Below are 43347 nucleotides of genomic sequence, written 5' to 3' on the forward strand. Positions count from 1 at the left end.
GTTGGTTTGGGGTTGGCGGGGGGGGGTGGTGGGTTGAAACCCCCCCCCCCCCCCAAAACCCCCGGGGGGGGGGGGGGGTTGGGGGGGGGCGGCGGGGGGGCGGGGGGGGGCCCGGCGGCGGCCGCGCGCGTCCCCTCCCCCCACGCGCCCTCCCGGCCACCACGGCCAGGAGGGCGCTCCCCTCCCGCGTGATCGGAGAACCCCGATGGACCCGCTGAACGCCCAGTCCGGCATGCCCGAGTCCGAGGCCGCAGCCGAAGCCCGCCGCCTGATCGACGACTGGGCGAGCAAGCCCGTACGCCACCACCCCACCTCCTTCCGCGACGACACGGAGCCGCCGGCCTTCGGCACCACCCCGCCCGTGAAGCAGGACGACCAGCGGATCGTCCCGGCCTGGGCGGCCGGGATCGCGGTGGCCTCCATCGGTGTGGGCGCGGGGATCACCGGCATCGGCTGCGGCGCCTGGCTCGTGCTCCAGGGCCTGGCATCCGCCACGTTGAACGGCGTCCTGATGGTCACCCTGCCGCTCGCGGGCCTGGCCATGGTCACCACCGCCATCGGCGGCGTGATCAGCAAGGCTCGCTCCGCCGTCACCAGGAACGTCTACGAGGGCCCGGTCACCCACCACACCGAGATCCACAACAACAGCAGCACGCGCGGCATGTTCTTCGCCCGCACCCGCAACGAGATCCGCTGACCGACGCCGGCCAGCCCGCCACCGCTCACCTCCGACTCCAGCAAAGGAGCAGCTGCACCATGTCCAGCAACGACGAGCAGATGAACGGCCAGCACCGCCCGAACAGCATCCTCGACCAGCTCGAACTGCCCCAGGCCCGCAAGGACAAGCAGCGCCTCGCCCGGCTGCGTACCGCGTGGAAGGAGTCCTGGCAGGAGGGCGGCTTCCTCTACCAGCGGTGGGAGGAGGTCTTCCAGGCCCGGCACGCCAGCTGGCACGGGATCGCCAACTGGATCAAGGCGGCCGCACTGGTCGCCGGGATCAGCCTCATCGTCCTGATGGTGGACACCGCCGGCGACATCGCCAGCGCCACCCTCAATGGCCTGTCCGCCGCCCCGGCCCCCGGTGCCGGTGACGGCAGCGGACTGTGGGGCACGGTCGACCACCCCATCCAGGTGTTTCTCGCCGACCAGGCCGCTCACCTCTCCGTCGCCCCCGCCGCCCTCTACGCCTTCTGGCAGCTGACCGGACTGCTCGGCCTGGTCGGCGGCTTCCTCGGCAACGCTGGCGCCCGCATCGCCTGGGTGCTGTTCGGCATCGGCAGCCTCGCCATGATCTGGTCCGCCGCCCCGGCCGGAGGCCGCGCCGCCGCCACCGGGCTCGCCGCCCTCATGTGGGCACTGGCAAGCATCTTCGCCCTGCGCGGCCTGACCCTTCGGCCCATCGTCCACAACCACCCGCCGCAGTACCAGTTCAACCCCGCGCTCCACCTCCACGCCACGATCCCCGCCCCCACCCCGGCCGGTGACGACTCCGACGACGAACCCGACAACGTCCACCCGCTCCAGCGCTGACCCCGCCCCCACCCCGTCCAGCACCACCGACACCGAGCCCCGAAGGAAACCTGATGAAGCTGCAGAGCGGATTGTGGGTCGGCACCTTCCACGGAAGCCACGACGGCCTCCCCGCCAAGGTCACCGCCACCCACGACGAAACCTGCTCCGAGCCGTACGCCTGGACGTGCACCTGCGGCGCGTCCCAGTCTTTCCCCACCGAGCACGGCGTGTTCCCCACCGCCTGGCGGCACACCCACCCCACCCGCTTCGACCAGCTGCGGCAGTGGGCCGCCCGCCGGTTCCGCACCCGCACCACCCGCTGAGACCTGACGCCCCGCCTGGCCCTCGCCCGCCCCGCCCAGGGGACCGGCGAGGACCGGACAGGCCGCCCGGCCGCAAGCACCACCTCGTCCCGAGCCGCATAACCCAGCCGCACCACCCGCTGCGCCCCGCCGACACCAGCACGACGTCGGCGGGGCGCAGCGCTGTCCACCGACGACTGGAGGAACTGCCCGTGCTCATCCCTCGCCCACGCCGCCGGATCGGCCGGCCTCGTCCGCAGCGCCCCGGCCCCCGCTACCCGCAGCAGCCCCGCCGACTCCCCGGTTCCTGGGACGCGTGATGGCCGGCCAGGACGAGGACCTGGTCGACGTTGATCCGCACGACGACGGGTCGTTCCCCACCTACCGCTGGCGCCAGGCCCCCAAGGGGCTCGCGACCCGACGCCAGCTGCGCACGATGGGCCTGCGGCCCGGCGGCCGTGACCCCGTCGCCCAGATGACCTGCCGGAACGGCAAGCGCGTGGCCTACCTGTACCGGGTCGACCTGGCCGTCCCGAAGATCCCGATGACGCTGGCCAAGGAGGCCGCGCTCGACAAGGCGATGGCAGCCCGGCAGACCTGCCCGCAATGCCACCGCCGCTACTACCACTGCCTGCGCCTGCGCACCGTCGGCTCCTGCGAGGAATGCCACGACGGCACCCCAGCCGACCCGAGCACCTACACCGCTCCCCCGGCCACCTGCCGCCTGGCCGCCTGAACAACGAACATTCCGAAGGAGAACCCGTGTCACTCAGCCTGTTCACCCGCCGCCCCGACGTCCTGGACCCGGCGATCTGGACGCCGCCGGGCACCACCGTCGTCCAGCGCTACCGCGCCGTGGAAGGCGCCACTGTCCTCGTCTACACCGCCGACGGCGACCGCGGCACGTCCTGCTTCGCCGCCGCCTGTCTCGGCTGCACCCTCCGCGCCGCCAACAGCAGCAGCCGCGTGCGCTTTTCGGAAAGCGACGCCGCCGGCCTCGCCAACACCCACGCCGCCAACTGCCGCGCGATGGCCCGGGGCGTCCCGGTGGCCCCCGACGACGACCAGGCCGCGGAGATGGTGCGCTCCCGGTTGTGGAGCCTGCGCGAGTACGCCACCAGCGCCCGCTCCGTCAGCCTGAGCGCCTTCCACGCGGACCGCGTCGACCTGCAGCGCCCGTCCGACTTCATCAAGCAGACGATGCTCCAGCTGGTGCGCGACGAACCGGACTTCCTCACCACCGAGCCTGACTTCAGCGGCACCGGAACCCGCTCCCTGGTCCAGCCGCACCCGACCCTGAGCTGATCCGGTGCGCGCTCGAACCCCTCTCCTGCTGGCCGCTGCGCTGCTGGTCGCGGCCACCACGGCCGCCGCCGCTCTCAAGGCTGGCGCCATGGAGCTGACCCTCTCCCGGCATGCCATTCGGTTCTCCCCCAGGCCCCGCCGCAACTGCCCGGACTGCCACGGCGAAGGCGGCTGGTGGTCGGAGGGCCTGTACCCGGGCGGAGAGCTGTGCTGGTGCTGGGACCGGCCGGTGCGGACCCTTCAGCTCCTGCCGTTCCCGAACCGGCCGGACGAACCCCCGTTCTGACGCATTCATCCACGGAAGCCAACCCGGGCGGCCCGCACCACCGGCGGGCCGCCCACTCATGCCACGACAAGGAGAACGCTGCCCATGACGACCCCTACGGTCCCCGCCTCCGACATCGACAAGAACCTGGACACCGCCTGCGCCTCAGTCGCCAGCGAGATCGGCCGCACGGACGGAAAAGCGTCCTTACTGCTCGCCTTCAACGGCGCCGTGCTCGCCGGCCTCGGCTCCGTCGCCGACAAGGACCTCCCGCCCACGACCAAGGTCTTCGGCACCTTCGCCATCCTCGCCTTGGGCGCAGCCGCCGTGCTGCTGCTCCTGGTCGTCCGGCCCCGCCTGCGCGGCGCCGACCGGGCCTCCTTCCCGTACTGGGCTCGCCTGGACGAGGACGAGATCCGTGCCTGCATGGATGACGACACCCGTGCCGCCCGCATCCGCGTCCTGTCCACCCTCGCCGTGAGCAAGTACCGCCACCTGCGGCGCTCCGTCGACCTGATGCTGGCCGCCCTGGCCCTGCTTGCGCTGGCCGCCGCCAGCCTCGCGCTGTAACGGCGGCCCCGGGGCCCACGCCCCGCGCCCGCATCGACCAGCACGCTGCCGCCTGCTACGCGATCCCCCGCCCCAACACGGCAGCTGCCTGATCTCGGCCTCCTCGACCACTCGCCCGCTTTAACCCAGGAAGGACACCCACGCATGAGCATCACGATCACCAACACCTACGGCACCGCGCACAACGTCAGCGAGACCAACCCGGCCAACGTCACGAGCTGCGACTACTACCGGCTTCCCCTCGTCGGCACCATCGCCCCCGGCAACCCCGGCTACGAGGACATGGTCGAGATCCTGAAGGACACCGGCCACGACACCCGCCCCGAGGGGTATGGGCTGATCTTCCTGGAGTCCGAGGAGTTCAGCGCGACGTACTTCGGGTCGATCGAGCAGATCGAGAAGTACAAGCGCGAGAACATCGACGGCAAGGCGACCTTCGACGCCTCGCAGGGCGTCATGTACGCACAGTGGCCCCACGGCAAGGGCTGGGACGACTTCCTCCCCCGCGTCTTCTGGAACGTCAAGGCGCGCGGTGCCATCGCGGACGGCGTCGGCCTCGTCACCGCCTTCGCGCACACCGAGACCCCGGGCGCCGAGGTCATCGTCTACGAGTTCGAAGGCACGTGGCTTCCCGGCGGCACGCCGGAGCAGATGGTCACCTACCACTGCACCGCCTGCCACCTCGACACGTTTCACGACGGCGGGCATGTACACGAGAACACCGGCCCCGACCGCCGCCGCTGGGCCGCCCGCCAGGCCCGCCAGCACATCATCAGCGCCGCCCGACACGGCGTCGGCGACAACAACAGCGCATGCCGCCCCCACAACGGCGAGATGCTGCGCGTCGTGAACGCGGTCGCCCGCGACATGTGGGGCACCACGGGCAACGCCCTTCCGGACACCGACGACGCGTACTGCGCCACCAAGGGCCCCTGCTCGATCATCCGCGAACTCCGTGCCGGAGTCCGCCCGCCCGTCTACCGCGCCTGACCGCCGACCATCGAGCGCTTGGCCGACGACACCGTCGACCAGGTCCTCGCCGACATCAACGTCAGCCAGGCCGTTCGTCTGTACTCCCACGGCCGGGCCGCCGACCTGGCCGTGGCCGCCCAGCACCACGCCCGCCAGTCCTGCCCGCGCTGCCACGGAGACGGCGGCTGGTGGGCTGTGACGTCGGCAGAGGTGCTGGCTCCCTCTTCACACGGGCTGCGTCTGCTGGACCGCCCATGCACTCGACCCTCAAGGAGAGACCCAATGCCCTCGTTCCTCTACGGGGACCTGCCCGAGAACGCCCTGATCGTGCTGATCGGTGCGAGTGGTGCAGGAAAGTCGGCGCTGGCCGGCACCTGGCCCGCCTCCCAGGTCCTCTCGCTCGATGCCCTGCGTGGTGCGGTCAGCGACGACCCCGGATGCCAGGAGGCCACGGACGACGCCGTCGACGTCCTGCAGCTCCTTCTCGAGCGCAGGATGGCGCGGAAGCTGAACACGGTCATCGACGCGACGAACGTGGAACGGGAGGTGAGGGCCGGTCTGGTCGCTGCGGCCAAGCGGCACCACATGCCTGCGGTCGCGGTCGTCGTCGCCACGCCGCCCTCGGTCTGCGTCGACCGGCAGCGCTCGCGCCCGGCCAACCGGACCGTGCCGGACGACGTGGTCCGCGTCCAGCACAAGGCGATGGTCCACTCCACCCCTCGCCTGGCCAACGAGGGTTTCAACCAAGTCGTGTTGGCCGACAGCCTCTACCGCCTGGAGCCGTACCTGCAGCGGCTGAGCGCGGACCGGCTCGCCGACCTCGGGCTGGACGACAGCGAGGGCCTGGGTGACCTGCTGCTCCCCCGCGGCTTCTTCGGCCCGGAGATCCTGCCACTGTGGCGCTGGAAGCCGGGCTCCTGTCTGGCCGGCGGTGACCGCGTCGCGGAGATACGCCTCGGCCAGCAGCGCCTCACCCTCGCCTTCCGCGAGAACATCGACGGCGAAGGCGACAACGGTTTCGACGTCCTGCTCCCCTGCCCGGCCGACCCCGAGTGCCAAGGCTGCGCCTGGGCGCCGGTCTACAGCATCACGGACCTGCACCGCGCGCTGAGCGGCGCTATGGACAACGACCCGGACATCACCTGCACCGTCCACGGCCCGCACGGTGACGAGGACCAGGACGACGACCTCGAAGGCCGCGCCGACCTTCAGTCTCAGTACGCCGAGGCGGTCCGGGCGTGAGCAGGGCCGCACCCGGACCGCACCCGCACCCCCTCACCCCGGCCGAACTCCCCGACGGTGACGCGTGGTTCCACGGCTGCCCGGACTGCCACCTGCCGATCCAAGGCGGTGCCGCTGGCCTCGCTGCGCACCGCCGCACCGTCCACTCCCACCGCGACGACCCGCGCATCCCCATCACGATCCGGCTCGACTTCTGACAAGGAGACCCTCATGGCCGTCCAGACCAGGACCGACACCTTCGCCGCGCTCCGCGACTGCTTCGCCACCGACCTCGCCGCCCTCGTCGGCGACCAGTCGCAGCGCGGCACCACCCCGAACGACTTCATCGACCTCGTCGAAGAAGTCCGCGACGTCCTCGGTTCGTCCAGCCTCGGCAGCTGGCAGGACGCCAGTGAGGAACTGGACTCCGCCGTCAGCTACCTCACCGACGCACTGACCAGCCCGGACGGCGATCAGCGCTCGCTTCTGGCCTGGGCGCGCACCCATCTGCGCGACGGCATCGCGACGGCCAGCTGATCCCTGCCTGAGCTGAGCGCACTCTGTGCCGCCCCGGACCCGCACCCGCCGGGCCGGGGCGGACGCAGTGGCCCCTCAACCACGGACAGCACGAGAGGAGATGGACGTCATGCCCATGCCCTACTACGAGGTCGACGTCCCGATACACCGCACCGATCAACCCGGCCTGAGCGGTGTGCACGTCTTCACCGGCCGCGCCGACAGCCGCAGCGCGGCCGTACGGATCGCACACGAGGTCTACGACGCGGCACGCGCAGCCCGGGACGCCGGACTCGAGATCCCCCACGGACGGCCGGACGGCTGGGGCGCCTGCGGCTACCGGCCCGGCTGGGAGCTCGACTGGCCCGCCGCGACGGTCGGCCGCTGGAACAACTCATACAGCTGGACCCGCGCCGACGTCGAGCTGTAGCTCTGCCCCGGGACAGGCGCCAAGGCGTGGAAACCAACCGCCTGTCCCGGGCCCACCCAACCCGTACAAGACGAGAGGGAGACCCTCAGTATGGACTCCGTCCCGCACAACCGGGGCAGGATCGGCTCACGCGCACTCCTTCTGGCCACCGCCCTCGTGCCGTTGGCCAGCTGGGCGGTGCACGCCATCGCGCTGCACAAGCAACTCGCTGCCACGCGGAAGGACCCGCTGACCGGCCTGCTGCGCCGCGACGCCTACACCGCCCGCGCCCGCCGGATCCTCGCCCGCCACAGCGACACCACGGCCGTGGTCATCGTCGACGCCGACCACTTCAAGCGGATCAACGACACGGCCGGGCACCCGGCCGGGGACGCCGTACTCGCTGCGTTCGGCGCCCGGCTCACCGCCTGGGCGGGCCCGCACGCCGCCGCCGGCCGCCTCGGAGGCGATGAGTTCGCCGTGGTCCTGAACCTGCCCGCCGACCGCCGTGCGCACCGCCTGGAGCAGCTGGTCCGGATGCTGCACACCCCGGTCGCCCTGGACGACGGCCGCACCATCGACGTCGCCGCCTCGATCGGCGCCGCGACCACCGACGTCCTCGGCACCCGCGACCTGACCACGCTGCAGAGGGCGGCCGACGCGGCCCTGTACGACGGCAAGCACTCCGGCCACGCGGTCCTCGCCACCGCCGCGCACACCACGGTCCCGTCCATCAACGGACGCCGCGCCGGGCGTCCCGGCACGGCCGTGTGGGGGCGAGCGGCATGAGCACCGCCACCCTTCCGCCGGCGGACGACTGGATCCGCGGCATCAGCCTCAGGCAGCCGTGGGCCACCGCCATCGCCACCGGGGCGAAGACGATCGAAAACAGGCCGCAGCGCTGGTCCTGGCGCGGCTGGCTCCTGCTGCACGCGGGCCAGCAGATCGACCGGCCCGCCCTGCGCCTGCCGTTGGTCGCTCGCACGATCCGCGGCCGCGACCTGCCGACCGGCGCCGTGATCGGGGTCGCCCGGCTGGCCGGCTGCCACCAGGACCCGGACGGCGCGCCGCCCTGCACCGAGTGGGCGCAGCCCGGCCTGTGGCATCTGGAGGTCGCCGACGTCCAGGAGCTCGCCCTGCCGATCCCTGCACGCGGACAGCTCGGGCCCTGGAAGCCCACCGAGGACCTGGTCGCTCAGGTCCTCCAGCAACTGCCCGGCCTGCGGCCGTGAGCACCCGCCGTCGCGCCGCACCCGCACCGCCCGAGCCGCCCGCCGTACCGGTCCGTCTCCTGGACTGGCACGACGGGGCGCACTTCGCCTGGCCCGAGCGGTGCGTGCTGTGCCGGAAGACCACTCCGCTGAGGTCCCACGACGGAGAGGCCGTGCACAAGACATGCGCGGAGCTCTGGAATGCGGCGCACCCCGGCGAGACCCGGTTCGTCTCCGACCCGCCCAAGAGCGGCCAGAGCAAGGACCATGCCTGACTTCCCCTCCAGACCGGAGGCCCCCATGAGCAGCACCGATCGCGACGTCGACCACGCCCTCGCCTACCCCGAGCCGCCCGCCTCCCCGCTCTGGCACCGCCACGGCGCGAAGGCCCGCCCGCTCACCCCCGAACAGCAGCGGCGCAACCGCGAGCTGCTGGACATCGCCCAGCGCACCACCCGACCCCGCTCCTCTCGCCCCACCGAGACCCTGGCGGAGGCCAGCTGATGGACACAAAGCACTGCGCCATCGACGGCTGGGTCGACGCGATCCCCGCCCCCGGCCCGCGCGGCACCGCCACCTTCGACCTGATCGTCCGGCCCGCCGACATCGACACCGTCGACGAGGATGCCCCCGACACAGTCGTCGCCTGCACCAGTGGCAACCCCCGGATCACGCACGAGCTGCTGACCGGCATACAGCCCGGCGACCTGCTGCGTGCGACCGGCACCCTGATCCAGCCGTCAGCGCCCGGCGAGCCCGCCCGGCTCACCGTCGACGGCCTGGAGGTCCTGGACACCGCGCTCATCCCGGTCCTGCGGGAGATGGTGCTCGACAGGTACGGCGACTACGTCGTCATCTTCGACGCCGACACCGACGCCGTGCCCGTCTTCACCGCGCACGGGGCATGGGTCGGCCTGGCGGAGAACCCCGACGCCATCGCCACCCTCATCGACATCCACGAGCGCGTGAACGGTGGTGACGCCTGATGGCCGCCGCCACCGCGCAGGCCCGAACCGTCCTGGAGCAGTTCCCCGCCGGAGGTCCCCGCGGCTCCTGGCCAGCCGAGGAGTATGCGGCCGCCCAGCGCGCCCAGGGCACCAGCGCTCAGGTCGTGATGGACATGCCCAGTAACCAGTTCCTCGTGGTCATCGACACCACGCAGTAGCACCACCCCGGAGCGCCGCGCCCCGCCCCTCCCGGCCGGGCGCGGCGCTCCGTGTGTTCCCGCCCCTCATCACCGAGCAGGAGGCTTCCTTGCGCACAATCCGTCTGACCTCGTTCGGCTACCTGCACCTGCCCACCGGCCCGGACGGCTCCCCCGTCCCGCCCGCCGCCGACCGGATCGAAGACGTCCGCGACCGACTCCGCGACCCGGCCGCTGCCCGCGACATCCTCGACCTCGACGGCCTCAACCCCCGCGTCCAGGACGTCGTCCTGAACACCCCCGGCGCCCGCGAGCTGCTCGCCAACCTCGCCGACTACGCCGACCTGCCCGTCGGCCCCAGCCGCATCGCCATCGGCTGTGCGGGAGGCCGGCACCGTGCCAGCGGTCTTACCGAACTCCTGGCCCGAGCACTCCGGGACCGCGGCCGCGAGGTCGTAGTCGAGCACCTGCACGTCCATCTGCCGCGCGTCCTCAAGACGCCCGCCGACCCCCGCACCGCCAACACCGAGCAGGAGACCGCCCGATGATCCGTCGCTTCCGCCGCTGCGGCCACGGCCCCGGCGCCCTCACCCCCGAGGACCAGGCCGTCGTCGACCAGTTCCGCGTGATGCTCGCCGCCGTACGCGCACCGGAGCCCTGGACGCCCGGCCGCGCCCAGGACATCGCCGTGCGCGTCGGCCCGTTCATCGAGCGCGCACACACCCGGCCCGGCGACGACCACGGCCCCGACCTGATCGCTGTGGCCCTGGTCCACCCCGACACCCCGCACGCCGCGGCCTACCTCCACGGCCGTCAGCTCGGTTACGCCAACCGAGGCTGGCTGCGCTGTGAGACGACCGCGATCCTCGGCGCCTGGCAGCCGGCCTACGCGATGCTCACCCACGCCGCCGCGCACCTGCCCCTCCCCGACGACGTCGGCATGGCCCCTGCCCACTACGGCGTCCACGTCGAAGCCCGCCGTGCCGACGGCACCGGCTACGTGCTGCTGCGCCTCGGGCCCTACCCCCAGACCTGGCTGGCCTCCCGCGACGCCGACCGCCTCAACACCGAGCTGGAAGGCCGCGCCGCCCTCCTCATCACCGGCTTCACCGTCACCGCGAAGGACGCAGTGTTCGACGTCAGCGACCACGACAGCTACGCCGACCCGCACGGCGCCGACGTCGCCGCGCTCCTGGCCGACGCCATCAAGGGGGTGAGCGTGTGACCGCCCCGGCCCTGTACGAGATCGAGACCAGCGAGGGCGACGACGGCAGCATGCACCCCGTCGAGCAACTCTGGTCCCCTTGTGCCGACGACGCTGCCGACAGAGGGTTCATTGCCCACCGCGGCCTTCACGTCACCGGGATCGACGATCCCACCGACGATCACCTCTACCCGGTCGCGTTCCTCGTGCTCGGGCACCAGAGGTGGGCCGACATCATCGAGGCCGCCGCCGCGTACATGGCCCGGGTCCACGGCTGGCGGAACCTGCACCTCTACCCCGGCGACGACCCCTCGGTCCTCATCCCCCGCATCCCGCGCGCCGTCCACACCCACGGCGTCTTCTTACGGCACCCCCACCCGGACCACGGCTGCGGGTGCGAGTGGGACGACACCTGGCGCATGGTCTGGGCGCCAGCCACCGAGCCCGGCGCTGTCCCAATCACCGCGATGCGGCACCCGGCCGCCCCGGCGACAGCCGCCGGCCTTCCCAACCCCGATGAGGGCGCGCCCGCGACCTGGGCGACCTGACGCCCGCACCACCTCGAAGCCTCGCTTCCGGCCGCGTGTCGGGAGCGAGGCTTTTTGTGTTTCCGGATCCGGATTCGTCAACTCCGCGTCGTCCGGCCCCCGATGGATCATGCTCCCAGGCGTGGACTCCCCAATTGGGGAGTGAAGCCCCGAGCCCAGTCCTGCCAAGGGTTCCGGGTGTGCCAAGATTCCTCTGCCGCGCACGGTGCGGTCCACACATGAGCAACGAGGAAGGGCACCCCCGTGCTGAACCCAAGCGCAGCGCAGGTCGAACCCCCCGAAGGCAGCACAGCCGTCGGCACGGGCAAGGGCGGCGTCGGCAAGAGCACCGTCGCCGCGCACCTCGCCGGCGAATCCGCTGCCGCCGGACACCGCACCCTCCTCATCTGCGTGACCGGCCAGGACGACGACGACCTCGGCATCAAGCGCTACGGCCGCGGAATCCACCCGCAAGGACCCTCCGCCATAGACGGTGAGGGCTTGTACCGGGCCATCCACGACCGCACCCCGCTCCAGCCGATCCGGGAAGTGCGCCCGAACCTCGACGTGCTTCCCGGCGGCCCCAAGGTCGCCGACGTCGCTAACGTCCTCATGCTGCGGATGATGCAGGAGGGCCCCACCGTCGTACTCAGCCTCGCCCGGTCCCTCGCACCGATCGCGCCCCTTTACGACCGGGTGATCTTTGACAGTGCCCCGGAGAACGACGCCCTCGAACAGCTGGTGCTCGCTAGTACCAAGACCCTGATCGTGCCGACCCGCTCCGACGAATCCTCGATCAAGGGCATGGAGCGCATCAGCCGTAATTTCAAGGTCGTTAAGCAGCAGGTGAACCCGTACCTCGAGATGGCCGGGGCCTTTTTGTACGGCTCGAACCGCTCCGCCACCCTCATGCACAACGCGGTCCGCAACGACATCCGCACCACGCTGGGCGAGGGCACCCCGATCCTGGACACCATCGTCGGCTACCGGGAAGTCCCGGCGCGCAACGCCCGTAAGAAGGGCCTGCTGTTCGGCGAGTACGCCGACCTGCTCCCCACGTCCGCGACTCCGCGCGACGTAAAGGCCGGCCGCGCGACCGAGGCCGACGTCGTCCCGGAGACGATCATCCCGCTCTCCAAGGAGATGCGGGAGCTGACCACCGAGATCTTTGAACACCATGGGAGGACGGCCTGATGGGCCTGTTCGACGTCGACACCCCAGCGCAGCAGCCGCAGGGAGCAGGAGGGCTCTTCGGAGGCGGCCTGCCCGCTGTGGCTGCTGCGGCGAGTGTCGTGGTCCAGCCGCTGCCCGGCACGACGCTCGCTTCCATCCCGGCGCCGTACCAGCCCCATGGCGGGGGAGAGCTCTCGGACCAGGAGCGCCAGGACCTCGAAGCCTGCAAGGCCGGCGTGGAAAACCTCCGCAACGCCTTCTGGATCGCCGGGAAGTCGCTGGAGACCATGCGCACGGCGGAGCTGCACCGGGAAGAGAACCCGAACTTCGCGGAGTGGATCTGGGAGAACTGGGAGATCTCCGAGTCGCAGCTGTACCGGCTCATCGACGAGTGGCGCGTCGGGGAGGCCCTCGCCAACCTCGGCCACAAGCCCCTGGAGTCCCAGGTCCGCATGCTGACAGAGGTCCGCCGCCAGACGAGCGACAAGGTCGCAATAACGATCTACGACACCATCGCCCGGTGCGCTCCCCGCGTCACCGGGAAGCTCGTGGAGGACATCGTCGACAAGCTCGGCCCCCTGCCAAAGGACCTGGACGCGGCCGAGGCCAGCCGCCTCGTACGAGAACTCTTCGCCGCTCAGGAGCAGGAAGCCGGAGCCGAGAGCTCCGCCGAGGGCGGCGAAGTCCACAACATCACCTCCATCGGCAACGACTCCCCAAATGGGGAGCCGGACCGACAGGCCAGTAACCGCAAGGCCGCCACGTCCAACCCCAAGGACATTCAGCGCCTGAAGGACGCCCTCGCGCTCCTCCAGCAAGCGGCCAAGAAGGTGAGCAAGACCGCCACGAAGCGCATCGTCGAGAACGACCCCGACACCGCCGTCCCTCTCGTCAAGGCCATCGGCGAGGCCCTGCTGGAGGTCGACAGGGCGTTCGCAGTCCGTCTCCCCAAGCAGCAGTAACCAGACGGAGCCACGGCAGAGAAACGGCCCCCCTCGCGAGAGTTTCGAGAGGGGGGCCGATCTCTTCGCCAGCACGGTGGTGCTGGCCAACGCGTGCGAGCCCCCGGGGTGGGCTCCGCCCACCCTAAAAGGGCGCCGACGGCGATGGCGGAGATTCCGCCCCGAGATCACCCGTCCGGCCGATGCCCACTGCAGCCGCGACGGACCGTCAGCGCTTGCCCTTCGGCTTCTTCCGCTTCGGCTGGGCGCGCTTGGCCTTCGCGCGCGCGGCCGGCGGAACGACCTGCCGCGGCGTCGCGGCAGCAGCCTGCAGACACGCGAGCATCCGACCCTTCAGAACCTCGGCCTGCTCGGGCGTGGTCGCGCTGGCGGGCGTCTCCAGGAGGTGAGCCTTGAGGATGGCGAGCATGTCCCATTCCCAGGGCGTTCGCTGGCTGGGGGAGCGGGGGATCAGCCGCGCGTAGGACTCGTCGTAGAGCCCGGCGAGGAGATCGAGCGCGTCCTGGTCGGCAACGTCGGCGATGCGCTCCCGCGCCGGTGCGCCGATTGCCATGCTCTCCGCTTCCCGGACCTGCCGGAGGAGCTTGAGTCGCACAGCCTGCGGGGCCGGGAAGATCCCTGCGCCGGTGGCGAGCCAGGCAGCGGCCGCCGCGGCGGCGAAGAGCTCGGCCGGCCCGGGCTCGCCCGCGCTGCCACCCGACAGGTCCATGGGGGCGGACCCGCCCGGCACCTCGCGCAACACGGCGAGCGCGGCGTCGCGGTGGCCGTCGGGCACGTACTGCTCGATCAGTTCCCGGGCGCCGGCAGCAAGGGCCTCGTTCGAGATCGTCATGCCGCCCGTCGTCTCGGCGACGTGGAAATAGGTGTTGACGAGGTCGACGACCTGCTTGATGGCGAACTGGAAGCGCGGCATCGGATAGGGCGTCCGACCGGGGTCGTCGTCCCACGTACCGATCCGGTCGACCAGAGCAGCGAGGACGTCGGGCTCGCCATCGATGAAGGCGATCACCACCCGCTGGGCCATGCCGGTCATGCGGCCCATCCGCTCCACCATCTGCGGTGGCATGGCCCCCATCAACGCGTCCATGTCCCGGTCCCTCATCACAAAGCCCCCTCCAAGCATCGAGTCGGCCCGACGCTATCAGCGGGCCGACCACCACCTCGCGACTACCGGTACGCCCAGACGTCGTCGGTCGCGGCCTTGCTGAGGTCGAGCCGCAGAACGAACCCCTTGTGGTCGCTCGCCCCGGCGGGGGAGTCCAGCAGCCGGTACTCCGTGATCGTGTCGCGCAGCGGCGTACTCACCCATGCCTGGTCGATGCGGTCGTCCGTGCCCGTCCGCGCCAGCAGCTGCTTGTCGCCGCTCTCCTGGAAGAGGTGCCAGGCGGCATCGACGTAGCCGGACTGCTCCAGCTTCTCGGCCACCCGCCGCTCCGGCACCAGGCGTCCGTCGACCTCGCTGGGCAGCCGGGTGCGGGCCGCCCGGTTGTACGGCCGCATCTCCTCGTAGGCCGGCTGCGGGTGATCGGGCGACGCGGGCGGGTAGTTGATGTCACCCGCGATCAGCGCGTACGGGCCGTACCGGTAGCCGCGGGTGGCGACGTACTTCGCCTCCGAGCGCGCGATGTCGGCGTCATGCGGGTCCAGGTGCACGCTGACCACGCTCAAGGGCGCAGGGAGCCCGACGTCGAAGACCGCAACGCCGAAACCGTGCGTCGTCTTGTGGGAGAAGTCCGGGTTCCAGTGGAGCCAACGGCCCACCGTCTCCTTCCGGTACAGCAGCGCCGGCCGGTACCCGGAGCTCGAGGGCGGCAGGGGAGTGGCGTCCATGTCCAGATCGCGCATGGCCCGCCCGAGCTGCCGGTGGCCGTACCGGTCCCAGTCGACCGCCTCCTGGACCAGAACCAGGTCCGCTGGCCCGGCGCTGCGGATCCGCTCGGCCAGCAGCGGCCAGCGATCCTCCGGATCACCAGAGCCGTTCCGCAGTCCTCCGTGCCCCAAGTTCTGCACGACCACCGTCAATTCCATACGGTCCCCACCCCTCGCTCGCGGCCGGTTTCCCCGACGCTGTGATCATCCCTTCCCTGCCGAAGCACGAAGATTCGTCTTCGACCTCCCAGGGCGGCGGGCCTTCCCCGTCGAGAGACCAGGCACGGACCCCGTACGCTCACCACCACACGATGCGGGACAGAAGCGAGGCACGCCTTCTGCCGCATCGATCGAGGAGGGGGCTGGACGTGTCATCAGGGGAGCTGTGGCCCCATCAGGTGGAAGCCGTGGAAGCGGTGACCGCAGCGGTCGGCCGGGGCGGCCGGACGAGCCTGATCGCGGCGTGCGGGACCGGGAAGACGCGCATCGGCGGCGCCGTGGCGACCCGGCTGGGAGCGCGCGTCCTGGTGGTCCTGCCGACGATCGAGCTGCTCGTGCAGACGCTCGACGCCTACCGTGCCGTCCGCGGCGGACACCTGGGCACAGCGGTTGCCGTGTGCAGCGACCCCACGATCGCCGAGATGCAGCTCCTCGAGGGTGAGCCGGATGTCGTGGTGACCACCACCCCCGACGTCGTCGCCTCCAGCACCTCGGGCCGCAGCCGGGTGACGGTGCTCTCGACCTACGCGTCCCTGCCGGTGATCGCCGCCGCGCACGCCCACCACGGCCTGGCGCCGTGGGACCTCGTCGTGGTCGACGAAGCACACCGCACCACCGGCAAGGCCGACGGCCCCTGGAAGACCGTCCACCACGACGCGCAACTGCCCGCCGAGCGACGCCTCTACATGACCGCGACCCCGCGAGTGGCCACCACCAGCGGCGACGCCGTGGTGTCCATGGACGACCCGAACATCTTCGGCACCGTCGCCTACCAACTGCCCTTCTCCCGCGCCATCGGCATGGGACTGCTCGCGGACTACCGCGTCATCGTCCCCGTCGTCACCGACGAGGAAGTCCACAAGCTCACCGCCGACGAGAACCTCGCGCTGCGCCTCGGCGCCGCCTCCCTGCAACCCGCCACCGTCGCCGGACAGATCGCCGTGCTGCGCACCATGACCGAGTACGGCGTGCGCCGGGCGATCAGCTACCACCACCGCGTCGCGGACGCCCGAACCTGGGCCTCCACCCTCCCCGCCACAGCATCGCTGATGCCGGGCGGGCCCATCGAGGTGTGGGCAGGACACGTCTCCGGCATGCAGGCCTCACACCTACGCCGCCGCGTCCTCGACCGGCTCGCCGAACCCGGCGACGAACTGGCGGTCGTGAGCAACGCACGCGTCCTCAGCGAAGGCGTAGACGTCCCGGCCGTCGACGCCGTCGTCTTCTCCCGCCCCCGCCGCTCGGCCATCGACACCATCCAGGCCGTCGGCCGCGCCCTGCGCACCGGCGGCCGCCACGACAAGGTCGCCACCATCGTCGTCCCGCTACTCCTGGCCACAGGGGAGAGCCCCGAGGCGGCCCTGGAGAGCAGCGAGTGGGAACCGGTGTGGCAGGTGCTCCGCGCCCTGCGCGACCACGACGACCGCCTGGACGAACAACTGCGGCTGCACCGCAGGGAGATAGGAGAAGGCCGCCTCTTCGAAACCGTCTCACGCGAACACAAGCTCCCAGCCTGGCTGACCGTGGCGGGCATCGACGTGCCCGAGGACTTCGCCCGCGCGATCACGATCCGGGCCGTCCGGTCCACCACCCCAAGCTGGGACGAGTACTACGGCGCCGCCCGGACCTACCACCAGGTCCACGGCAACGCGGACATCCCCCAGCGATGGATCACCACCGACGGCCTTTCACTGGGCGACTGGTGGAGGCGCCAACGCGTCGCCTACAACGCCGGCGACCTGGCCGAGGACCGCATCGAACTGCTGGACCAGCTCGGCATCGTCTGGGACCAGCTCGGCGAGTCCTGGATGACGACCTACACGGAAGTCAAGCGCCTGGCCGAAGAACAAGGCCACTTCGCGTTCGACGAGAGCGTCACCACCCCGCACGGCGTCTCGGTCGTGAACTGGTGCACGGCACAGCGCGCCCGCCGCCGGGCCGGCAAAGTCCCCGAGCAACGCATCGCCCTCCTAGACGAGATCGGCTTCCCCTGGGACGCAGCGCAGGACCGATGGATGCGCCGATACCGCGAACTCAAGGCCGTCTTCGACCAGCGCGGCACCGTGCTGCGCCTGCCGACGACGACCCCCGAGGCCATCTGGCTGGAGAACCAGCACGTCGCCTACCGCAACGGCCGGGTCGCCGACTGGCAGCTCGAGCTGATGCGGAACATCGGTATCGATTTCAGTAACCGGCGCGACGCGATCTGGGACAACACCTACGAAGCACTCAAGGCGTTCCACGCTGAAGAAGGCCACTGGGTCGTCCCGAAGGATCTCGTCACGGTCGACGGGGTACGGGTAGACCACTGGACCCGCACCCAACGAGCCGCCAAGAAGCGCGGCACCATGACCGACGAACACCAGGAACTGCTCGACAAGATCGGATTCCCCTGGGACCCCGCCCAGGAACGGTGGGACACACGCTGCGTCGAACTCAAACGGTTCTGTACCACTCACGGCCACATCAGCCTCCCCGCTGGCACGCTGCGCTCCTGGCTCTACCAGCAGCGCAAGAAACTCCGCGAAGGACGGCTTCCCGAGACCGCGCGGAAGCGCCTGGACGCGGTCGACCCGCTCTGGCACGACGAACGGGCGTCGCTCACCAGCGAGCGGACCCGGCGCTTCTTCCGCCTCACCGAGGCGTCCTGGGCAAAGGTCAAGATCCTTCTGCCGGAACGCGGGGGAGCGGTGTGGGAGAGAAGCGACCACCGGGCCGTGATCGAGGCGATGCTCTGGAAGCTCGCTACCGGCAGCCGCTGGGAAGACATGCCCCTCGAAGCCGGCTCGCACGTCACCATCAGCGGTTGGTACTACGCCTGGGAGCAAGACGGCACCTGGAAGGCGATCTCCCGCTCCGCACAGGTCCAGGGCCACACAGCCCGGGCAGACCAGACAAGACGCCGAAGCCCGGCAAGCTCTACGGCGCCTGCCCCCGCGGCGCCGTAGCAGCGTGGGTCGGCCGTCCGTGCAACGGCCGCAACGACTGCCAGCGAGTCGACCCCGCCCCGGCCAGCTCACCGCACAAACCGCCCGCAGTCCCGCACCCAGGCCGGTGCTGCCGAGGCAGGATGACGGCATGACACTGATCCTCGACCAGCTTCGCGAATGGCAGGGCACGGACGGGCCAGCCGAATGGCAAGCCGCCTGGGACCGTGCTCGCGCCCTCCTCCACCCGATCTGGGAAGGCAGGGACATGACGTGGGACGGAGTCATCCTGGCCGACGGCGGCGCAGCACTCGCCACAGCCCTCTACATCATCGCCCGCGAGACCAACGCCAATCCCAGCCAGATCACCAGAGACCAGGTTGAAGAGCTGAAGCAACGTCAGCCCGGCGAGACGGACGGGGACATCCCCCCACGCTGGGAGAGCCGCCTGCGCGCCCTCGGTCACGACCTGGACGACACCGCCGACCCGGTCGTCGTGCGGTGGCGCGCCCTGCGCGTCGACAACAGCCCGCCGATCGACGCCCCGGACGCCGTCTACGAGGACTCCACCCACCGGTGGGGCCCGGCGTTCTTGGAGGGCATCCGGTACACCCTCGCACCGATCTGGAGGGACCGCCTGCAGTTCTGACGCCGATACGGCACGCGCTCGACACCGCTGCTGAAGTCGACGATGTCGCTGGCATCATCACCATCGGCAAGGACTCCCCAATTGGGGAGCGAGGCTCGCAGGCCAGCAGTGGCAAGGCCGAAGCCTTCACAAAGACCGGCTGATGATCCAGAGATGGAGCTACTGGGTGGCGCGGAGCTGTCGTTCGAGTCGCGCGACGAAGGGCCGGGCTGCGGGGGTGCGTGAGGCGGGGCCTTCGAGGTCCTGGCGGAGCCGCCACAGGAGGCCGGTGGCGCGGGAAGAGGTGACGGCGGGGAGCCGGTCGAGGGCGCGCTCGCCGCAGGTGATGGCCTGTTCGATCTGACCTTGCTGGGTGTGGGCGAGAGCGAGCCAGGCGCTGTGGCGCAGGGCTGAGCGCTGGAAGGCGGGGTCGTCTTCGAGGGCGCGGGCGCGCAGGAGGTCTTCCGCTTCGGTGAGGAGCCGGTCCTGGCGGGCGGGGACGCGGCGGGCGAGGGCGACCAGGCTCCGGCCGGCGATGGCGTCGAGCTCGGTGGGGCTGGCGTAGTAGGCCCAGCGTGGTCCGGGCTCGGTTGGGTGCCGCGCGATGGTGTCGAGCTGGGCGAGGGCGCTGTCGCGGGTGCGGCGGAAGGCGCCGATGTCGCCGGCGGCGGCGTGGGCGAGCCCGCTGCGGGCGTGGACGAGGGCCTGGACGGTGGCGGGGGCGTCGGCAGCGGCTTCCTGGGCGGCGTCGGCCAGCTGGAGGGATTCCGCGGTGCGGCCGAGGGTGGCGGCCTGGTTGCTCATGAGACTGAGGATGCTGGCGGCCAGGGGTCGGTCGTCGGCGGCGTGGGCCGCGCGGAGACCGGTGAGGTACCAGCGCTGCGCGAGCCCGTCGTACTTGCTCTCGTACGCCATGAACCCGGCGGTCTGGGCTAACTGGGCGGCGGCTGTGGCGAGTCGGCGGCCGATGGGGGTGTCGTAGCTGTCGCGGCGCAGGATGCCGGCGACGGCGTGGAACTGGTCGGCGACGAAGGACAGTGCGCTGCCCTGCTGGTCGTCGATCTGCTGGGCGTAGGCCACGGTCTCTTCGACGAACCGGACGACGGGTTCACGGACGCGCCCGGTCGCGTGGGAGGTGGCCAGGTCGGGGGCGGGGGTGTCGAGGAGTTTCCAGGCGGGTGTGGTCAGTGCCGCGCCGGTGATGGCGGCGAAGGTGCGCCGTCCGACGATGCTGGCATCACGATCGGCCGCTCGCTCGGTGCGTACCATGCCGTAGCTCCCCCTGCCGTATGGGTGGCGTCAGCCGTGCCGGAGCGGGCGCATCATCACGGCGAACTTCGGTGAGTCCTCGAACGGTTGCTGCTTGCCGATCTCCTCGTATCCCCAGCTCTCGTAGACGGCTTTGAGTTTGCCGTCGCCGGCGCCGGGGTTCACCAGCAGCGTGACGCGCTCCTCGGTGTGCCCAGTGAGAAGCTCGTCATGGAGACGGCGGGCGACGCCCTGCCCCCGCCACGCCTTGCGCACGCAGATCTCCTGGAACGCGAGCGTCCTGGTGCCGGTTTCGGTGGTGTAGCCGTCGGGCAGCGGGGTGAGCATGGAGGACCACCAGCCGGTGGTGGGTGCGAGGGGTGTTCCGAAGCAGAAGCCCACCGGCTCCCCGCCGGGCGTACGGGCGAGGACGGTCTCCCAGCCGGGGCGCTGGGCGTAGGCGAGCAGTCGCTCGTCGAACCGCTCGACTGTGTTGAACGGGCGGTCGAGGAGCCCGAAGTCGCCGCGGACTTCGACGTGAAGGTCGAGGATCGTCTGGCGGACGTCGTCCACGTCGCGACTGCGGCGGAACTCGAGGCGGTCAGGCACAGAGGATGTCCTTCCGGTAGGCGGTCCACTCCTGGGTGTGGGAGCTGGACGGGGCGGTGGCGATGAGGCGGGTGGTGAAGGTGCCCAGCAGGTGCGCGACCCGCCCGTGCACGGCGGCGGCCGGCACCGACTTCGCCGTGGTGACAGCGAGCTGGACCTCGCCTTGCTGAATCTGAGCGCCCGCTAGGTAGGCGGTGGTCAGCGCCCGGTTGCGGACCATGCTGGGGCGCAGGAGCGCGAGCGTGTGATGGGCGCGGGCCTCGGCCTCCTGCCAGCAGCCCATCTCCGTGTGGGCCTGCAGGGCGAGCAGCTCGGTCTCCGCGCCGTCGTAGAACCCGGTCCACCGGGGCCGGCGTTCGGCGTGGTCGGCACGGGAGAGGTCTTTGCGGGCCTGGTGGAGGCTGCGCAGGACGTCGGTGCGGCTGCCGGTGTGGGCCTGGTGGAGAGACAGCCGCGCCCGGGTCATCGAGGCGTAGAACGGGTCGGTGCGGCAGAGAGGGACGGCGCGGGCGGCTTCGGCCGCGGCGGTGGAGTCGGTGTAGCGGCCCATCTGCCGGTACAGCGCGGCGGCGTGGCCCCACACGCGGATCTGCACGGCCTGGTCGCCGGAGAGGGAGGCGAGGGTCACGGCGTGGTGAAGGTGGGCCTGGGCAGCGTCGGTACGGCGGCCGTCGATGGCGGCCCACATCGCCGAGTCGGTCAGGGAAGCGGCCAGCGCGTAAAGCCGGGAGCGGACCCGCCCGCTGGCGCTGCCCTCCCGTTGCATCTCCAGGGCTTCTGCGGCGAGGGCGGCGCAGCGCCGCTCGGTGGCCTCGGTGCCGCCGGCCTGGTCGTCGACGTCGATGGCCTGGTCGTGCAGCTGCTCCAGGCGAGCGACGTCGGCGGCGCCGATTCGGTGCGGACCGCCTTTGGGACACGGTGGGGGCATGCCGGCGGCGGCTGCGGCGGCCAGGGGAGCGGCGACGAAGAAGGAGCGGCGCTTCATGGGATCCTCCGGGTCGTGCTGGTGCTGCCGAGCCGGCGGCGCGAAGCCGAGGTCCGCGACGGGGCAGTTGAAGACCGTCTCCAGCGCGAGGATGGTTCTCGACCGTGGCGTCCGGGTGCGGGTGAGCAGGTCGTGGATAGTGCGCTCGGAGAAGGTGCCCTGTTTGCCGGTGAGGCGCTTGAGCACCAGGTTCATCTCGCGCGCTAACTCGGGCCTGGACAGGCCGAGGTCGGCCATGTGTTTCCGGAGGATCGCGTTCTCTCCCACTTGTCGAACGTAGCGAGGAACGGGTGGGCCGTCGATGTCACGGAAGGGTCAAAACTTCCTGATCGTCATCGGCAAACAGATGTGCCTTCTTCCTGACCCTGCGGCCCGATCCGGCGGTTGACTCCCACGTGCGCGGCGGACCGCCTCTCCTGGGGATGTGGCCGGTGGTCCGCCGCCTCCTCTCGCAGCTTCCGTGCCTACACAGAGGACCCGCGCCGATGACCACCTCTCTCACCTCCGCCACCAAGAAGCCCGGGGACCGCCGCATCTGCGTCGACGGCCCCGACGGGCCGGTCACGGTGAACGTCGAAGTGATCGAGCAGAGGATCGCCGCCGGACTGCGCCCCGTGGTCGACGGATGCCGCATCGACCCGGCCGAAGTCGCCAGGGTCACTGCGGGGCTGGTCGGCGACGCCGAGGCACTGCTGCCGGTCGCCGAGGCCAGATACAAAGACCGTGGTGGGCAGGTCACGATGGGCCTCGATTCCCTGCGCCGCCGCCTCGCCTACCACCGCCCGGACCCGCGCCTCTACCCGCTGAATGCCGCGCTCTGCGCGGCGGACCTCGCCCGGAGCTGCCGGACACTCCTGAATCTGGTCACCGAACCCGTGGACCCGCACCGGGTGGTGCTGACGACATGGTGAACGACCACGATGGCATCATCGACCACCCGTTACGGGACGCCCTGGTCCTCTTGCTGATCGGCCTCGCGGGCCCGGTCACCGTGCTCCACGACCAGGCGGGCCGCCTCCTCGACGAGAGCGGCGCCGATCCGGCGCCGGTAGCCATGCCGGACTCCACATCGGCTGACTGACGTCCAGCCTCTCCCCTGGAGGTTCGTGAATGGGACGACCCGCCAGCGTGAGACACGAAGAGCGTGTCTGAAAGATCGTGTAAGTCCGTGATGTGACAGGCTGGCTTGGGCCTGACCTGGGCCTTTGTCAGCCGGGACGGACGGACATGAACGACAAGGAGATGCCGGCTGCCGAGCCGGTCGAGGACAAGCTGGTGGACGAGGTCGTCGAGCGGTTGATGGACCGCGCGGACGCCTCGGGTGCGGCCCTTCTGGGTGAGGGCGGGCTGCTGACGGAGGTCACCCGGGCCGTGCTGGAACGGGCCCTGGACGCGGAGATGACCGAGCATCTCGGCTATGAGAAGCACGATCCGGCGGGCCGCGGTTCGGGCAACAGCCGCAACGGCACCTCGCCGAAGACGGTGCTGACTGACGCCGGGGCGGTCACCCTGGCGGTGCCCCGGGACCGGGAGGGCTCGTTCGAGCCGCAGCTGGTACCCAAGCACGCCCGGCGCCTGGCCGGGTTCAACGAGCAGGTCCTGTCGCTGTACGCGCGCGGCATGAGCGTGCGCGACATCCGCTCGCACCTGGCCGGCATGTACGGCATCGAGGTCTCGCCCGACCTGGTCAGCAGGGTCACCGACGCCGTCACCGACGAACTCGACGCCTGGCAGAACCGGCCGCTGGATGCCGTCTGGCCGATCATCTACATCGACGCGCTGTGGGTGAAGATCCGTTCCGGCACGGTGGCGTCCAGACCTGTCTACCTGGCCGTCGGCGTGGACATGGACGGCTGCAAGGACGTCCTCGGCCTGTGGGCCGGCGACGAGGGCGAAGGCGCCACGACCTGGATGACCGTGCTGTCCGAGCTCCGCAACCGCGGGGTCGAGGACGTGTGCATCGTCGCCTGCGACGGGCTGAAAGGCCTGCCCGAGGCGGTCACCGCGACCTGGCCCAAGGCCACGGTCCAGACGTGTGTGATCCATCTGATCCGTGCGTCGCTGAGATTCGCCTCCAAGCAGCATCACGCCCGGCTGGTCACGGAGTTGAAGGACATCTACACCGCGCCGACCGAGCAGGCCGCCGGACAGGCCCTGGCCGACTTCGCCGCAGGCGAGCTGGGCCAGAAATACCCCGCGATCGTGCGGACCTGGCAGGCCGCATGGGGCGAGTTCACGCCCTACCTGGCCTTCCCGCCGGAGATAAGGAAGGTTGTCTACTCGACGAACCTGATCGAGTCGATCAACGCGCGGCTGCGGAAAGCCACCCGCAACCGCGGCCACTTCCCATCCGAGCAGGCCGCGCTGAAGGTGCTCTACCTCGCTGTCCGCGAGCTGATCACCCCCAAGGCGCGCGATGTCAACCACGTCGCGCCACACTGGAAGAAGGCGCTGAACCAGTTCTCGCTCTTCTTCGAGGACCGGCTCAACACCACGTGAATCCGGAGGACTTACACAAAGTCCCGGACACGCCCGACACGAACGCTCGCTCCGGCGAAGGAGCGGGCGTTCGTGCTGTCTGCGGTCAGGCGGCCAGTGTGGTGTGGATGCGTTCGCGGAGGTCCCGGACGGCCGGGATGGCGGCGTGGCTGCGCATGCTGGTGGCGAGGTCGCGCAGGGGGCCGGCGGCGCGGTGGGAGCTGATCTCCTCGGTGAGGTCGAGTGCGCGGTGCGCGGTGGCGCAGGCGCGTTCGGGGTCGTCCTGGCGCCATTGGGCGTCGGCCTGCCGTGCGAGGAAGAGGCTTTGGGTGCGGATGCGGTCGGCGGGGAAGAGCGCGGCGGTCTGGCTGAACAGGGTCTCGGCGCGGGCGGGCTCGCCGAGGTCGAGGTGGGTGGATGCCTGGGCGCCCAGAAGCTCGGCCTGGTCGAACCAGCTGACCCACTCGGGGTCGTCTCCGGTGTGGCGGTCGGCGGTGGCGAGGAGGTCGGCTGCGCGGTCGAGGTCGGTGAGGGCGCCGGGGTTGTGCTGGTGGGCGCGTGCGCGGGCTCGGCGGGAGAGGAGCATCGCCTCGACGCGGCGGGTGCTGCGGCCGCGGGAGGCGGACAGAGCAGCAGCGGTCATCGCCTCGGCGTCGGCCGCCCGGCCGGAGTTGTTGGCGGCGATGGACCAGAACGCCAGGATGTGGCTGCCGAGAGCTGGGTCTCCGCTCGCGTGGGCGGAGTGCAGGGCCGCGTTGAACTGGGCGTCGGCGCAGGTGTCCTTCAGGTCGAAGATCGCCCAGGCATGCATGCGGGTCAGGTCGGCTGCGGCGGCGTGGAGGCGGGCGCCGTGGGCATCGGTGTAGCTGCGGTCCTTCAGTAGGTGCACGAGCATCTGCTGGCTCGAGGCGGTCTCCGTCAGGAGTTGGCCGCCGCCGTCGAGGTCGTCGGCGTGGCGGAGCTGCCGGACACGGTCCTCGATGTGGGCGACGGCGGCCTCGCCCAGGCGGCGGGCCTGGGTGATCTGGCCGGCCGCTGCGGGGTCGGCGGTCAGCCATGCCCACAGTGAGGCCGTCAGGGCGACTCCGGTGAGCTGGGTGAAGTGCCGTCGCTGCATGGTCATGTTCTCCTCCCCTGACACTTCGCCGAGTGTCCGGATGGCGCCGGGTGCGTCCCAGCTGTGGTGGGTGGGCTGCTGGAGCGGGTCCAGGGCCAGCCAGCGGGGCCAGGGGTACAGGCCGACCGCGCTCGCGGGGATGCCGAGCAACTCGGCGATCAGGTACTGGGTGGGCAGGTCCGGTTCGCGGCCTCGCTCCCACCGGTACACGCCGTCCCTGCCGGTGCCGACGTGGACGTGCCGTTCCTCGCCGAGGTTGCAGATGAGCCGCGCAAGATGGGGCGGCTTCCAGCCGCGCGCGATTCGTGCCCGTGCCAGCAGGTGCATCCCGCACCCCTTCCGCTCGCCGAGCCGGGGCCGAACATATCGACGGTAGCCGGGTAGTTGGGCCGGGGGGAATGGCTGCCGAGGATGCTCGGTGATGCTCTTAGCCGCACCAGAGCGCATCCTGTCCGCGGCTTCCTCCAGGCGCACGGCGCCGGGATGGTGATGGTGCGCAGCCCGCCGCTCGGGCCTCGCCGGCCGGAAGCCGGGGTGATCGGGCGGCGGTTCCATCCGAGACAACGACGTCTGGAGGACGCCATGGAGCTCATCAAGCAGGCCGACGACTACATCGCGCCGATGCTGACCGTTCTGGGCACCGTCGCCGAGGTCACCCTCGGCACGGCGGGCAACGACGAGCCGGACGACACCCAGTACTGGAAGTGACCCGGCCTCTGCCGGTGAGTGAGTGAAATCCGGCGCCCGGGAGCTGGCCTTGAGCCCTCCCGGGCGCTGTCGCGTCTACGAGCAGAAAGGCGAGGTGGTGACGGTGCGGTTGATCGCCGGACGGCACGGCCCCGGAGGGGGCGTCGGTGTGCGGCTGCGCGGCGGGCGGGAGATCACCGGCCTGACCGGGACACGGATATGGACGGTCGGCCACGAGAACGGGGAAGTACGCAGGGCGTGCTCCCCGGACGGCGCGGGCCTGGTGGCGATGGGCTGCTGCCTGGCGACGGAGCAGGAGCTCGACGACGCCCTGGCCGCGCTGGAGCGAGGAGACACTGCGAGTGCGATGCGGCTGTCCGGCTCGTACCTGACGGTGACCCGCACGCGGGAGGGCGTGCGGGTGGCGGGGGACCGGGCCGGGGTGACGACGGTGTACTGGCTGCCGCTCAAGGACCAGGTGCTGTGGGCCACGGCGGCCGCGCCCCTGGCGGCGGTGACCGGGGCCCGGGCGGACCTGTCGCTGCTGCTGGGCTCCTTCATGCTGACTGGGGTGGATGTCCTCGCCGGCCACAGCCTCTTCCACGGCGTACGCCGCGTTCCGCCCGGCCACGTTCTCGTTCTTCCCGACCACGGCCCCGTCCGCATCGTTCCAGCCCGCGAGGACTCCCCGGCTGTCTCGTTCGAGGAGGGGGCGGACCGGCTCCGAGCGGCGTTACGGGCGGCAGCAGGGCGTCGCGCGCGGGCGGCCGGGCGGCTGTCGGCGGATCTGTCCGGAGGGATCGACAGCAGCAGCATCACGTGCCTGGCAGCCGCAGAGCGCCCGCTGCTCGCCGTCACCTACACCGATGCACACCTGGCCGGTGACGACGATCCCCGCTACGCCCGCCGCCTCGCCGACACGGTCCCGGGGATCACGCACCAGATGGTCAACGGCCAAGGCACCGGCGGACACTTCGCCGGCCTGGAGGATGTGCAGGCACTGCCGCGTACGGACACACCGTCGTTCACCCTCGGCCTGCTCGCCATCAAGGACGCCCAGTTCGCGCCCGTCACCGCCCACGGAAGCACCGCTCACCTGACCGGGCGGGGCGGCGACGACGTCCTGGACGCCGTCCGCAGCCACCCCGTGGACCTGTACCTCGGCGGGCGCCGGATCGAGGCGCTGCGACGTGCGGCCAGCTATGCCAGGGCCCGGCGCAGCGGGGTACACCGGACGTGGGGCGAGCTGCTGCGCGCCGTCGCGACCAGCTACCCGCAGGCCCTCGCCGCCCTGGCGGCGTCCCTCACCCGGCCGTCGGCAGCGGCGGATCCGCGCCGGGCGGCGCCGTGGGAGGCGATGCGCTGGTGCTCGACCACGGCCGCGGCGCCCTGGCTGACCCGGGGCGGCCGGCGGGCGCTGTCCGTCCTGGTCGAGACCCGGGCCGCCCAGGCCGACCCGTACGTTTCGCCCGCGCGGCTGCACGAGCGCCTGGGACTGGAGCTGATGGCCGACGGCCACGCCACCTTCGACTCGATCGCCCGCACCCGCTGGGGCATCCCGCTGCATGCCCCGTTCCTCGACACTGCGGTCGTCGACGCGGCCTTCGCGATCGAGCCGGGGGAGCGGGTACGGCCCGGCGTCTACAAGGCGCTCGCCCGCACGGTCTTCGACGGCCTGGTCCCCGGCTTCCTCCTGCACCGGTCCACGAAGACCACGTTCGCCTCCAGCGTCTACGCCGGGCTGCGCCGCAACGCCCCCACCGTGCGGGGCATCGTGGCAGGCTCGGCGCTCGCCGGCGCGGGCCTGCTCGACCCCCATCGGGTGCTGGACGGCCTCGAGCGCGCCGTGCAGGGCGTGCCCGCTCCGCTGGCCGGCCTGCACGCCCTGGTGGTCACCGAGCTGTGGCTCGCCACGCTCGACACCGCACGCCACACCTGGTGGGAGCGCGACGAGGAGGACGTCCCATGCCCGTGAGCCGCATCTACACCGCCATCACGCCGGGCGGAGCCGCGCTCCTCGACACCCGCCGCACGCGCGGCCGGTGGGTGTTCCTCAACCCCACCGGCGCCGCCCTGTGGCAGCGCCTCGCCGACGGCACCACCACGGAGGTCGCCATCAAGGAGCTCACCGGCCACTGGGCCGCGCACGGCGCCGACCCCCAGCAGGTCCATGCCGACCTCGCCCTGCTCGCCCAGTCCTTCGCCGCCGCCAGCCTTGACCCGGCCACCAGCGCGCGCCCGCCCGTCCCGGCCCCCGGAGCCATCCTCTTCGCACGACCGGGCCGGCCACCGAAGACGGCGGACTGTCTGGCCGGCGCCGCGGGCCTCGCCGCCGCGCTCGTCCTGCTGCGCTTCCTTCCCGTCCGGACGGCCATCGCCCTGGCTCGCGCTGCTGTCCGGCTGCCGTTCCCGCCGGCGGCGCCGGAGGAGGCCGACGCGGTCTTCGCCGCCGTGCACCGCGCCGCCCGTGCCTGGCCCGGCCGCGCCGCGTGCTTCGAGGAGAGCCTGGGGGCGTTCCTCGCGGCCTTGCTGCGGCGCCGCCGGGTCCACTGGGTCCTCGGCGCCCGGTTCGCGCCCGCTGCCGCTCACGCCTGGATCGAGACGGCCGAAGCCGTCATCGGGCAGGACGAAGCCGACCGCGCCTGGCCGTACACACCAGCCCTACGCGTGTAAGGCCGCACAAATATTCGCCACCCTTCGCCACCACATCCACCCGTTCGGGTGAGTCGTTGCGCTGGGCGTGACGACCTCCACCGACCATCAGGACCCCACCCCAGCCCCGGCGCGGCAACGGCGCACTCTGCTGCCGTGGCCGCGCCGCGGCTGTCCGAAGACCGGGCCGCTGCCGCAGTACACCGTCAGCGCCGAGCGCCACGACCACGCGCTCGACGAGTCCTTCCTGACCATCGCCCGGCGCCTGCCCGCCCTCTCCGGCACCGCCCTCCATCTGGCGTGGACCGCCGACCGGCGCGCCTTCCTCCTGACCACCGTGCTGCAGGTGGCCTCCGGGATTCTCACCGCGACCGGGCTGCACGCCACCGTCGGCGTCCTGACACCACTGCTCGCCGGCGGGGCCACCACCGACCGGCTGCGCGCCGCCGTCCCCTCCCTGATCCTCATCGGCGCCGCAGCGAGTGCCCGCTCGGTCATCAGCGCGCTCACCGTCGCCACCACCGCCCGCATCGGCCCCAAAGTCGACGGCATCGCCGAACACCGCTACCTCGACGCCGCCACCCGCGTCCCCCTCGCCGCCTACGACGACCCCGCCTGGTGCGACCAGTCCGAAGCCGCCAGCCGCGCCGCCAAAGACGCCCACCTCATGGTCGACAACCTCACCACCGTCCTCACCACCCTCATGGGACTCCTCGCAGCCGCCGGAGTCCTCTCCTTCCTCCACCCCCTCCTGCTCCCGCTGCTCCTGCTCGCCGTCCTCCCCCGCGGCTGGGCCGCCGTCCGCACCGCCCGCACCGCCTACCTCGCCGACCGCCATGTCCTGGCCGACCGCCGCCTGCGCCACACCTGGATGTTCCACACATCCGGCCGTCCCACCGCCCTCGAAGTCCGCGCGGGCACCATGCGCACCTGGCTCCTGAAGCGGTTCACCGACGTCACCACCCGCCTCGAAGAACACGCCGCCCAGGTCGGCAGCACCAGCGCCCGCTACCTGATCACGGGCGACGCCCTCGCCGGCACCTGCACCATCGGCGTCTACGCGACCCTGCTCTGGCTGACCTCCACCGGCCGCGTCCCGCTCGCCGCGGCCGGCACCGCCGTCATCGCCGTCCAGACCAGCCAGCGCCTTCTCACCCAGCTCGTCACCGGCGTCAACGGTGCCTACAAGACCGGCCTCTACCTCGGAGACTGGGCCGAATTCCTCACCGACGCCGAAGCCCGCACACCCATCCCCCACACTCGCGTCGCCCTTCCCCCTCGCCCCGAGGCGATCGAGGCACACGACGTGTCCTTCACCTACCCCGGCGCCGACGAGCCCGCCCTGCGGGGCGTCAGCGTGCACGTCCAGCGCGGCGAAGTCCTCGCCATCGTCGGGGCGAACGGCTCCGGGAAATCCACCCTGGCCAAACTGCTCGCCGGGCTGTACACCCCCACCACCGGCACGGTCACCTGGGGCCAGGTCAACCTCGCCGACACCGACCCCGAACAGGCATGGCAGAAACTGGCCATGCTCCCGCAGGACTTCGCCCGCTGGCCCGTCACCGCCCGCGAGAACATCACCCTCGGCCAGGGCGACGGCGACGACGGGACCGTCCTGGCCGCCGCCCGCGCCGCAGGCGCCGACGCCGTCATCGAGGCTCTGCCCGACGGACTCGACACCAACCTCTCCCCCTCATGGTGGGGCGGCCGTGACCTCTCCGGCGGCCAGTGGCAGCGCCTCGCCGGCGCCCGAGCCTTCTACCGCGACGACGCCGACCTCCTCATCTGCGACGAGCCGACCGCCGCTCTCGACCCCCGCGCCGAAGAAGCCGTCTACGACCGCATCCGCACCCTCAGCGAAGGCCGCAGCGTCGTATTGATCACCCACCGCCTCGGCTCCACCCGCAACGCGGACCGCATCGTCGTCCTCGACGGCGGGTGCCTCATCGAGGAAGGCACCCACGACTCCCTGATGGCACTGGACGGCGAGTACGCGGCCATGTACCGAACCCAAGCCAGGGCATACCGCGACCCGGTCACCTGATGCGACCGCACCCAGCGCGGGCCGCTGACCTCCTACTGGCCGCCGAGCAGGCGGCGCAGCATGCCGCGTAGTCCGCGCGGGCGTTGTTCGGGGAGCGGGGCGGGCGGTGTGGTTGGCGGGTACGGCGGAGGGGCCGGAACGGCCGACGGCTGGGGCGCGGTCGGCCGGGCGGCCGGCGGCGCGCTGGGTGGCGCGCTCGGAGGAACGGGTGGGGACGGGGCCAGCTCGGGCGTCGAGGCGGACTCCGTACGGTTCGGGGGAGCGGGGGACGCCACGGCGGACTGGTCGCTGGGCTCGCTCGGTACCTGACCATCTGTCCGGCCGGGCGCCGTGGGCGGCTCCGGGACGGCGTCCTGCTGCTCTGGCAGTGCCGGAGGTATGGGCTGCCCGGCGTCGAGGGTCTCCACGGCGGCGGCCGGGGCAGACGTGCGGCGGGCGGTGTACAGCTCTCGTGCGTCGGCGCGTCGGGTGCGCCAGCGGGCGCGCTGGACGTCTTCGAGTCGCTGCATGATGTCGCGCGGTTCGGCGAGGGTGAAGGCTGCTTTGGCGCGGGTGAGCTGGTGGAGGGAGGCGGGCACCAGGCCCCAGCGGGTGGCGCCGGCGTCGGGAACGGGCTGGCTGATGCTCCAGTCCTGGTGCCACTGCTTCTTCCGGCGCCAGTCGCAGAAGTCCCAGTCCTCGCCCTGGCGGGGCTGGTGGGTGAAGTCGTGGACGCCGTAGGGGACGAGGACCTGCTGGCCGTCGAGCCAGTACACCCCGCCGCCGACGGCCACGATCGTCTGTTGCTGTGCGGTCGGAGCGATGGTGACGTGGACGGTTCGCTCGTGGCCGCGCGGCTTCACCTCCAGGCGCCCGCACTGGGCGAACTGCAGCGGGTCCTTGGCCAGGAACCACACGTGGCGGGCACGGGCGCCGTATCGGGCGCGCACCGCACGAAGGCGCCGCTGGACGTCCTCGGGTTCCGGAAGCCTGCGTGGCCGTTCGATGACGACCGGGCCCTCGGCGGCGGACACGATGATGGCCGGCGGCATCCAGCTCGGTGGTGCCGGGTCCGTTCCCCGGCTGTCGGGGTCTTCCGGAAGCTCGAGGGTGACCGTCAGGCCGGGCAGGGCCAGGATGATCTGGTCGCGGAGCTCGATGACCACCTGGTCGTCCGCTGCGATCTCCTGCTGCCGTTCGGCAGAGGCCCGGCACTCCGCGCTGTCCCCGTGTCGGTTCTTGTGCCGGAAGTTCGGCTTCTGCCTGGCGTCCGGCGTGAGCGCGCGCAGGATCAGGTCCTGGAAGCAGGCGCGGCACATGTAGCGGCCGCGGCGGATGCCGGACGAGTCGTAGTATCCGCACGCGAAGCCGGAGTCCAAGCCCGCCTCGTCGCCCGGTATTTCGATCACCCGCTTGGTCTTGCGGTCCCACGCCGTGTTCCCCATGACGGTGATCATGCCGGTACAGCCCGTATCCGAACAGCCCCTTTCCCTGCCGGACGGTCACCCGGTGTGGAGTCCCTTGTAGCCGGGCCCGAGGCCGCGGCGCCGGCCGGTGCGAGGTCCGGCGGAGGGACGGCTGCCGAGCGCGGCGACGACGCTCCGCGCAGCGCCGGGCGTGAGTCCCGCGCTGACCTGTCCGGAGGCAAGGACGCGGGCGTAGGCGCTGGGTCCGTGGGCGGCAAGGGCTTCGGCCAGGGCGGCGGCCGCGGTCTCGGCCGGCCCTTCACCCCACCCTTCTTCGGCGTGCCGTGCCTGGTCCGGGATCCCGTTGCGTTGTACGAGGAGCGCGGCCAGGGCCTGCGCGTCGGCCGGGTCCAGGGTCACGGTGACCAGCGCCGCTCCGAGCTGGTGGACGCGGTGCCGGGTGATGCCGTGCACCGTCAGCGCCTGGCGCAGCGCCGTGCTCGTCCCGACGGCACCCTGGCCGTCGTCCTGCGGGCCGTCGCCGGTCCGGACGTGCTCGACGCGCTCCAGGACGGCGGCCGCGGCGACGGGTACGACGGACAGGATCTCCGCGCACTCCGGGTCGAGCTGTGCGAGGGCGCCGGCCAGCACCTCCAGGGCGGCGGCCGCGTCCTCCACCGCGCCCACGCTCCAGCTCTCCGGGCCGGCGACATCGGCGAGCGCGCACGCCGCGACGACGGTCTGCTCGGCCAACGGCTCCACCCCGCTCGCCTGCTGGTCGGGCGTCAGCTTCATGTTCCCCTCAACGTGAGACGGCCGCGCCCACGCGCGCGTCGAGATCACATCATGACGGTCTTCGCCGACGGCCTTCACTGCCACCCTCCCGTCCCGGCGCCGGCACTCGAGTGCGTGGCTGTGGTGCCCCGGTGCGCACGCGGTGCAGGGAATGCACCGCACCGCGTGCACCCGGATGTGCACCGGCGATGCGCGGCACTCCCTCCCGGTGCGCATCGAGTGCCCGGCATCGAGTGCGCTGCATCGTCCGTACCGGCAGGCGGACACGGAGAGTGAGTCGGTGCGGGTGCATTGGGCGGCAGGCTGACCCCTTGACCAACCCCTTGTCCGCGCCGCACGGCACCCCTTGACCAGGTCCCGCAGCGCGGACGTTTCTCCTTGACAGCGCCCGCTAGAGACCTTGTATGTCCCGGTATGCGCTCGCGATGCGCGCCGTGGTGCGGTGCACCCGGTTCCCGGCAGACGATGCGCCGCATCGTCACGATGCGTGATCCGGTGCGGCCGGGGATGCGCCGCATCGTGTGCACCGCGATGCGCGCCGGCCGTGGTGCGCACCGGGTGCGCACCCGCACCGCACCGGCCGGTGCGCACCGCGCGCCGCACTACACGACGGTGTTGCGCACCGGGTGCGCACCGGCCGGTGCGGGGTGCGCATCGAGGGCCTGGCCCGTGGCGACGGCCATCAGTTGAGTGCACCCGGTGCCGTGGTGCGCACCGGCGATGCCCGGCATCCACTCCAGCGAGTGGAGCCCACCGGAAGGGAGTGCCCGACATCATGCGGGGAGTGCGCGGCATCGCCGGTGACGGTGTCGCGCATCCACTTCGTGCGCACCCGCCGCGTTTCCCCTTGACCGCAGTCTGTGTCAAGGGGAAACGCGGCGCCCTCAACTGGCCCGACCCATCGAGCGCACCGCACCGCCCACCGAGTGGGATGCGCGTTGGCGGACGGTGGTGCGGCTACTGGTGCGCGCCGGGCGTGGAGTGCACCGCGCGGGCTCGCTCCAGGCGCTCATCGCGCATCGCCTCCAGGGTGCGGGTGACGTCCTTCGGCTCGTCGGCAAAGATCTGGGCTGTGAAGTGCACGATGCAGTGCGCGATGGTCGATGCCGCGCTGGCGCGGCATTTGTGGGCCCAGGCACGGATGGCCATGAGGAAGATGACGCCGAGCTCGTCCAGGACGAAGGAGTCGGCGTTGATGTCGTAGATGTCGTCGGACAGGGCAGTCATCGGGAAGACGATCTCTTCTGCGATGGCGACCAGCACACCGGTGTGGGGGAGGATCTCGGCCGCGAGCCGGTCCACGGTGTCGTCGTCACCGGCGTCGACCGCCAGGATGTAGTCGAACGCGATCTGTACCTGCGCCGGGGTCAGCTGCGCGCGGTTCGTCGGCATGTTCTCGGGCACGGGAGTCTCCTGTCGTACGGCCACCGCGTGGGTCACGGCGACGTCCCCAGCAGGGTCAAGCCGCGGGCCTGTGGACAGAGACCAGAGATTTCTCCCCCGCTCGGACATGGACGAACTGGGTGTGCAAGGGGCGAATCGGGCCCCCTTGGCCAGGTGTCGTCTCGGACGGCCGACCCTGTAGCGGACCCCTTGTCCGGGTACACCCCGCATGCTGGCTGCCGGCGTTCCTCCTTGACACGGCTGGCTGGCGGCGGCGAATAGACCGCGGTCAAGGGGTACGTGTGCACGCTGCTCCTTCGGATCACCGCCCCGACCGGGGCAGCGAAGGAGACGAGACGATGACGACGCCCCGTTCTCACCCCAGGCAGCAGCGATCGGTCGCGCTGCCGGGCGCCGGAGCAGGCGGAAGGCCCGGTCCGGCGTGGGCAAGCCGGAACGGGCTCCTTGAGGGGGCACTTGGGGGACTCCTTCGGACCCCACTTGGGTGCCCGGCACCCGCTGTGACAGCAAACTCCCTGGTCAGGCCCGGATTCAACGTGATCTGCGCACTGTCACAACCCTCTTCTCTCCTCCTGATGTCCGTACGGGAGGAGATCATCGGGTTCCGGGAGGGCCGGACGCCCTCCCGGACCGGCCGAGGCCGGCGCCCGGCCAGCGGCCAGTGCTCGGTCGGTGGCCGGTCCGTACGAAGGGGGCAGAGCTGATGGCGGGGAAGAGGAAGACCAACCCGGCGGGGTCGTCGAACGATCTGCGCGGCGATGTGCTGCGGGTGCTGGGCGTGCTGAAGGTCGCCACGGCCGACCAGGTCCAGCGGGTCGCGCGACCGCACCTGAGCTACCGGCACTCCGACAAGGCGACGCCCTCGGAGCAGAAGACCGCCCGTACTGCCGCGCACGCCGGTGCGCTCGCTGATCTGCGCAAGCACGGCCTGGCGGAGAACGGCGGCCGCACCAGACAGGGCGAGGTGCTGCGCAACCTGACCCTCAAGGGCCTCGAAGCGGCCTCCCACGAACTGCGGCGGCCGCTGTCGGAGATGGGCTCCACCGCCCGCGGCGCGGGCAGCAGCGGCGCCTCCCACCCCATGGCCGTCAACGAGACCGTCATCGCGATGCTGCGCCCGAAGCCGGATGTGGCCCTGCTCGCCGACGAGCCGGCGGAAGCGGTCGCGGCCGCCCGGGCCGTCGTCGACGGGCCCGGCGGGATCGGCACCCTGGCCTCGTACGCGACCGAGGTCCCGCTGCCCGCCACCGGAACGTGGAACGCGCCGGGCAAGGGCGGCGCCCAGGCCGACATCGTCCTCACCGCCCCGCAGGACGGGGTGCCGCTGCTGTTCATCGAAGTCGACAACTGCCACGAGACCGCCGAGGAGATAGCCGCCAAGCTGGAGAAGTACGCCCGCTTCTACCGGCGCAGGATGAAGGACGCCGACGGCAAGGAATGCCCGATGTGGCGCACCCGCTGGACGGCTCCCGAGGGCCGGTACGGCGACATGCCGCACCCGCCCGTGCTGCTGGTGTTCAACCACATCGGCGCCCGCGACCCGAATCGCACCGTCCCGCGCCTGGCTGACCTCACCCGCCACCTGTGGGCGGGTGAGCGCGAGGACGGCTACCACCTCTACGACGGGAAGATCCCGATCGTCGCGACCGGGCTGCGGAACCTGCGCGAGCACGGACCGGCCGGTCCGGTGTTCTGGCGTTTCGGCCGCCCCGGGAACCAGACGCTCCTGGAGGCGATCGGCAATCCCCGCCGCGATGCGGCCGACGCCCGCGCCCGGGAAGAGGCCAGGGCTCGGCAGGACGAGTACCAGGCACAGGTGCGGCGGGCGGCCCAGGAGCAGGCGGCGAAGAAGGCCGCCGAGCGTGAGGCCCGCCGTCCCGTCTGCGCCGACTGCGGAGCGAAGTTCACCGACGAACGTTGGGAGGCGGCACAGGCAACGAACCGGGGGACCCCGAAGGACACCCACCCGCACCTGTGCGACCACTGCATGCACAGGGCCAACACCGCCAAGGTCCCGGCGCCAGGCAATCAGGGGCACCTGGAGCCGGTACGTGACGGGGCATGGCAGCAGCACTTCCAGCGGCACGGCCGTCGTCCCGTCTGTACCAACTGCGGTGCCGAGTTCACCGATGAACGGTGGAGGGCGGTCGAGCGCGTCGGCTGGGGTGGTGCCCAAGAACCCCGGCCGTCTCTGTGCGAGGACTGCGACCGGCAGGCCGTCACGGAAGTACAGCAAGCCTGGCCGGGCGCGCATCGGCAACAAGAGCACGGCCAGGCCGTGCCCGAGCAGAAGGGCGGCGGCTGGCTCGCGCGCTTCCGCTCCTGACCCGGGGCAAGCCCCCTGCGGACACGGCCGGGCAAGCCCGGGGCGGGGCATTGGGCAAGCCTGACGCTGCCGGTGGCCGGGCAGGGCGGATTCGCTAGGTGATGGGCAGCGGCGCGGGCCCGGCACCGGCCGACTCGGCGAACAACTGCAGATGGGTGGCCAGCCGCACCGGCGTGTGGGGACCGGCGCCGGCGGTGGCCTTCGGGCCGAGGGACGGGGCCAGCAGCATCACGGCCGTGCCCATGTCCCGGCATGCCGTCCCGAGCGTCGTCGCGAGGTCTGTCCTCGGCGGCGAGCCGTCGGTGGTCACTCCCATGGCGTCCGCCGCGCCCGCCAGAGCCTCGTACCCGTCGCGGATGCGCGCCGACCGGTCCTGCGGCGGGCCGATGCGCAGCTGGGCGAGCGCGTAGACGACCAGGACGTGGTCGCGGGCCAGGCCGATCAGCTCGCCCGCCTCGTCGAGTTTCTCCTGCGCCACAGCCTGATCCTCGTCCGGCTCCCCGGCGCGGGCCGAGTGCTCGCTCACGTCGGTCAGCGCGGTGTGGGCCCGGTGCAGCAGCGAGCCGGCCCGGGCGAGGGCGTGAAGGTCCATGCCCGTTCAACGGTCCGGGACGGCGCCTGGACACCCTGACGGCCACGGGCCTGCCACCGTCGGCGTTCACCGGATGCTGCCCGGGGCGTCCGTAGGCGGATGCTGGCCGATCGGCCCTACCTCTGGCTGGGACGCGGGGGAGCGGCAGGCTGGGAGTGAGGGCGGATTTCTGCTGGTCACCGCAGCGCTGCCTGGAGGCCGTGGCGGGGAGGTGCCTGGTGCGGATCAGGGACATACGGGTGGGCGGTACGTACATCGTCAACGTGCCGCAGCGGATCCCGCCCGCGGTGCGGGACCGGGTACCACGTGACCGGGAGGAGTTCGCCGCGGACATGCGGCTGCATCTGCACCGGGGCAGGCGGTTCGAGATCACGGTCACCGACGTGCACGTCGACGCGCGCATGGTGGACGGGTTCGAGTCGGTGACCACCAGCAAGGTCGCCCTCCCGCTGACCGTCGAGCAGGTTGAGGCCCTCGGGCTGCCGGAGTCGGAGGAGGCGTACCGGATCGAGGGCCTGGTCCTGGACGGCGAGGGCGCGCCGGTCAAGCTGCCCACCACCCTGGCCTATACCGGGTTGCCCACGCGCTGGCTGGACCCGCTGGGCACGCCGACCGTGCTCAGCGACCTGTCGGTCGCGTACTACCGCTACCGGGTCCGCCAGCAGGCCACCGGCATGGAAGCCACGCTCATCGCCCAGGAGGCGGCGGAGGCGCTGGAGAAGCAGCGGGAGGTGGCCGGCCGCGCCTTGGACGACTACGACGCCGAGGAGCACCTGCGGATCACGGAAGTGCAGTGCGCGGAGTGGCGGCGCATTGAGCTGGTGATGCAGGTGACGGGAGCGGACCGCTACCGCCCGGAAGACGATCCCGACCTGAGCGCGGACGACCTCAAGAATCCCATCGCCGAAGGGGATTGACCGGGCCCGACGCCCGCCACCGGCCTCGTCGATCACGGGGTTGTGCCGACAGACGGCTGGACCGGTGCCTGGATGGTTGCTTCCAGCAGGGGACCGAAGGTGTGACCGGAGGTGGGAGCCCCCCAAATCGGACACCGAATGTCCCCGCAGCTCAGACGCGGTGGGCAAGCCCACCCAAGAAGACGACACCTCTTCTCCACGCAACAGCCGTGGGGAAGAGGTGCTGTCATCTGCTGGGCCGTGCCGACGGTCAGGCCGGGGTGGGCTGCTTCGCCAGCGCGGCGAGCGGGGAGCGCCGGCCCTTCTCGACCGTGCGCAGCTGCTTCCAGTCGACCTCGGGGTGCGCGGCGGGCAGTGCGTCGACGGCGGCCGTGCGGTAGAGCGGGACGTCGACGGCTCCGGCGCGGGAAGTGCCGAAGCGGACCTCGATCGTCTCGGTGTGCCGGATCCAGTCGAGCCGGACCATCCAGTCGAAGTCGACGCGCCTCACCCCGAGCCTGACGGCGGCCTGGTCGGGGCCGAGCGGGGTGTTGGCAGCGACGAATCCGGCCAGGTCCTTGCGGGCGCAGACCTCGGCAACCTGCCCGGGGTGGTGGAGCGTCCCCTCCGGGTTTCCGCTGAGGTCGGTGAGCAGTCCGCGGGCGACGAGCCGGCGGACCACGAACGACGTGACGTTCGCCTTCTCGCCCGGCACGTTCGGCGTGCCGAGCGCCTCGGCGATCCGGTCCGCCGCCACACCGCCCGGCATCGGCTCCTGGGGGAGCGCGGCCCGGATCGCCCCCGCATCCATCGCCTCCACGGCGGCCCGCGACCACCGGTAGGAGTCGGCGTCCGGGACCGGCACCAGGCCGGTGTGCCGAGCCCACCGGAAAGCCGTGATGGGCACCCGGAGACGTCCGGCGGCCTGGCCCTCGTCGTACTCGGTACGTCGTGCCATGGGATCTTCCCTTCTCGTGGGTCGGCCCGGAGTGGGCGAACACGACCGTGACAGAACATCTGAAATTCTGTCAAGCAGCTTTAAAAATGGGCAAGTTGGATCTATTCGGTTAGATCCGCACCCGCGTACGCGAGGGAAAATCACCCGTCCGGGCATCGCCTCGCTCTGCTGCCGACGACTGCAACGCGGACGCCCGGCACCACAACACAGGCACTGCAACACGCCTGTGCGTTGCACCCACGACCTGCACAAACACCAGTCCACGTCCGTCCCGGGGCCCGTGTTGCACCCTCGTCCGGCGTCGGCGGGCAAGACGAAGGCCCCGGGCTGACGCCCGGGGCCTCGGTGCCGGTTCGGATCAGTGGCCGATCACGCCCACTCCACGCCCAGCTTCCGCAACGCGTCCAGCTGCTCCGCGGTGAGCTTGTCGCGCCTCGACCTGGTGTTCGAGACCCACACGCCCAGCTTCACGATCACCGGCTCCGCCTCACCGTCGACCGCGATCTCTTCGCCGTGTCCCCTTGGCACGGGCCGGTGGGCGCCTTCCCTCTCGACCCACTGGGCGAGGGCCGCCAAGCCCCGTTGGAACGCCTGCTGCGCCTTGCCCGGGCCCTTCACCGCACGCGTGGTCGCCGGGGCGGGAGACGGCGCCTCGAGTGGCTTGATGCCCAGCGTGGACAGCCGCTCCTGTTGCTCGGGAAGGAGCCGCGCCCAGGCGGCCGGCTGCTTCTGCTGCTCCAGCCACTTGCCGAGATCGTCGCCGTCCATCAGCACGCCGGGCTGGATCTCGGGCAGGCTGCCGTCGGCGTCGACCAGGTCCGCGAGGACGCGGCAGTGCCGCTGCCAGTCCAGCGGCCACGGGCAGTCCCAGTCCGGGTCGATCGCCGTCAGCTGTGCGGCGCGTACCTGCGCCCGCTCCGGGTCCTTGCCCAGGCCGTTCTTGGCGCCCTTGCGGCGGAGGTTGGCCATGTGCTGCCCGATGGGCACCATCGCTTCGCCCTCGCCCCAGACCGCGTCCTGCCGGGGCGCGAGGTGCCCGGTGGCCCGCCGGTACGACCGGAGCGCGGCGAGCTTGGCCTCCCACGCTTCCTCGCCCGGCTCCCAGACCATCCCGGCCTCGGGGGCGTCCAGGAGGACCTTGCGCCGGTCCTCCAGCTCACCCGCCCGCAGGGCCTTGCGCTGCTGGTGCACCCACCGCCCGAGGGGGAAGTCCTTCGTGACGCCGACCTCGACCTCCACGTCATAGGGCACGGCGTAGACGCCGGTGATCTCGTTCTCCGCCCGCCAGCGCAGCAGCGCCTGGTAGCCCTCCAGCCACACCAGCGACTCCGGCCGGTACACACGGGTGCGCAGGAATGCCGCGATGGTCGCCGCGTCCCTCGGGGAGGAAAAGTGCAGGAGCGCTGCTTCGGCGGCGGCCTGCGTGTCGTCCTGCTCCTGGTCCTCGACGTCGCCCTCGCCGCCGGCCCCGATGATCCGCCCGTCCTCGTCGCGCCGGATGTGGACCTTGCGCTTCCCGCTGGTGAGTGCGCGGGAGGCGAGCTGCTCGACCAGGTGCTCGTCGTGCGAGCGCAGGCCCTGGAGCACGGCTACAAGGGGGCGGAACGAGGCAGAGGCGACCATGTCGGTGGGGTCCTCGCCAGGCTCCAGGAACACCGGCACGATGATCCTGGCCACCTTGGTGCTGCCGTCCTTGTTGAGCCGCAGCGCCCGGCCGATGTTCTGGACGATCTCCACCTGGGAGCCGCGGGTGTCGGCGAAGCAAACCGCCTCCACGCCCCGCTCGCCGGTGATGTCCACGCCCTCCCCGAGCACTCGCACGGAGGCGAGGAAGGCGCGGTGCACCCGGCGGCCGGCCGCGTCGATGCCGTTTGCGAACTGGCGCAGCGCCTCGCGCCGCTCGGAGACGAGGTGGTCGCCGCACAGCCATGCCGACCACACCCGGTCGGGCGGGACGTGGCGGCCGGCTTCGAGCTCGTAGAACTCCGCGTCGATCGACGACGTCGACAACCGGTCCGCGGCGGCCAGATCGTCATCGGAGGCGTCGTTCAGGTACAGCTCGGCTGCGGTCTCCGGCAGCTTCTCCGCGAACGCCGCGGCTTCCTCCACCTTCTGGTGGAACGTCATCACGGTGCGCAGGTTGTACGCCGCCGCGTGCTCCAGGAGTGCGGTCTGCAGGAGCGCCAGGCGCCGGCCCCGCTGCGCCTCCTCCGACTCCCCGAGGACGGGCGAGGGGTCGCGGATTTCCAGGACGTCGATCTCGAATCCGGCGAGGATCTCGCGCTCGATCGCCTCGCTCAGACCGAGCTCCGCGAGCCACGCGCCGTATGTGCCGTCCGGGTCGTCGGCCATGCTCGCGATCTCCAGCTCCTGGCCGTCCGCGCCCTTCTGGGGCCGGGCGGCGGCCAGGATTCTCGGGGTCGCGGTGAGATACAGCCGGAAGTCGGCGGGGATTCGCTGGTTGTCGTGGATCGCTGCCCACGGCCGCCCGAGATCGCCGGCGGTGCCGTGGGCCTCGTCCACGATCGCGAGGTCGAAGCCCGCCATCTGCTGCCCGTACAGGCGCTCCCCGCCCGCCAGCGCGGCCTCCAGCGGCCCGCGCACCTTCCGCTGACCCAGAGGAGCTTCGACGTCTTCGCGGTCCACGAGGGAGGCGTACGTGGCGAACAGGATGACCGGTCCGGACCCGGCCCACAGGGCGAGTTGGATCGGGTTGGTGGTGGTGCGCACGCCCAGTTCGTTCAGGACCGCGTCGTTCTCCAGCGAGCACACGGCGACCATCGGGGTCCGGTGGCCTACCAGGCGCCATGCCTGGGCGGTCTGTACGAGCAGGTCCAGGGTCGGGACGGTGACGAGGATCCTGCTGTCCGGGAAGCAGTCCAGCGCGCACGCGGCGGCCGTGATCGTCTTGCCCGACCCGGTCGCGGACACGATCGTTCCACGCGCCCCCTGCGGGGGCACAGACGACCTTGCAGGGAATCCCACCCATTTACGGAAAGCCGACCTCTGGTCGACCTGGTGTTCCTTGAGCTGAATCGCTGACATTTCCTTGCCTCCCCGATGCCTAATTTACCGTGGTTTTCAGACGGCCTCGTGCGGATAGCAGGCCGCACCAGCGTCACTCCAGATCGATGCGCCCGCGAGATGCCAGCCGCCGGGCTTTCCGTCCGTGAAGGACGGCTTGTCGTCCGGGTCGTAGTGCCCGGCCTCGCGGGTGCAGAGGACAACGTCCCCGCTGGACATCTCCACTGTCCGCGCCGTGCACAGACCGCCGGCCTCACCCAGGACCTCCAGAACCCAGCGCCGCTGCGTGGTGTTCGGGTGCGTGCACGGCAGCACGGCCTCGCGGACGAACGCCTCCAGCCGCACCAGGTCAGCCCGTTCACGCCGCCGCACGTCCGCGATATGTACGGCCAGCTCAGCAGCCCCGGCTGACCGCCCGCCACGCCGCATCCAGTCCCGGTCCGCGATGCCCACCAGGGCCTCGCTCACGGCCGTCACACCCGCGTACCAGCCCTCTCCGAACTCTTCGCCCCTGGCGCCCGTGTACACATCGCGCTCTACGACCTCGCACTGTGCCCCGGCAACTGCTCCGGCCTCCAGCGCGGCCACCAGGTCGTCCGCCTCGCTCGCGGGCACGCCCTGTGCCTCCAGGAGCGCGAACAGCTTCAACCGGGCGTTCACGCCCGCCGTCTGGTACTGCGTCACCCGGCGCAGAGAATCGCTGCTCAGCGCGGGATCTGGTCCGGTAGATTCGTGGTGACCGGTCATCTGCGGCCGTTCCTCTCTGGGGTTTGGAAGATCTCCGAGATGGTTGGGGGGTGTCTGGTGTTTTCGCCAACGGTACATGCTGCATCATCCTGATGCACCCGCTACACTGGAACCCGACACGAACGAGCGACCCCCGCCCTTTCTAGCCAGCCCGGCCCGCGTCAGCGGGCTCCGATGGTTCTGGAGGCGCAGCCGGAAGGACCGTCAGGCGGGGAAGCGCAGCGGACCCGCCCGGGAGTGCGAAGCACTCCCCAACTCCCGCATTGGAGGCCCCACTAGCCGCACCGTCAGAACTCCGGCCGCCACGGCCGCGCACCGCGCGGCCTGCCGGGCGCGCAGCGGCCGGCCCCACTGCCTCCTGGAGCGCAGCGGAGGGAGGCGCCCTCGCACCGCGAGGGCCAGCGGGAGCGCAGCGACCGCCCCGCTTGCACATCGCGCAGCGATGTGGTACCCGCTCCGGGGGG

48 protein-coding genes are annotated in these 43347 nt (G+C 71.5%); 34 read left to right on the forward strand and 14 right to left on the reverse strand.

Features of this window, described 5'->3' with window-relative positions; translation table 11 throughout:
* Positions 1-205 precede the first annotated feature (205 nt).
* The 23 genes from ACFY1P_RS33085 to ACFY1P_RS33195 all read left to right on the forward strand — a co-directional run bounded on the left by ACFY1P_RS33085 (position 206) and on the right by ACFY1P_RS33195 (position 13293).
* Positions 206-697 (forward strand): hypothetical protein, encoded by a 492-nt coding sequence (locus ACFY1P_RS33085; protein WP_390752725.1) that lies wholly within the window; start codon positions 206-208, stop codon positions 695-697.
* A gap of 59 nt (positions 698-756) precedes the next feature.
* Entirely contained in the window at positions 757-1530 is a 774-nt protein-coding gene (locus ACFY1P_RS33090) for a hypothetical protein (RefSeq protein ID WP_390752726.1), read from the forward strand.
* A gap of 53 nt (positions 1531-1583) precedes the next feature.
* Entirely contained in the window at positions 1584-1835 is a 252-nt protein-coding gene (locus ACFY1P_RS33095) for a hypothetical protein (protein ID WP_390752727.1), read from the forward strand.
* 298 nt (positions 1836-2133) lie between these two features.
* A complete protein-coding gene (locus tag ACFY1P_RS33100; RefSeq protein WP_390752728.1) occupies positions 2134-2550 on the forward strand; it encodes an RRQRL motif-containing zinc-binding protein in 417 nt (138 codons plus the stop codon).
* Positions 2551-2576: 26 nt separating this feature from the next.
* A complete protein-coding gene (locus tag ACFY1P_RS33105) occupies positions 2577-3119 on the forward strand; it encodes a hypothetical protein (protein ID WP_390752729.1) in 543 nt (180 codons plus the stop codon).
* A 4-nt stretch (positions 3120-3123) separates the two neighbouring features.
* Positions 3124-3405, forward strand: a complete 282-nt coding sequence (locus tag ACFY1P_RS33110; RefSeq protein WP_390752730.1) for a hypothetical protein — start codon at positions 3124-3126, stop codon at positions 3403-3405.
* Between the two features lie 84 nt (positions 3406-3489).
* Entirely contained in the window at positions 3490-3954 is a 465-nt protein-coding gene (locus ACFY1P_RS33115; protein WP_390752731.1) for a Pycsar system effector family protein, read from the forward strand.
* Positions 3955-4098: 144 nt separating this feature from the next.
* Positions 4099-4944: a hypothetical protein gene (locus ACFY1P_RS33120; RefSeq protein WP_390752732.1), complete on the forward strand. Its 846-nt coding sequence runs from the start codon at positions 4099-4101 to the stop codon at positions 4942-4944.
* A 264-nt stretch (positions 4945-5208) separates the two neighbouring features.
* Positions 5209-6168 carry an AAA family ATPase gene (locus tag ACFY1P_RS33125; RefSeq protein ID WP_390752772.1) on the forward strand — a complete coding sequence of 320 codons (960 nt, stop codon included), beginning with the start codon at positions 5209-5211 and terminating at the stop codon, positions 6166-6168.
* Positions 6165-6365 (forward strand): hypothetical protein, encoded by a 201-nt coding sequence (locus ACFY1P_RS33130; protein ID WP_390752733.1) that lies wholly within the window; start codon positions 6165-6167, stop codon positions 6363-6365. The genes ACFY1P_RS33125 and ACFY1P_RS33130 overlap by 4 nt, the downstream gene beginning before the upstream one ends.
* Positions 6366-6378: 13 nt before the next feature.
* Positions 6379-6684, forward strand: a complete 306-nt coding sequence (locus ACFY1P_RS33135; protein WP_390752734.1) for a hypothetical protein — start codon at positions 6379-6381, stop codon at positions 6682-6684.
* A gap of 109 nt (positions 6685-6793) precedes the next feature.
* Positions 6794-7093, forward strand: coding sequence for a hypothetical protein (locus ACFY1P_RS33140; RefSeq protein ID WP_390752735.1), 300 nt, complete (start codon positions 6794-6796; stop codon positions 7091-7093).
* 90 nt (positions 7094-7183) lie between these two features.
* Positions 7184-7861, forward strand: a complete 678-nt coding sequence (locus ACFY1P_RS33145) for a GGDEF domain-containing protein (protein WP_390752736.1) — start codon at positions 7184-7186, stop codon at positions 7859-7861.
* Positions 7858-8304, forward strand: coding sequence for a hypothetical protein (locus tag ACFY1P_RS33150; RefSeq protein WP_390752737.1), 447 nt, complete (start codon positions 7858-7860; stop codon positions 8302-8304). The genes ACFY1P_RS33145 and ACFY1P_RS33150 overlap by 4 nt, the downstream gene beginning before the upstream one ends.
* Entirely contained in the window at positions 8301-8558 is a 258-nt protein-coding gene (locus ACFY1P_RS33155) for a hypothetical protein (protein WP_390752738.1), read from the forward strand. Before ACFY1P_RS33150 ends, ACFY1P_RS33155 begins: the two co-directional genes overlap by 4 nt.
* Before the next feature lie 25 nt (positions 8559-8583).
* Positions 8584-8787: a hypothetical protein gene (locus ACFY1P_RS33160; protein WP_390752739.1), complete on the forward strand. Its 204-nt coding sequence runs from the start codon at positions 8584-8586 to the stop codon at positions 8785-8787.
* A complete protein-coding gene (locus ACFY1P_RS33165; protein WP_390752740.1) occupies positions 8787-9269 on the forward strand; it encodes a hypothetical protein in 483 nt (160 codons plus the stop codon). The genes ACFY1P_RS33160 and ACFY1P_RS33165 overlap by 1 nt, the downstream gene beginning before the upstream one ends.
* A complete protein-coding gene (locus ACFY1P_RS33170; RefSeq protein WP_390752741.1) occupies positions 9269-9448 on the forward strand; it encodes a hypothetical protein in 180 nt (59 codons plus the stop codon). Before ACFY1P_RS33165 ends, ACFY1P_RS33170 begins: the two co-directional genes overlap by 1 nt.
* A gap of 89 nt (positions 9449-9537) precedes the next feature.
* On the forward strand, positions 9538-9975 hold the full coding sequence (locus ACFY1P_RS33175; protein WP_390752742.1) for a hypothetical protein: 438 nt from the start codon (positions 9538-9540) through the stop codon (positions 9973-9975).
* Positions 9972-10652, forward strand: a complete 681-nt coding sequence (locus tag ACFY1P_RS33180) for a hypothetical protein (RefSeq protein ID WP_390752743.1) — start codon at positions 9972-9974, stop codon at positions 10650-10652. The genes ACFY1P_RS33175 and ACFY1P_RS33180 overlap by 4 nt, the downstream gene beginning before the upstream one ends.
* Positions 10649-11179 carry a hypothetical protein gene (locus ACFY1P_RS33185; RefSeq protein ID WP_390752744.1) on the forward strand — a complete coding sequence of 177 codons (531 nt, stop codon included), beginning with the start codon at positions 10649-10651 and terminating at the stop codon, positions 11177-11179. Before ACFY1P_RS33180 ends, ACFY1P_RS33185 begins: the two co-directional genes overlap by 4 nt.
* 243 nt (positions 11180-11422) lie before the next feature.
* Complete coding sequence (locus ACFY1P_RS33190) at positions 11423-12352, forward strand: ParA family protein (RefSeq protein ID WP_390752745.1); 930 nt, start codon at positions 11423-11425, stop codon at positions 12350-12352.
* The gene (locus tag ACFY1P_RS33195) at positions 12352-13293 is read left to right on the forward strand and encodes a hypothetical protein (protein ID WP_390752746.1); all 942 of its coding nucleotides are present in this window, start codon (positions 12352-12354) and stop codon (positions 13291-13293) included. Before ACFY1P_RS33190 ends, ACFY1P_RS33195 begins: the two co-directional genes overlap by 1 nt.
* Positions 13294-13501: 208 nt before the next feature.
* Here ACFY1P_RS33195 and ACFY1P_RS33200 read toward each other — a convergent pair whose 3' ends face one another.
* A complete protein-coding gene (locus ACFY1P_RS33200; protein ID WP_390752747.1) occupies positions 13502-14380 on the reverse strand; it encodes a hypothetical protein in 879 nt (292 codons plus the stop codon).
* A gap of 80 nt (positions 14381-14460) precedes the next feature.
* Positions 14461-15321, reverse strand: a complete 861-nt coding sequence (locus ACFY1P_RS33205; RefSeq protein ID WP_390752748.1) for an endonuclease/exonuclease/phosphatase family protein — start codon at positions 15319-15321, stop codon at positions 14461-14463.
* A gap of 209 nt (positions 15322-15530) precedes the next feature.
* On the opposite strand from ACFY1P_RS33205, the gene ACFY1P_RS33210 reads away from it, so the two are divergent.
* Together ACFY1P_RS33210 and ACFY1P_RS33215 are read left to right on the forward strand one after the other, a co-directional pair.
* Positions 15531-18329, forward strand: coding sequence for a Helicase associated domain protein (locus tag ACFY1P_RS33210; RefSeq protein WP_390752749.1), 2799 nt, complete (start codon positions 15531-15533; stop codon positions 18327-18329).
* A gap of 130 nt (positions 18330-18459) precedes the next feature.
* Positions 18460-18957: a hypothetical protein gene (locus ACFY1P_RS33215; RefSeq protein WP_390752750.1), complete on the forward strand. Its 498-nt coding sequence runs from the start codon at positions 18460-18462 to the stop codon at positions 18955-18957.
* A gap of 159 nt (positions 18958-19116) precedes the next feature.
* Here the strand turns inward: ACFY1P_RS33215 and ACFY1P_RS33220 are convergent, their stop codons facing one another.
* From ACFY1P_RS33220 to ACFY1P_RS33230, 3 genes are read right to left on the reverse strand one after another with little or no spacing between them, the layout of a single operon-like run.
* Complete coding sequence (locus tag ACFY1P_RS33220) at positions 19117-20205, reverse strand: hypothetical protein (RefSeq protein WP_390752751.1); 1089 nt, start codon at positions 20203-20205, stop codon at positions 19117-19119.
* Positions 20206-20235: 30 nt separating this feature from the next.
* A complete protein-coding gene (locus ACFY1P_RS33225) occupies positions 20236-20793 on the reverse strand; it encodes a GNAT family N-acetyltransferase (RefSeq protein ID WP_390752752.1) in 558 nt (185 codons plus the stop codon).
* Positions 20786-22045 (reverse strand): hypothetical protein, encoded by a 1260-nt coding sequence (locus ACFY1P_RS33230; protein ID WP_390752753.1) that lies wholly within the window; start codon positions 22043-22045, stop codon positions 20786-20788. The genes ACFY1P_RS33225 and ACFY1P_RS33230 overlap by 8 nt, the downstream gene beginning before the upstream one ends.
* Before the next feature lie 218 nt (positions 22046-22263).
* On the opposite strand from ACFY1P_RS33230, the gene ACFY1P_RS33235 reads away from it, so the two are divergent.
* The 3 genes from ACFY1P_RS33235 (at position 22264) to ACFY1P_RS33245 (ending at position 24277) form a co-directional block, all read left to right on the forward strand.
* Entirely contained in the window at positions 22264-22689 is a 426-nt protein-coding gene (locus ACFY1P_RS33235; protein ID WP_390752754.1) for a hypothetical protein, read from the forward strand.
* On the forward strand, positions 22683-22859 hold the full coding sequence (locus tag ACFY1P_RS33240; RefSeq protein WP_390752755.1) for a hypothetical protein: 177 nt from the start codon (positions 22683-22685) through the stop codon (positions 22857-22859). The genes ACFY1P_RS33235 and ACFY1P_RS33240 overlap by 7 nt, the downstream gene beginning before the upstream one ends.
* A gap of 146 nt (positions 22860-23005) precedes the next feature.
* The gene (locus tag ACFY1P_RS33245; RefSeq protein ID WP_390752756.1) at positions 23006-24277 is read left to right on the forward strand and encodes an IS256 family transposase; all 1272 of its coding nucleotides are present in this window, start codon (positions 23006-23008) and stop codon (positions 24275-24277) included.
* An 85-nt stretch (positions 24278-24362) separates the two neighbouring features.
* Here the strand turns inward: ACFY1P_RS33245 and ACFY1P_RS33250 are convergent, their stop codons facing one another.
* On the reverse strand, positions 24363-25700 hold the full coding sequence (locus ACFY1P_RS33250) for an XRE family transcriptional regulator (RefSeq protein WP_390752757.1): 1338 nt from the start codon (positions 25698-25700) through the stop codon (positions 24363-24365).
* A gap of 255 nt (positions 25701-25955) precedes the next feature.
* On the opposite strand from ACFY1P_RS33250, the gene ACFY1P_RS33255 reads away from it, so the two are divergent.
* The 4 genes from ACFY1P_RS33255 (at position 25956) to ACFY1P_RS33270 (ending at position 30756) form a co-directional block, all read left to right on the forward strand.
* The gene (locus ACFY1P_RS33255; protein ID WP_390752758.1) at positions 25956-26081 is read left to right on the forward strand and encodes a lasso RiPP family leader peptide-containing protein; all 126 of its coding nucleotides are present in this window, start codon (positions 25956-25958) and stop codon (positions 26079-26081) included.
* Positions 26082-26130: 49 nt separating this feature from the next.
* Complete coding sequence (locus ACFY1P_RS33260; RefSeq protein WP_390752759.1) at positions 26131-28035, forward strand: asparagine synthase-related protein; 1905 nt, start codon at positions 26131-26133, stop codon at positions 28033-28035.
* Positions 28026-28733: a lasso peptide biosynthesis B2 protein gene (locus ACFY1P_RS33265; RefSeq protein ID WP_390752760.1), complete on the forward strand. Its 708-nt coding sequence runs from the start codon at positions 28026-28028 to the stop codon at positions 28731-28733. The genes ACFY1P_RS33260 and ACFY1P_RS33265 overlap by 10 nt, the downstream gene beginning before the upstream one ends.
* Positions 28734-28800: 67 nt before the next feature.
* Positions 28801-30756: an ABC transporter ATP-binding protein gene (locus ACFY1P_RS33270; protein ID WP_390752761.1), complete on the forward strand. Its 1956-nt coding sequence runs from the start codon at positions 28801-28803 to the stop codon at positions 30754-30756.
* Positions 30757-30788: 32 nt separating this feature from the next.
* Here ACFY1P_RS33270 and ACFY1P_RS33275 read toward each other — a convergent pair whose 3' ends face one another.
* The 4 genes from ACFY1P_RS33275 to ACFY1P_RS33290 all read right to left on the reverse strand — a co-directional run bounded on the left by ACFY1P_RS33275 (position 30789) and on the right by ACFY1P_RS33290 (position 34340).
* Complete coding sequence (locus tag ACFY1P_RS33275) at positions 30789-32180, reverse strand: hypothetical protein (RefSeq protein ID WP_390752762.1); 1392 nt, start codon at positions 32178-32180, stop codon at positions 30789-30791.
* 57 nt (positions 32181-32237) lie between these two features.
* Positions 32238-32936, reverse strand: coding sequence for a hypothetical protein (locus ACFY1P_RS33280; protein WP_390752763.1), 699 nt, complete (start codon positions 32934-32936; stop codon positions 32238-32240).
* A 602-nt stretch (positions 32937-33538) separates the two neighbouring features.
* Positions 33539-33667 carry a hypothetical protein gene (locus ACFY1P_RS33285; protein ID WP_390752764.1) on the reverse strand — a complete coding sequence of 43 codons (129 nt, stop codon included), beginning with the start codon at positions 33665-33667 and terminating at the stop codon, positions 33539-33541.
* A gap of 226 nt (positions 33668-33893) precedes the next feature.
* Positions 33894-34340, reverse strand: coding sequence for a hypothetical protein (locus tag ACFY1P_RS33290; RefSeq protein ID WP_390752765.1), 447 nt, complete (start codon positions 34338-34340; stop codon positions 33894-33896).
* Between the two features lie 703 nt (positions 34341-35043).
* Between ACFY1P_RS33290 and ACFY1P_RS33295 the strand changes: the two genes are divergently transcribed.
* Positions 35044-36666: a replication-relaxation family protein gene (locus tag ACFY1P_RS33295; RefSeq protein ID WP_390752766.1), complete on the forward strand. Its 1623-nt coding sequence runs from the start codon at positions 35044-35046 to the stop codon at positions 36664-36666.
* A gap of 94 nt (positions 36667-36760) precedes the next feature.
* On the opposite strand, the gene ACFY1P_RS33300 is transcribed toward ACFY1P_RS33295, so the two are convergent.
* Complete coding sequence (locus ACFY1P_RS33300) at positions 36761-37258, reverse strand: hypothetical protein (protein WP_390752767.1); 498 nt, start codon at positions 37256-37258, stop codon at positions 36761-36763.
* A gap of 218 nt (positions 37259-37476) precedes the next feature.
* On the opposite strand from ACFY1P_RS33300, the gene ACFY1P_RS33305 reads away from it, so the two are divergent.
* A complete protein-coding gene (locus ACFY1P_RS33305) occupies positions 37477-38175 on the forward strand; it encodes a hypothetical protein (RefSeq protein ID WP_390752768.1) in 699 nt (232 codons plus the stop codon).
* Positions 38176-38425: 250 nt separating this feature from the next.
* On the opposite strand, the gene ACFY1P_RS33310 is transcribed toward ACFY1P_RS33305, so the two are convergent.
* The 3 genes from ACFY1P_RS33310 to ACFY1P_RS33320 all read right to left on the reverse strand — a co-directional run bounded on the left by ACFY1P_RS33310 (position 38426) and on the right by ACFY1P_RS33320 (position 42820).
* Positions 38426-39112, reverse strand: a complete 687-nt coding sequence (locus ACFY1P_RS33310; protein ID WP_390752769.1) for a hypothetical protein — start codon at positions 39110-39112, stop codon at positions 38426-38428.
* 369 nt (positions 39113-39481) lie between these two features.
* Entirely contained in the window at positions 39482-42157 is a 2676-nt protein-coding gene (locus ACFY1P_RS33315; protein WP_390752770.1) for a Helicase associated domain protein, read from the reverse strand.
* 36 nt (positions 42158-42193) lie between these two features.
* Positions 42194-42820 carry a hypothetical protein gene (locus tag ACFY1P_RS33320; RefSeq protein ID WP_390752771.1) on the reverse strand — a complete coding sequence of 209 codons (627 nt, stop codon included), beginning with the start codon at positions 42818-42820 and terminating at the stop codon, positions 42194-42196.
* Positions 42821-43347: the final 527 nt, after the last annotated feature.

This window comes from Streptomyces sp. NPDC001407, from assembly GCF_042895325.1.
Lineage (GTDB): Bacteria > Actinomycetota > Actinomycetes > Streptomycetales > Streptomycetaceae > Streptomyces.

Bases quoted from the DNA above. Each gene is read 5' to 3' on its own strand.
- ACFY1P_RS33085 (WP_390752725.1), top strand. From the start codon at position 206: ATGGACCCGCTGAACGCCCAGTCCGGCATGCCCGAGTCCGAGGCCGCA.
- ACFY1P_RS33090 (WP_390752726.1), top strand. From the start codon at position 757: ATGTCCAGCAACGACGAGCAGATGAACGGCCAGCACCGCCCGAACAGC.
- ACFY1P_RS33095 (WP_390752727.1), top strand. From the start codon at position 1,584: ATGAAGCTGCAGAGCGGATTGTGGGTCGGCACCTTCCACGGAAGCCAC.
- ACFY1P_RS33100 (WP_390752728.1), top strand. From the start codon at position 2,134: ATGGCCGGCCAGGACGAGGACCTGGTCGACGTTGATCCGCACGACGAC.
- ACFY1P_RS33115 (WP_390752731.1), top strand. From the start codon at position 3,490: ATGACGACCCCTACGGTCCCCGCCTCCGACATCGACAAGAACCTGGAC.
- ACFY1P_RS33120 (WP_390752732.1), top strand. From the start codon at position 4,099: ATGAGCATCACGATCACCAACACCTACGGCACCGCGCACAACGTCAGC.
- ACFY1P_RS33125 (WP_390752772.1), top strand. From the start codon at position 5,209: ATGCCCTCGTTCCTCTACGGGGACCTGCCCGAGAACGCCCTGATCGTG.
- ACFY1P_RS33135 (WP_390752734.1), top strand. From the start codon at position 6,379: ATGGCCGTCCAGACCAGGACCGACACCTTCGCCGCGCTCCGCGACTGC.
- ACFY1P_RS33140 (WP_390752735.1), top strand. From the start codon at position 6,794: ATGCCCATGCCCTACTACGAGGTCGACGTCCCGATACACCGCACCGAT.
- ACFY1P_RS33145 (WP_390752736.1), top strand. From the start codon at position 7,184: ATGGACTCCGTCCCGCACAACCGGGGCAGGATCGGCTCACGCGCACTC.
- ACFY1P_RS33150 (WP_390752737.1), top strand. From the start codon at position 7,858: ATGAGCACCGCCACCCTTCCGCCGGCGGACGACTGGATCCGCGGCATC.
- ACFY1P_RS33160 (WP_390752739.1), top strand. From the start codon at position 8,584: ATGAGCAGCACCGATCGCGACGTCGACCACGCCCTCGCCTACCCCGAG.
- ACFY1P_RS33165 (WP_390752740.1), top strand. From the start codon at position 8,787: ATGGACACAAAGCACTGCGCCATCGACGGCTGGGTCGACGCGATCCCC.
- ACFY1P_RS33170 (WP_390752741.1), top strand. From the start codon at position 9,269: ATGGCCGCCGCCACCGCGCAGGCCCGAACCGTCCTGGAGCAGTTCCCC.
- ACFY1P_RS33180 (WP_390752743.1), top strand. From the start codon at position 9,972: ATGATCCGTCGCTTCCGCCGCTGCGGCCACGGCCCCGGCGCCCTCACC.
- ACFY1P_RS33195 (WP_390752746.1), top strand. From the start codon at position 12,352: ATGGGCCTGTTCGACGTCGACACCCCAGCGCAGCAGCCGCAGGGAGCA.
- ACFY1P_RS33200 (WP_390752747.1), bottom strand. From the start codon at position 14,380: ATGGACGCGTTGATGGGGGCCATGCCACCGCAGATGGTGGAGCGGATG.
- ACFY1P_RS33205 (WP_390752748.1), bottom strand. From the start codon at position 15,321: ATGGAATTGACGGTGGTCGTGCAGAACTTGGGGCACGGAGGACTGCGG.
- ACFY1P_RS33215 (WP_390752750.1), top strand. From the start codon at position 18,460: ATGACACTGATCCTCGACCAGCTTCGCGAATGGCAGGGCACGGACGGG.
- ACFY1P_RS33220 (WP_390752751.1), bottom strand. From the start codon at position 20,205: ATGGTACGCACCGAGCGAGCGGCCGATCGTGATGCCAGCATCGTCGGA.
- ACFY1P_RS33235 (WP_390752754.1), top strand. From the start codon at position 22,264: ATGACCACCTCTCTCACCTCCGCCACCAAGAAGCCCGGGGACCGCCGC.
- ACFY1P_RS33240 (WP_390752755.1), top strand. From the start codon at position 22,683: ATGGTGAACGACCACGATGGCATCATCGACCACCCGTTACGGGACGCC.
- ACFY1P_RS33245 (WP_390752756.1), top strand. From the start codon at position 23,006: ATGAACGACAAGGAGATGCCGGCTGCCGAGCCGGTCGAGGACAAGCTG.
- ACFY1P_RS33250 (WP_390752757.1), bottom strand. From the start codon at position 25,700: ATGCACCTGCTGGCACGGGCACGAATCGCGCGCGGCTGGAAGCCGCCC.
- ACFY1P_RS33255 (WP_390752758.1), top strand. From the start codon at position 25,956: ATGGAGCTCATCAAGCAGGCCGACGACTACATCGCGCCGATGCTGACC.
- ACFY1P_RS33265 (WP_390752760.1), top strand. From the start codon at position 28,026: ATGCCCGTGAGCCGCATCTACACCGCCATCACGCCGGGCGGAGCCGCG.
- ACFY1P_RS33275 (WP_390752762.1), bottom strand. From the start codon at position 32,180: ATGGGGAACACGGCGTGGGACCGCAAGACCAAGCGGGTGATCGAAATA.
- ACFY1P_RS33280 (WP_390752763.1), bottom strand. From the start codon at position 32,936: ATGAAGCTGACGCCCGACCAGCAGGCGAGCGGGGTGGAGCCGTTGGCC.
- ACFY1P_RS33285 (WP_390752764.1), bottom strand. From the start codon at position 33,667: ATGCCGGGCATCGCCGGTGCGCACCACGGCACCGGGTGCACTCAACTG.
- ACFY1P_RS33295 (WP_390752766.1), top strand. From the start codon at position 35,044: ATGGCGGGGAAGAGGAAGACCAACCCGGCGGGGTCGTCGAACGATCTG.
- ACFY1P_RS33300 (WP_390752767.1), bottom strand. From the start codon at position 37,258: ATGGACCTTCACGCCCTCGCCCGGGCCGGCTCGCTGCTGCACCGGGCC.
- ACFY1P_RS33310 (WP_390752769.1), bottom strand. From the start codon at position 39,112: ATGGCACGACGTACCGAGTACGACGAGGGCCAGGCCGCCGGACGTCTC.
- ACFY1P_RS33315 (WP_390752770.1), bottom strand. From the start codon at position 42,157: ATGTCAGCGATTCAGCTCAAGGAACACCAGGTCGACCAGAGGTCGGCT.